Below are 57671 nucleotides of genomic sequence, written 5' to 3' on the forward strand. Positions count from 1 at the left end.
AGAAATAACCTAAGGAAATAGGCTCGATAGAGCCTATTTTTATTTTGATATGATAGAAATTCAACGCCGTCCTGAGCAAGACACATCACTGCTGCCTGATACCATAGCACCACTGCTCAAGCGTATTTATTTGTCGCGTGGTATTACTTCTGTTGAGCAACTCGAAACGGGTGCTCGCGGTCTGCACTCATTTCAGAAATTGCACGGTATCCAGCTAGCGGTGGAATTGCTGTTTGAAGCAATAAAAACCAACCAGCGCATTATTGTGGTGGGAGACTTTGATGCCGACGGTGCAACCAGTTCGGCGTTGTCGGTTCTTGCTTTGCGCATGCTTGGCAGTAGTAATGTTGACTACTTGGTGCCTAATCGCTTTGAAGATGGCTATGGATTGAGTCCAGAAGTTGTTGATCAGGCGATTGAACTTGGTGCTCAAGTGATCATGACTGTCGATAACGGTGTATCTTCAATTGAAGGAGTGCGTTATGCCAAAGAGAAGGGCTTACAAGTTTTAGTGACTGATCACCATTTGCCAGGCTCTGAGCTACCGAATGCTGATGCAATGGTTAACCCTAACTTACAAGAGTGTGCCTTTCCCTCTAAATCACTAGCGGGTGTTGGTGTGGCTTTTTATCTGATGATGGCACTGTGTGTTCATATGCGTAATTTGGGTTGGTTCCAACAACAAGGCAAACCAGAGCCTAAATTGATGGAACTGATCGATCTCGTCGCGCTGGGCACGGTTGCTGATGTCGTCGCATTAGATGAAAACAACCGTATTCTGGTACATCAAGGTTTGCAACGTATCCGTGCGGGGTTGGCTCGCCCGGGTATTCAAGCATTAATCGAAGTGGCTAAAAAAGATGCCAGCCGTTTAGTTGCCTCTGATTTTGGTTTTGCTCTTGGTCCTCGAATTAATGCTGCAGGGCGTTTGGATGACATGTCATTTGGCGTTGAGTTGCTGCTCAGTAACAATATTCATGCTGCGCGTCGTATGGCAAGTGAGTTGGATGGCTTGAACCAAACTCGCAAAGAGATCGAAGAGGGCATGAAGCAGGAAGCGATGGCATTTTGTGAGCGCCTTCAGTTTGGAGAAAATGCGGCATTACCCTACGGGTTAGTCTTGTTTCAAAGGGATTGGCACCAAGGGGTAATAGGTATTCTTGCATCACGGATTAAAGAGAAGTTCCATCGTCCAGTCATCGCCTTTGCTGATGGTGGCGATGGCGTGATTAAAGGATCTTGTCGTTCAATTCCCGGCTTGCATATGCGCGATACGCTTGATCGTATTGATACTCAAAATCCGGGGTTAATTATTAAGTTTGGTGGTCATGCTATGGCGGCAGGTCTATCGATTGAAGAGAACAACTTTGAACGTTTTGCCAAGCTGTTTGACGAGGCGGTTAAGTGTGAATTGGATGAAGCGGCACTAAAAGGTGTGATTCTTTCTGATGGCGAACTAAAACCGGAAGAGTTTTCAATGCACGTTGCGCAAATGCTTCGAGCCGGTGGGCCATGGGGGCAAGCATTTCCAGAGCCCGTATTTGACGGCGAGTTTAAAGTACTGCATCAAAAATTAGTCGGAGAAAAACACTTAAAACTGATGCTGGAACCTTTGTTTAAAGGTCACCCGACTAACATTATGCTGGATGGCATTGCTTTTAATGTAGACCTACGTCGTTGGCCGGATGCATCGGTAAAAACAGTGCATCTAGCTTATAAACTTGATGTTAACGAGTTCAGAGGTAATCAATCACTGCAGTTACTGATTGATGCCATTGAGGCCAAATAAAAACGATGAACCCAACGTTTTATTTTATATAAAGCGTTGAATTTTATATAAAATAAAGGGAAATTTTTCTTGTTGACGTCCAATTGTTGCAAAAGTGGTATTACTTTTCTTTCCAAAATAACTCTATATTTTTCAATAAATCTTCATTTTTCCATAAAACTTACCAATTAAAGCGTGATCGCTAGCACGTCTTACTCCCTCCTGTTTATATTTTGTAATTGGTAAGACCAATATCATTGCCTTATTTCTTAACTATTGTTAATGGTTTGTTGCTGTTAACCCTGTTCTATGATTTAGGTCAATTTTTGGCTGGAACTTGCGTCGCAAATATGTTAATTTCTACGCCATTGAAAATTGGTATTACCAATTAACTGCAAAGAGAAAACTGTATAAGTATGGCTTATCAAAGGATTCGACAGCCCAAGCTCTCTGATGTGATTGAACAAGAACTTGAGCGGCTGATTGTAGAGGGAACATTGTCTCCGGGGCAGCAACTGCCTCCTGAGCGAGAACTGGCAAAACAGTTCGATGTTTCTCGTCCTTCGATTCGAGAAGCCATCCAGAGATTAGAAGCGAAACGTCTTCTAACTCGCCGTCAAGGTGGTGGTACGTTTGTTAGTGAGACGATTTGGACAAGTTTTTCAGATCCTCTGCTAAATTTACTGTCTAGCCACTCTGAAACTCAGTTGGACTTGCTGGAGTCGCGCCACGCGATGGAAGGTATTTCCGCTTACTTTGCAGCCTTGCGTGGTACCGATGAAGATTTTGCTCGAATTCAAGCCGCACTTGAGAACATCAGTGCAGAGCAGGAAAAGCAGAATGTGGAAACGGAATCTGCGGCGGTTATGCAGTTTCTTATTGCTCTAACTGAAGCTGCCCACAATGTGGTGCTGTTGCATATCGTTAGAAGTCTTGCCCCACTGCTCGAGCAGAACATTCTACAGAATTTAAAATTACTACATCGCCGCGAAGAAGTGGTAGAGAAAGTGAGTAAACATCGAGCCAATATTGTGGATGCGATAGTATCTGGTCAGCCTGAAAAGGCGCGTGAGATGTCACATTCGCATTTGGCTTATATTGAAGAAACATTGTTGGATTTGACTCGTGAAGAGTCTCGACGAGAGCGCTCTCTGCGTCGAATTCAGCAAGGTAACAACTCATAAGAGTTGTTGCTTAAATCAGTAGATCCAACCAACAGAAGGATAGATCGCCATGTCTGATATGAAGCATGACGTAGATGCACTGGAAACTCAAGATTGGCTAGAAGCACTTGAGTCAGTGGTACGTGAAGAAGGTGTTGAGCGTGCACAATTTCTACTAGAAACCGTTCTAGAGAAAGCACGTCTTGATGGTGTAGATATGCCAACAGGTATCAATACTAACTACATCAACACGATTCCAGCCGCACAAGAGCCGGCTTACCCAGGTGACACCACGCTCGAGCGTCGTATTCGTTCAATCATCCGTTGGAACGCAATCATGATCGTTCTACGTGCTTCTAAGAAAGACCTAGACCTAGGTGGTCACATGGCTTCTTACCAGTCAGCAGCAGCGTTTTACGAAGTGTGTTTCAACCACTTCTTCCGCGCAGCGAACGACGTAGACGGCGGCGACTTGGTTTACTACCAAGGTCACATCTCTCCTGGGATCTACTCTCGCGCTTTCGTTGAAGGTCGCCTAACTGAAGAACAACTAGACAACTTCCGTCAAGAAGTGGATGGTAAAGGTGTTCCTTCATACCCACACCCTAAACTACTTCCTGAATTTTGGCAGTTCCCTACGGTATCTATGGGTCTTGGTCCTATCTCTGCGATCTACCAAGCTCGTTTCCTAAAATACCTAGAAGGCCGTGGTCTTAAAGATACTTCAGCTCAACGTGTTTACGCTTTCCTTGGCGACGGTGAGATGGATGAGCCAGAATCACGCGGTGCACTATCGTTTGCTTCTCGTGAGAAGCTAGACAACCTTTGCTTCCTAATCAACTGTAACCTGCAGCGTCTAGACGGTCCTGTAATGGGTAACGGTAAGATCATTCAAGAACTTGAAGGTCTATTCAAAGGTGCAGGTTGGAACGTAGTAAAAGTAATCTGGGGTAACAACTGGGATTCACTACTAGCGAAAGATACCTCAGGTAAGCTACTACAGCTTATGAACGAGACTATCGATGGTGACTACCAAACGTTCAAATCTAAAGATGGTGCTTACGTACGTGAACACTTCTTTGGCAAGTACCCAGAAACAGCGGCACTTGTAGCAGATATGACTGATGACGAGATCTTCGCCCTTAAGCGTGGTGGTCACGATTCATCTAAACTATTCGCGGCATTCAATAACGCGAAAGAGACTCAAGGCAAACCAACGGTAATCCTTGCGAAAACCATCAAAGGTTACGGCATGGGTGAAGCAGCGGAAGGTAAGAACATCGCGCACGGTGTTAAGAAAATGGACATGACTCATGTTCAACACCTACGTGATCGCCTAGGTCTACAAGATCTGATTTCAGATGAAGATATGAAGAAACTTCCATATCTAACATTGGAAGAAGGTTCACCTGAATACAACTACCTACACGGTCGTCGTCAAGCGCTACTAGGTTACACACCTAAGCGTCTACCGAAGTTCACTAGTGAGTTCCAAGTGCCTGCACTGGAAGAGTTTGCTCCTCTACTTGGTGAGCAAAAGCGTGAAATTTCAACCACGATGGCTTACGTACGTACCCTAAACATCCTGCTTAAAGATAAGCAAATTGGTAAGAACATCGTTCCTATCATCTGTGATGAAGCACGTACGTTTGGTATGGAAGGTCTATTCCGCCAGATCGGTATCTACAACCCACACGGTCAAGAATATACTCCAGAAGACCGCGGCGTAGTCTCTTACTACAAAGAAGCAACTTCTGGTCAAGTTCTACAAGAAGGTATCAACGAGCTAGGCTCAATGGCATCTTGGGTCGCGGCTGCAACTTCTTACAGCACGAACAACCTGCCAATGATTCCATTCTACATCTACTACTCAATGTTTGGTTTCCAACGTGTAGGTGATATGGCATGGATGGCTGGTGACCAACAAGCTCGTGGTTTCCTACTTGGCGCTACAGCAGGTCGTACAACGCTAAACGGTGAAGGTCTACAGCACGAAGATGGTCACTCGCACATCATGGCGGGTACGGTTCCTAACTGTATTTCTTACGACCCAACATTCGCATACGAACTAGCAGTTATCATGCAAGACGGTATCCGTCGCATGTACGGTGAGAACCAAGAGAACGTGTTCTACTACCTAACGCTAATGAACGAAAACTACGCAATGCCAGCAATGCCAGAAGGCGCTGAAGAAGGCATCCGTAAGGGTATTTACAAGCTAGAAACTTACGCAGGTTCAAATGCAAAAGTTCAGCTAATGAGCTCTGGTACTATCATGAATGAAGTACGTAAAGCAGCTCAAATCCTAAGCGAAGATTACGGCGTAGCGTCTGATGTTTACTCAGTAACATCATTCAACGAACTAACTCGTGACGGTCAAGATGCAGAGCGCTTCAACATGCTTCACCCAGAAGCGGAAGCGAAAGTACCTTACATCACAACTGTACTTGGTAAAGAGCCTGCAATCGCAGCGACTGACTACATGAAGAACTACGCAGAGCAAGTACGTGCGTTCGTTCCTGCTGAGTCTTACAAAGTACTGGGTACTGACGGTTTTGGTCGCTCAGACAGCCGCGACAACCTACGTCGTCACTTTGAAGTGAATGCTGGTTACGTCGTAGTTGCAGCCCTAACTGAACTAATGAAACGTGGTGAAGTTGAGAAATCAGTCGTTGTTGAAGCGATTAAGAAATTCGACATCGACACTGAAAAAACTAACCCGCTATACGCATAAGACAACGCTTAAGTAAAAGGTAGATAAGCAATGGCAATCGAAATTAATGTACCAGACATCGGTGCGGATGAGGTTGAAGTTACTGAGATTCTTGTAAGCGTTGGCGACAAGGTTGAAGAAGAGCAGTCTCTAATCACTGTAGAAGGCGACAAGGCTTCTATGGAAGTTCCAGCTTCTCAAGCTGGTATCGTGAAAGAAATCAAAGTTGCAGAAGGCGACAAGGTTTCTACCGGTTCTCTAATCATGATTTTTGAAGAGGCAGGCTCTCCTGCTGAAGGTGCCGCTGAAGCGGCTCCTGTATCAGCTCCTCAAGCAGCAGCGGCAGCGCCTGCGGCATCTGTAGCAAACGAGCTTAAAGAAGTTCATGTTCCAGATATCGGCGGTGATGAAGTTGAAGTTACTGAAATCATGGTAGCGATCGGCGACAGCATCGAAGAAGAACAATCTCTAATCACTGTAGAAGGCGATAAAGCTTCTATGGAAGTTCCAGCCCCATTCGCTGGCGTACTAAAAGAGATCAAAGTAGCTGCTGGCGATAAAGTATCGACTGGTTCACTAATCATGGTATTTGAAACAGCAGGTTCAGGCGCAGTAGCGGCTCCTGTTGTAGCAGAAGCAGCACCTGCAGCGGCTCCAGTAGCGGCGTCTTCTAAAGAAGTAAACGTTCCAGATATCGGCGGCGACGAAGTTGAAGTAACCGAAATCATGGTTGCAGTTGGCGATACAGTAGAAGAAGAGCAATCTCTAATCACTGTTGAAGGCGACAAAGCTTCAATGGAAGTACCAGCACCATTTGCTGGTACCGTTAAAGAGATCAAGATTGCAGCTGGCGACAAAGTGTCAACTGGCTCACTCATCATGGTATTTGAAGTCGCAGGGACTCCTGTGGCAGTTGCGGCTCCAGTGGCAGCAGCTCCAGTAGTACAAGCGGCAGCACCAGCCGCTGCGGCGGACCGTCCAAAAGCTGAAGCTCCGGCAGCAGCACCTGCATCAAACGACTTCCAAGAGAACAATGAGTACGCTCATGCTTCTCCAGTGGTTCGTCGTCTAGCGCGTGAATTTGGCGTTAACCTTTCTAAGGTTAAAGGTTCTGGTCGTAAGAGCCGTATTCTGAAAGAAGACGTTCAAAACTACGTGAAAGAAGCACTTAAGCGTCTTGAGTCTGGTGCCGCAGCATCTGGTAAAGGTGACGGCAGCGCTCTTGGTCTACTACCATGGCCAAAAGTTGACTTCAGCAAGTTTGGTGAAACAGAAGTTCAGCCTCTATCTCGCATTAAGAAGATCTCTGGCGCGAACCTGCACCGTAACTGGGTGATGATCCCACACGTTACTCAATGGGATAACGCAGATATCACTGAGCTAGAAGCGTTCCGTAAAGAGCAAAACGCGATTGAAGCGAAGAACGACACTGGTATGAAGATCACGCCACTTGTGTTCATCATGAAAGCGGCAGCGAAAGCACTAGAAGCATTCCCAGCGTTCAACTCTTCTCTATCAGAAGACGGCGAGAGCCTAATTCTGAAGAAATACGTGAACATCGGTATCGCAGTAGATACACCAAACGGTCTAGTTGTTCCTGTATTTAAAGACGTGAACAAGAAAGGTATCTACGAGCTATCTCGTGAGTTGGCTGAAGTATCGAAGAAAGCACGTGCTGGTAAACTGACTGCAGCTGATATGCAAGGTGGCTGTTTCACTATCTCTAGCCTAGGTGGTATCGGCGGTACTGCATTTACGCCAATCGTAAATGCGCCAGAAGTTGGTATCCTTGGTGTGTCTAAGTCTGAAATGAAGCCTGTATGGAACGGTAAAGAGTTTGAACCTCGCCTACAACTTCCACTATCTCTATCATACGACCACCGTGTGATCGATGGTGCGGAAGGTGCGCGTTTCATCACTTTCCTAAACGGTGCGCTTTCAGACATCCGTCGTCTAGTTCTTTAATTTAGACAAGACGAACGAGAGGCGGCATGATTGTCGCCTCCATTAACACTATTACCTGACAATTGGACCAAATTCCCACTTATTGTGTGAGTATGTAAGGTCGAATTGCTGTCTAGCTCACAGGCTAAATTGATTTACTTTTCACATCGTTAACATCTCTGTAAAATATTGACGGTCTGAAAAGCTGTTTAAAACAAGCAAAAAAGTTTGAACACATAACATCAATACCTATTCAGCCTGTTAGGGATAATGACTACAAGAGGTCAAAATGAGCAAAGAAATTAAAGCCCAAGTTGTTGTACTTGGTTCTGGTCCTGCTGGTTACTCTGCTGCATTCCGTTGTGCAGACTTAGGTCTAGAGACCGTTCTAGTTGAGCGTTACAGCACTCTTGGTGGTGTATGTCTTAACGTAGGTTGTATCCCATCAAAAGCACTATTGCACGTATCTAAAGTTATCGAAGAAGCAAAAGCGATGGCTGAGCATGGTGTTGTGTTTGGTGAGCCACAAACTGACATCAGCAAAATCCGTATTTGGAAAGAAAAAGTAGTGACTCAGCTGACTGGTGGTCTAGCTGGCATGGCGAAAATGCGTAACGTAACTGTGGTTAATGGCTACGGTAAGTTCACTGGTCCTAACTCAATCCTAGTTGAGGGTGAAGGTGAAGCGACAGTCGTTAACTTTGATAACGCAATCGTTGCAGCGGGTTCTCGTCCAATTAAACTGCCATTTATCCCACATGAAGACCCACGTATTTGGGATTCAACAGACGCGCTTGAGCTTAAAGAAGTACCAGAAAAACTGCTTATCATGGGTGGTGGTATCATCGGTCTAGAAATGGGTACGGTTTACCACTCTCTAGGTTCGAAAGTCGATGTGGTTGAGATGTTTGACCAAGTTATCCCAGCAGCGGATAAAGACATCGTTAAAGTGTTTACTAAACGCATCGAGAAGAAATTCAACCTGATGCTAGAAACTAAAGTAACTGCAGTTGAAGCGAAAGAAGATGGAATCTACGTTTCAATGGAAGGCAAGAAAGCACCAGCAGAAGCTGAGCGTTACGATGCAGTTCTAGTGGCTATCGGTCGCGTACCAAACGGTCTATTGATTGATGGTGAAAAAGCAGGTATCGAAGTGGATGAGCGTGGCTTTATCAACGTTGATAAGCAAATGCGTACTAACGTACCGCACATCTTCGCTATCGGTGATATCGTTGGTCAACCAATGCTTGCGCACAAAGGTGTGCATGAAGGTCACGTAGCGGCTGAAGTTATTTCTGGTAAGAAGCACTACTTCGATCCTAAAGTAATTCCTTCAATCGCTTACACTGAGCCAGAAGTTGCATGGGTTGGTAAGACTGAGAAAGAAGCAAAAGCAGAAGGCATCAAGTACGAAGTTGCGACATTCCCATGGGCAGCATCAGGTCGTGCAATCGCATCTGACTGTGCAGACGGTATGACTAAGCTAATCTTCGACAAAGAGACTCATCGTGTTATCGGTGGTGCTATCGTGGGTACTAACGGTGGTGAACTGCTAGGTGAAATCGGTCTAGCGATCGAGATGGGTTGTGATGCGGAAGATATCGCACTTACTATCCACGCTCACCCAACGCTACACGAGTCTGTTGGTCTTGCTGCTGAAGTATTTGAAGGTTCAATTACTGACCTGCCAAACAAGAAAGCTGTGAAGAAGAAAAAGTAATTCTTCTTAGAGCCAAATAAAGAAAACCGCTGCATTGCAGCGGTTTTTTATTATCTAAGCAAAATGCTTAAACAAAACTCGTTACATACAGCAGAGGTAACGAGTGGTGTTGAATTTTAATGATGTTCTGTCTTGTAGATGCAGAGCATATTTAGATAGCTATCTGCGAGCTTGACGAGTTCGCTATGCTCACGACTACGGTTTGCTTGAACAAACAGTGAGTAACAAATACCGTGGAACAGCGTTGCAAGATCTTCAGAGTCATGTTCGTCACACACTTCGCCACGCTCTTGTGCCTTGATAAACATGTTTTTTACCAGCAGTTGATTGGTGCGATTTGTGCTAACAAACAGCGGCCACACCTCATCGCGCGTAGACGCACTCCATTCAAACCAAACTCTTAACCAGTCGCAATCTTGTGCGATCAAATCAAGCATAGCGCTCGTTATGTTGGCTAAGTTCTCTTTTGCATGCAAATCGAGATCAATATTATCTGATAGGAAGTTAGAGAACTGGCGCACGACATAATTCAGCACATCATCAACCAAATCTTCACGAGTCGGGAAGTAGTTGAATACTGTCGCGACAGAAACCTGAGCGATTTCCGCAATATCTGCGTGACCACCACGACCAATGCCTCGACGAGCGAACACTTCAAGTGAAATGTCCATAAGTTGCTGTTTACGCTTTTTGGGCGAAAGACGTGTACGAGGTCTTTTTGCTATTGAGTCCATTATTAATTCCTTGCCAATAGAGTTGATACCTTCCATGCGTTCAATACATCTGGACTAATAAGCTCTATCCAGACGGCTTACCAAACAGAGCCAGACCAAGAGAGAGAACGATTTCTGGGGGTAGTGTGGGCTTTGCCCTAATAATTATTTTATTAATTGCATATTGCGTTTATGAGTGTAATGGTGCATATGCTATGGGTCAATAATTTCAGTATATTTAATAATCACATTTGTTAGTAACGTGCGAAAGGTCATGTTGTTAATGGGGTTCTATGAAAACTCTTGGCATAAGGTTTTTTCTTCGCTTGCTGGAATGTTAAACTACGCGTCTTGAAAATTTCGCCAGTGTTTAAACTACGCTTAGTTAAATGCTGCAACGACAAACGAGAATGGTATGAAACACACAGTAGAAGTAATGATTTCTGAGCAGGAAGTTCAGAAACGTGTACGTGAACTAGGTCAGCAAATCACCGAGCACTATCAAGGTAGTGAAGATCTTGTAATGGTGGGGCTGCTACGCGGCTCATTCGTATTTATGGCGGACTTAGCGCGTGCAGTAGAGTTAACTCACCAAGTCGACTTTATGACCGCTTCTAGCTACGGTAATACCATGGAAAGCTCGCGTGATGTGCGTATTTTGAAAGACCTTGATGATGACATCAAAGGTAAAGACGTACTGCTAGTCGAAGATATTATCGATACGGGCAATACTCTAGCTAAAGTGAAAGAAATCCTATCGTTACGTGAGCCTAAATCGATAGAAATTTGCACGCTACTGGATAAACCTTCTCGCCGTGAAGTTGATGTGCCTGTGAAGTGGGTAGGGTTTGAAATCCCAGATGAGTTTGTGGTTGGTGTGGGTATTGATTACGCACAAAAATATCGCCATTTACCTTTCATTGGTAAGGTTGTTCCTCAGGAATAATTGCGCGCTTTGTTCGATTAAAAAACCCATCGTATTACGATGGGTTTTTACTATGAGCCTTGTCTTTACGACGAGACTATCGACACAGTAGCTTATATTCAGGGTTGAGGATTTTATCCAAAGCCTTCTGATACGAAGCTTCGACCGTTTCTGCCGAGTGAGAACGGATGCCGAGATATTCTAAGCGACCATCTTCAATACCATAAACCACACCATGAATTTCCACTTCCTGACCACGCTCCCAAGCATTTTGCATAATGGTTGAATTACCCAAGTTATATACTTGCTCAGCAACGTTTAGTTCGGACAATTTATCGGCTTTATCCGATTCAGGCATCTGATCTAAGTAGTGGCGATGTTTGAAGTAAATATCGCGAATATGTAGCAGCCAGTTATTAATCAAACCCAGTTTAGGGTTGTCGATTGCGGCATTTACCCCACCACATCCGTAGTGACCACAGATGATAATGTGCTCAATCTTTAGCACATCGACAGCATATTGAACCACAGAAAGGCAGTTGAGGTCGGTATGAATCACAAGATTCGCAACGTTGCGGTGGACGAATAACTCTCCAGAAAATAGTCCAGTTAATCGTTCTGCTGGAACGCGGCTATCAGAGCAACCTATCCAGAGAAAATCAGGCTTTTGTCCTTTCGCAAGCTTGGCAAAATATTCCGGTCGTTCAGATTTAATTTCTTCCGACCACTTAGAGTTGTTATCAAATAGCTGTTTGATTTGCGGCATGGTATTTCGATTATCCCTAAAGTTTCTAAGCGATAATATACACAATGTTACAAATTCAATCCCGTTAAAAATGCGTCAAGAGATACTCATCTGACGTGTTATCGCAAGAAAAGACATAAACTTGGCGCCTAACGATGGCGTTGTTGATGTGGAAGCTAGAATGGGCTCCAGTTAACACTTTTAAGTGGCTAGAAACATTTGTTACAGTTAAGCAAAGTTTTCGCATATTACAGGGAGCAATATGTTGTTTGGTAAGCGTTTTAAAGACATCAACCTTAAAGGGGATTTATTTGGTGGTGTTACGACCGCGATCATCTCTCTGCCACTGGCATTGGCGTTCGGTGTCGCTTCAGGCGCAGGCGCTGAAGCTGGTCTATGGGGCGCTATCATGGTGGGACTCTTTGCCGCTTTGTTCGGTGGTTCATCAACCTTGATATCAGAGCCAACCGGTCCGATGACGGTAATTATGACCGCAGTGCTAACCAGCATGATGGCTAAGTATCCAGAAACAGGGATGGCGATGACCTTTACCGTCGTGATGATGGCTGGAGCTTTTCAGATCTTACTCGGCACACTTAAGTTGGGTAAATACGTCACTTTGATGCCTTATAGCGTGATCTCTGGCTTTATGTCGGGGATAGGTGTGATATTAATTATTCTGCAAATATCGCCATTACTCGGGCATGCCGCGCCTTCTGGTGGGGTGATGGGGACGCTTACGGCACTCCCTGAATTACTGAGCAATATTCATTTCTCTGAGCTGTTTTTAGGCGCGCTAACCCTCAGTATTCTATTTTTCTTCCCAGAGCAATACCGTAAATATGTCCCGGCTCAATTGGTTGCGTTAGTCGTGGTGACATTGCTTTCTGTCGTGCTGTTTGATACCGAATCGATACGTCGAATTGGTGAAATTCCCGCAGGTTTGCCGTCATTGGTTATGCCTCATATCAATGCAGAGATGTTCACCACCATGGTGATTGATGCCTTAGTACTTGGCACACTCGGTTGTATTGATACTTTGCTTACCGCGGTAATTGGTGACTCGTTAACACGTAAAGAGCATGATTCTGATAAAGAGTTGCGTGGACAAGGCTTAGCCAACATGATTTCGGGTCTATTCGGGGCACTACCGGGTGCTGGGGCAACCATGGGCACCGTGACCAATATCCAAGTGGGAGCGCGTTCGCCACTATCTGGAGTGATTCGTGCTTTAATGTTGGCGTTAGTGGTATTGGTGGCTGGTGGGCTAACCGAGCCAATTCCAATGGCTGTATTGGCGGGTATTGCCGTTTATGTGGGTTTCAACATTTTAGATTGGAGCTTTATCCAACGCGCGCACAAAGTCAGCATGCAGGGCATGGCGATCATGTACGGCGTAATGATGCTGACGGTGTTTGTTGATCTCATCGCGGCGGTGGGGTTAGGGGTCTTTATTTCCAACATCATCATTATTGAACGCCTGAGTCGCGTACAGTCCCGTCATGTTAAAGCGATTAGTGATGCTGATGAAGATGATGTGCCCCTTACCGAGAGTGAGCGGGGATTACTGGATAAAGCTAATGGAAAGGTGCTGTTCTTTTACCTATCCGGACCGATGATTTTCAGTGTTTCCAAAGCGATTTCTCGTCAACACACTAGTATTGCCGACTACGAGGCGATGATCCTCGATTTAACCGACGTTCCCATGATTGATGTTACGGTTGGTTTGGCATTAGAAAATGCGATTAATGATGCTCTAGATGCCAATTGTGCAGTCTATTTGCTATGTCCTAACAAGCAAATATGGCAGCAGTTAGAGAAGTTCCATATCCTTGATTTAGTGCCGATAGAAAACACTTATTCATTTCGTTATGAAGCACTACGGGCTGCGATTAAGCGGGTTGAAGGGAATGATGAGCTTGTTTACTCAATCTAATTAGAGCGATGTTATTGAACGCCGTGGGTTTATGCTCACGGCGTTTTTGTTTATTTCGCTAAGCCATAACAGTCGACGAGAATATTTCGAAAAAAATAGAAAGGTTTAATTGTAATCATCGTTACTCGACGATAAACTAACTTCAACTGATACATTCAATCGTGATTTTAGGTAATCATGATATCAAACAGATACGAGAAGCTATGTACGCATTAGAAATCGATCAGTTGCGTAAAACCTATGCAGGTGGTTTTGAGGCGCTGAAGGGAATTAGCCTGAATGTTGAGAAAGGGGATTTCTACGCTTTACTTGGTCCTAACGGAGCGGGTAAGTCGACCACCATCGGTGTGATTTCATCACTGGTCAATAAAACATCGGGTAAGGTCAAAGTGTTCGGCTTTGACATTGATACTGATCTTGAACTAGCAAAGCAAAACCTCGGGCTTGTACCGCAAGAGTTCAATTTTAATCAGTTTGAGACGGTCGAACAGATTGTGATGCAACAAGCGGGTTACTACGGCGTGTCAAAGTCTTTGGCAAAAGAGCGCGCGCAGAAGTACCTAACTAAGCTTGATTTGTGGGAAAAACGCAAAGAGCGTGCGCGTAACCTCTCTGGTGGTATGAAGCGTCGCTTGATGATTGCCCGTGCGCTGATGCACGAGCCACAGCTATTGATTCTCGATGAACCAACTGCTGGGGTTGATATCGAATTGCGTCGTTCGATGTGGGAGTTTCTCAAAGAGATTAACCAACAGCAGGGCATTACGATTATTTTGACCACCCATTATCTAGAAGAGGCGGAAATGCTGTGCCGCAATATTGGCATTATCAATCGTGGTGAACTGATTGAAAATACGTCGATGAAGTCGTTACTCGCGAAACTGCATGTTGAGACGTTTATTCTAGACATTGAAGGCGAGGGAGAGGTGCCACAACTTGAGCGAGTCGTATCGCAGCGAGTGGTTAATGGCTCTCTAGAGATTGAGGTAGAGAAGACTCAGGGTCTTAATCCGGTATTCAGTCAGCTAACACAAAGTGGTATTCAAGTGATGTCGATGCGTAACAAAGCCAATCGTTTGGAAGAACTGTTTGTCAGTATTGTTCAACAACAAACTCGAGGTGAAGGCTAATGTATCAACTTTACTGGACGGCCTTTTGTAGTTTATTAACTAAAGAGGTGAATCGCTTCACGCGTATTTGGGTGCAAACCTTAGTTCCTCCCGCGATCACCATGACGCTTTATTTCATTATTTTCGGTAGCTTAATTGGCTCGCGCATTGGTGAAATGAATGGCTTTAGTTACATGGAATATATCGTGCCGGGCTTGATTATGATGTCGGTGATCACCAACTCGTATTCAAATGTTGCTTCGTCATTTTTTAGCTCTAAGTTCCAACGCAATATCGAAGAGTTGTTAGTGGCGCCAGTGCCAAACTACGTCATCATATTGGGCTTTGTGATGGGCGGTGTTGTGCGGGGTTTATTGGTGGGTACGATTGTGACGTTTGTTTCGTTGCTGTTTGTTGACCTGCAAGTAGAGCATTGGGGAATTATTATTGCTACGGTGTTTATGACCTCAGTTGTGTTCTCGCTTGGCGGATTAATCAATGCGGTGTTTGCACGTACCTTTGATGATATTTCGATTATCCCGACATTTGTATTAACACCGCTTACTTATCTAGGTGGGGTGTTTTATTCAATCAGCTTGTTACCCGAGTTTTGGCAAGGTGTATCGAAAATCAACCCAATCGTCTACATGGTCAATGCTTTCCGCTACGGTTTTCTTGGGGTTTCAGACGTCGGTATCGGTATGTCATTTGCGGTACTGAGTATCTTTGTGGTTGCTCTGTATGCCGTGGCTCATTATTTAGTGACCAAAGGGATAGGATTGCGTTCGTAGCATAGCAGAGTGCGGCGCTCCGAGAAGTGTTGCTAGAGAAACGAGATAGAGACTGTTTAGTGCGATTTAAACGCTGAAAAAAAGGTTGGCATCGGCCAACCTTTTTTGTTTTCTAAGCGAAGCGCAATAAATTCTCGCGGCTTTGCTTTTAGCCTTCAGAGCTATCTTCGACAGCTTCACCTGTCATATCAACGGTTTGGTTGTCGATAAGACGAGCTTTACCAAGGAACGCTGACATTAGAATCACGGCTTGCGTGGTTTCTGCGGTGATCGGCAGTAAGGTGCGAGTATCGCGGATAAAGATCTCATCAGGCTGTAAACCCGCAGCACGAAGTTGATCGCTCGCATCTTCAACAATGGATGCGTAATCAACGCGACCACCGCGGATAGCGCTGCTGATCCAACGCATAGTGCGAGCTAAAACTGGGGCACGTTGGCGTTCATCAAGCGTCAATAGACCATTACGCGAGCTCATCGCTAGTCCATCCATTTCTCGAACGGTAGGCACACCGATGATCTCAATGTCCATCGCCATGTCTTCGACCATCTTGCGGATGATTGCCAACTGTTGATAATCTTTTTCGCCAAAGCATGCTACATCAGGTGTGATGATGTTAAACAGCTTAGTCACGATAGTGGATACACCACGGAAGTGACCCGGACGTGAAGCACCCTCTAGCATGCTGGACAAGCCAGGAACATCAACAAATGTCTGCTTGTCTAGCCCTTCAGGGTAAATAACATCCGGTGTTGGAGTGAAAACTAAATCAACCCCTTCACCGTTCAGTTTACTGAGATCATCTTCCAAAGTACGAGGGTAGTTGTTGAGGTCATCGGCACGTTCAAACTGCATTGGGTTAACAAAGATGCTCACCACAACGATATCCGCAACTTCGCGTGCTTTGCGTGTCAAAGTGAGGTGTCCATCATGCAGATTCCCCATCGTTGGTACGAAAGCGATTTTGCGCCCGTCACGCTTGTACTGTTTGATCTGCTCACGAAGAGCTGAAATCTCAGTAAATGTTTGCATGCTCAACTCCTCTAGGCAATCGTATGAGCTTCGTCAGGGAAAGCGCCAGTTTCCACATCTTGAATGTATTTTGTTACTGCTGTGCGCAAATCGCCAGTTTCAGCAAGGAAGTTTTTTGAGAATTTTGGCATGTAGTTAGCCGAAATGCCGAACATATCGTGCATCACGAGAATTTGACCGTCCGTGACATTACCCGTACCGATACCAATTACAGGTACATCAAGAACTTCAGTAATACGCGCAGCGAGTTCCGATGGCACGCATTCAAGCAGAACGATTTGCGCGCCAGCTTCTTGCAGTGCTAATGCATCACGAACCATACGGTCAGCTTTGTCTTGTTCACGGCCTTGAACCTTGAAGCCACCAAAAATATTCACAGATTGTGGTGTTAAGCCTAAATGGGCACAAACTGGTACGGCGCGCTCGGTGAGCATCTTCACGGTATCAACTAACCAATCACCACCTTCGATCTTAACCATATTGGCACCCGCGCGCATAAGCTTACCAGCGTTCTCACACGCTTGCTCAGGCGTTGCGTAGCTCATAAATGGCATATCAGCCATTAAAAGGCTGTTCGGGCTACCAGCGCGCACACAGCGCGTGTGGTAAGCAATATCGTCTACAGTCACAGGTAAAGTAGTTGATTCACCTTGTAGAACCATGCCCAGAGAGTCGCCGACCAATAAAACCGGCATCTCTTGTTGCTCAAACAGTTGAGCAAAGCTTGCGTCGTACGCAGTAGAAGAAGCGAATTTACGACCTTCTTGTTTCCACTTCATCAGGTCGTTGATACTGATTTTTTTCATGTTTTTTTCCTTACTAGGATCTGGCTATGACTGCCAAACGCTGAGCCCATTGCGGTCAACTTGGGTAAGTAACTGCGTCAGCTCAGTCCCATCAGGGAGAGTTAAATTAGGTGCGATTTCTACGAGCGGATAGAGAACAAATTCACGTTCTTTCATCCCATAATGTGGGACGACTAGGCGCTCGGAATCGATCACTTCATTGCCATAAAGAATAATATCTAGGTCTAAGGTTCTTGGGCCCCAACGCTCATCTTTACGGACTCGCCCTTGCTCTAACTCGATCGCTTGAGTGCAATCGAGCAGTTCAAGTGGCGTTAATTCGGTTTTAATCGCCACGACTGCATTGATGTAGTCGGGTTGGTCTTGCGGCCCCATTGGCGAGCTGCTGTACAACTGTGAAGCCTGGATCAACGCTGACTTTGGCAGCGTTTTCAAAGCATCAATCGCAGCTTTCGCTTGGGCAACAGGATCGGCAAGGTTACTCCCGACAGCAATATAGGCAGTAATCATGACTCGCTTTTACTCTTGCGATAGCTGCGTTTTTTATTGCCGCTCTTGCGACGACGGAAACTTGGTTTGCCTGAGTCAGCGCTGTCTAAGTCATTGACCATCGCTTGACGCATATTGCGACCCGCATTTTGGAATGTGTGCCACCATTTCGCGAGTTGTTCCGTATCACCACCTTCAATTTCACCACGCATTTCGAGGAAATCAAAACCGGCACGGAACTTATTCAGTTCCATTAAGCGGAATGCACGTTTACCGTTGCGGCGTGGTAAGCGCATTTGCAGCTGCCAAATTTCACGAATGGTCGCAGTGTGACGGCGGGGAATCGCAATCGAACGAACTTGATCATCAAGAATGTAATTGCTTGCTTCCATGACCGCATCGTAATGACAAAGATTACGTGACTCCATCAACTCATCGGCTTTTGCTTGTAGTGGATACCACAACATTGCAGCAAACATAAATGCTGGATTGATTCGTTTGCCTTCTTCAACGCGCTGATCGGTTGAATCCAGTACAAGGTCAAGCATTTGCTCTGTTTTCGAGTCGTAACTGTTGGTGAAAAACTCAGATACAGCAGGGAAAAGTTGCTGGAACAAGTTGTACTCACGCATCAGATGGTACGTTTCTAAGCCATAACCTGTTTGTAGCATTTTTAGGGATTCTTCGTACAGGCGTGCAGCAGGGATCTCTTTCAGCAGATGAGAAAGAGCCTCAATTGGTGCTGCGGTATCTTCTTCGATATCGAAGTCGAGTTTCACGGCAAAACGAACCGCACGTAACATACGTACAGGATCTTCACGATAGCGAGTTTCAGGATCACCAATTAGACGAATGAGCTTGTCTTCTAAGTCTTCAATACCACCCGCGTAATCGTGGATCGCATAATTAGCGATGCTGTAATACATCGCGTTGATGGTGAAGTCTCGACGTTCTGCGTCTTCATCAACGGTACCGTAAACGTTGTCACGTAGCAGCATGCCTTCTTTCGATTGCTGCGACACATTTTTACTTGGCTCTTGGTGATGGCCACGGAACGTCGCCACCTCAACAATGTCACGGCCAAACATAATGTGCGCTAAGCGGAAGCGGCGACCAATAAGACGACAGTTCTTAAATAGCTGACGAATTTGCTCTGGGGTTGCGTTAGTCGCAATATCAAAATCTTTTGGGTTTTGCCCTAGCAATAGATCGCGAACACCGCCTCCTACAAGAAAGGCATCAAAGCCTGCACCATGAAGTCGGTAAAGTACCTTCAGCGCATTATCGCTGATTTGCTTACGCGAAATATTGTGCTCTTGGCGAGTTAAAATGTTGAGAGCGAGCTCCGGAAAGCTGATTGGCTCACTTGGTGTATAGTCGTTTCTATTCATGTGCTTTTAGCAAAATGTGGCGGTTAAACCAGCTCTGCTTCCATCTAAATTCTGAGGCTTTAGGGCGAATTTGCGGCTAATAATAGCTTACCGAGGGCGATTTGAGAATCTTGGTGTGATCTCGGTTGTGTTTGGTAGTTGGCAAATCTGCCAGTTTTCGACCCCCCAAGCGATAATTTCATCTAAATTACCCTGCTCAATATGCGGGTCTAATTGGAAGCCGAGAAAGTGCATCGCTTCTAATAATGCGGGCTTGGGATTGCTATTATCAATGGCCGGAGCGTGGTTCTGTTTCGACAACTTCTGCCCGTTTTCGTCCAAGGCGAGTGGCAAGTGCAAATAATGGATAGGAGATTGCCCTAACATTTTATACAAACTAATTTGTCTGCCTGTCGGTTCAATTAAGTCTGCGCCGCGCACTACTTCAGTCACGCCTTGGTCAATATCATCTAGAACCACCGCAAGGTTATAAGCGAATAAACCATCACGACGTTTAATAATGAAATCTTCCTCTGCGAGCGGATGAGGAATGGTCAACCGGCCATGTTTTTGGTCAATAAACTCATAAACAGGCTGAGTCATGCGTAGACGAGTGGCACTCGGGGTATCATTGCTTAACTGTTTGTCTCGACAAGTACCTAGGTAGTAACCACCACTCTCTTTGATCGCTTTTCGGGTACATTGGCAGTAGTAGGCTTGACCTGAGCTGATCCAAGCATCAATTTGCTGTTGATAAAGGTGGTGTCGCTGGCTCTGATACACCACTTCGCCATCCCATTCGAGCTGGTATGCTTCGAGAGTGCGCAAGATAAGCTCTGAAGCGCCAGGCATTTCTCGTGGTGGGTCAATATCTTCGATACGAACCAACCATTGGCCTTGATTGGCTTTAGCTTGAAAGTAACTCCCTAAGGCTGCAATCAGCGAGCCAAAGTGGAGTGGGCCTGAAGGGGAAGGGGCGAAACGACCGATATACATAACGGGACCGACTAAAATGAAACTAATTAAACCAAAAAGGGAGCATATACGCTCCCTTTTCAATAGTCATCTGCAATCAATTAACCTTGCATCTGTCTCTCTTTGATCTCTGCAAGAGTTTTACAGTCGATACATAGATCAGCCGTTGGACGTGCCTCTAGGCGACGAATGCCAATCTCAATACCGCAAGACTCACAGAAGCCGAAATCATCATCTTCCAATTTGTTCAATGTTTTTTCGATCTTCTTGATCAAGCGACGTTCACGGTCACGGTTACGTAGTTCTAGGCTGAATTCTTCTTCCTGAGAAGCACGGTCAACGGGATCCGGAAAGTTTGCCGCTTCATCTTGCATATGGTGCACAGTACGCTCTACTTCTTCACGTAGCTGGTTGCGCCAAGCTGTTAAAATCTTTGTAAAGTGAGCCACTTGCTCAGGTGACATGTATTCTTCACCCGGCTTTTCTTGATATGGCTCAACACCTGCAATGGCTAGGATGCCTAGCGCTTTTTTCTTCGATTCTGGCATGCAGCATCTCCTACTAACACCTAGTCAACTGCTTGAGCAGCTAATTTAAGGCGGGTATCTATAGCAAAAAGAACTTTAGGAGGCAAATACTGTTGAGTAAAGTTAACGCCAATGTGAAGACTGCATCATTTTTTAGCCGAGATAACTGAAATCTACAGCCTTTACGAGCTTTATCTCACTATGGGAAATATCGGCTTTGTAGCACAAAATTTCCACTCCTTGTTCTATTGCTTTTTCCAGTAATTGTGAATAATCCGCGTCTATATGGTGGGCAGGGGAAACTTTTTCAATCCCCGAATGTAAAACAATGAATAAAAGTACTGAACGGTTCCCATTTTTGACCATTTCTGCGAGTTCACGTAGGTGCTTTTGACCTCTTGTGGTGACGGCATCAGGAAAATAACCTTGTCCTTGTTTGTGGTCATCTAACAAGGTGACGCTTTTGACCTCAATGTAGCAATTCGGTTGTTCTGGAGCGCTAAGCAATACATCGATACGACTGTTCTCATTACCGTATTTTACCTCGGTTCGCAGTTGCGAATAGTTTTGCAGTTCTTGAATCACACCGCTCTCGATGCCTTCAACAGCCAGTTGATTCGCTCGTGCTGTGTTGATACAAATCCGATCGCCAGTTAGCGTTTCACTTATTTCCCAACTGTTAGGGTATTTGCGCTTAGGATTGTCAGAGGTAGAAAACCACACTCTGTTCCCGGGAGCTGCACACCCTGTCATTGCCCCAGTATTGGCGCAGTGAATGGTGCGTTCGCTGCCATCATCTAGGGTTATATCCGCTAAAAAACGTTTATAGCGTTTAATTAAGGTAGCTGATTGTAGGCAAGGTTCAAACTTCATTTAAAATCGCTTTTGGGTACAATGATGAGCGTTAACACTATTACATCATAAGGTCTTACCATTGTCACAACTGCCAATTGAAGGCGTGATGCCTGCGCTGATCAGTGCGGTGCGCAGCGCGTCTCAAGTTATTCTTAAAGCTGCCCCTGGTGCGGGTAAATCGACCTACTTCCCGTTACAGCTGCTCACGCAAGGCGTGGTATCTGGCAAAATAATTATGTTAGAGCCGCGTCGATTGGCAGCACGCAACATTGCCCATTTTTTAGCCAAGCAATTAGGCGAAAAAGTGGGGCAACGTGTTGGTTATCGTGTTCGTGGTGAAGTAAAAGTAAGCCAAGAGACTCAGCTAGAGATTGTGACAGAAGGGATCATGACCCGCATGATCCAAAGCGATCCTGAACTTACTGGTGTTGACTTGATTATCTTTGATGAATTTCATGAACGCAGTATTCATGCTGACATGGGATTGGCACTCTGTTTAGAGATTCAAGAAGCATTGCGTGATGATCTTAAGTTGGTGGTCATGTCTGCGACTCTCGACCAGCAAGCTCTATCTCACTTGATGCCTGAGGCCGATTATGTTGAGTCACAGGGGCGTAGCTTTCCCGTCGAATTTCGTTATCAGCCTCTCAAACCGAATGAGCGCTTCGTCGATGTGATGGTGAAGCAAATTCATACCCTGATGGCGCATGAGCAAGGCTCACTATTAGCGTTTTTACCCGGCGTTGGTAGCATTTTTCAGGTGCAAGAACGCTTAACTGATCTCGCGGCAGATATCGAGATTTGCCCTCTCTATGGGCAACTAAACTTTGCGCAACAGCAAGCGGCAATCCAACCAGCCCCCACAGGTAAGCGCAAGGTCGTATTGGCGACCAATATCGCTGAAACTTCGCTTACGATTGAGGGGATTCGCCTTGTCGTTGATTCTGGTTTAGAGCGGGTAGCCAAGTTTGATTTGAAAACCGGTATCACCAAGTTGGATCAGGTTCGGATTGCTCAATCATCGGCAGAGCAACGGGCGGGGCGTGCTGGCCGGATTGAAGCGGGTGTGTGCTTACGCCTCTACAGTGAAAACCAGCTTACTCAACAGCCTTATGTACCCAGTGCAGAAATTTTGCATTCTGACTTAGCTCCGCTTGCCATGGAGCTCGCGCAATGGGGGTGTTTTGATGTCAACGAGCTCCGTTGGTTGGATGTGCCAGCGAATAGTGCACTTACCCAAGCAAGGGCATTACTCATTTCTCTTGGGCTTATGGATGCAAAATACCAACTCACAGCAGTGGGTAAAAAAGTGCATCAGCTAGGGTTGGAGCCTCGTACTGGCTCAATGTTGGTCCATGCTTTGGCGCATGACGCATGGCAAAATAGTGCGCTTGCCCTTGCCGCTTTACTCGAAGAGCCAGAGCGCAATGTGGTGGATTTTGCTCACAGTGTTCAGCGGTTGCAGTTGAACAAGCACAGTAAGCAAAAAGTGGTGATGGCACGTGCGCAAAACCTCGCGCACAAACTTAACCTGCAATTCAAATTAGCCGACTTGGATGAGCGCTTGATGCCTGTGTTACTTGCGTTAGCCTTTCCCGACCGTGTGGCTCAACGTCGAGCTCATAGCGAGCGTTTCTTGCTTGCAAATGGGCATGGTGCGCAATGCCGAGAAGGGGAGCAACTGAGTGACAGCGAGTATCTTGTCGCAATTGATCTGATGCGTAGCCAAGGGGACTCTGCTCTAATTTACTCTGCCATCGCCTTAGATATCCATCAATTACGTGATGAGTTGGCAGACAAGTTTGAGCAACTAGACGTTGTTGATTGGGATGATAAACGCGGTAAGTTGACAGCAGAGCAGCGTTTGTATTGGCAAAAACTCATCGTGGACAGTAAAGAGCTTCCTGCTCCAGATGCGGAGAAAACGACACAGGCTTTACTTAATTATGTTCAGCGCCAAGGATTAACTTGCCTGAATTGGAATGATGCTGCCAATGAGCTTTTGGCGCGTATTCGTTGTGGGATTGAGTGGATGCCAGAGCAAGATTGGCCTGCCTTTGATGACAAAGCGTTACTCGATAATTTGCCCTTGTGGCTTGAACCCTATATGGTTGGCATCAAATCCGCCAAGGCACTGCAGCAAGTGAACCTTACTGAGGCGCTATCGGCCTATTTAGCTTGGCCACTTAACCAAGAAATTGACCACTGGCTACCCACTCATTTTCAACTGCCCACAGGCAGTAGAAAGAAGATCGATTACCGAGTGGGGCATGAGCCAGTGCTATCAGTACGGATGCAAGAGGTATTTGGGGAGCAGAGCTCTCCCACGGTCGCATTGGGGAAAAAGACCGTCGTACTTGAATTGCTATCTCCCGCACAGCGCCCACTTCAAAGAACCAGTAATCTTGCAAGTTTTTGGTCAGGGGCGTATCAAGACGTTAAAAAAGAGATGAAAGGTCGTTATCCTAAGCACGTTTGGCCGGATGACCCTGCTAATCATATTGCAACAACCAAAACCAAAAGACAGTTCAATCAGTAACCATGACAAATAAAACAACCAAAACGCCACGCAAACCTGCCGCAAAGAAAACGCCAGCGAAGCGTCGTAAAACTACCCCCAAGAAGAAATCACCCCGAGGACAGTCGTCATGGTTGAAGAAATTATGGGGAATCAGTTGGAAGCTGGCCTTAGTGGGTATGGCTGTCATGCTGTTTATTGGTATCTATCTTGATAGCTTGGTTAAGCAGAAATTTGAAGGGCAGTTGTTTGAGTTGCCAACGGTCGTTTACGCACGGATCCTAAACCTTGCGCCAGGGGATGACATCAGCATCCAAGAAGTGCGCAACGAACTGGATGTTCTGAACTATCGTAAAGTTCGTCAACCTAAGTATGCGGGTGAATACTCGTCATCTTCGACCAAGATAGAGCTGATTCGTCGACCTTTTGAGTTCAATGATGGTCCAGAGGCGGAACGTCGCGTCATGCTGCATTTTGACAGCAATGGCTTGAGTCGAATTCAGTCGCTGGATAAGCCGGGAGATCTGGGCTACCTGCGTATCGAACCTAAAATGCTTGGCATGTTAGAAAAGAACCGAGATGAGCAGCGGCTCTTTTTGCGTCGTGAGCAGTTCCCTGAAGTGATGGTTGATGCTTTGCTGGTAACAGAAGATCGCGATTTCTATCATCATGACGGGGTTTCGCCAATTGCCATTGCGCGTGCCATGGTGGTTAACCTCAAAGCTGGTCGCACCGTTCAAGGTGGTAGTACCTTGACTCAGCAGTTAGCTAAGAACCTATTTTTAACCAGTGATCGCACGTTGTGGCGGAAAATTCGTGAGGCGTACATTGCGATCATTCTTGACTACCGTTATGACAAAGACCGGATTCTGGAAGCGTATCTAAACGAAGTCTATTTAGGGCAGAGCGGTGGCGAAGCGGTACATGGATTTGGTCTTGCCGCACGTTTGTATTTTGGACAACCGATTCAAGAACTGCGTATCGATCAACTTGCTTTGTTAGTTGGTATGGTGAAAGGGCCTTCTTATTACAATCCAGTCCGTTACCCAGACAGAGCTAAAACACGCCGAGACTTAGTGCTACGTTTGATGATGCAACAAGGTTACCTCACCGCGAGTGAGTTTGACGAGGCGGCAAGTCGCCCATTGGATATTCAAGATAATCCTCGCATCGCCAGCCGACAGCCTGCATATTTTCAACAGTTGAATATTGAACTAAAAGAAAAGGTAGGCGGCGCATTTGAGGCAGATAAAGGTTTAAGAGTCTTTACCTCACTGGACCCGGTCTCACAACATGAACTTGAAAAAGCGATTGAGAAGAAGATCCCACAGTTGGCAAAAGTAGCGGGTAAGAACTTAGAAGGGGCCGCGATCGCGGTTGACCGACATAGTGGTGAAATTCGTGCCATGGTTGGTGGCAAGCGCACGGGCTACGATGGGTTTAACCGAGCGCTTAATGCTAGTCGCCAAATTGGCTCACTGGCAAAGCCGGCTGTGTATTTGACGGCATTACAACAGCCAGAGCGTTACAGCTTAGCTACCACGTTAAATGACCAACCACTGAGCCTAAAAGGTTCAAAAGGCAACGTTTGGACGCCTCGTAACTATGACCGTAAATATCGTGGTGATGTGCCTTTGTATCTTGCGCTAGCCAAATCCTTGAATGTACCCACAGTCCAGTTGGGTATGCAGCTAGGTATTCCTCAAGTGATGGATACTTTTACCAAGCTTGGCGTAGATAAGCAGGAAATTCGTCCTGTACCATCGATGTTCCTTGGGTCATTCAGTCTTACGCCATTCCAAGTGGCGCAGATGTACCAGACGCTAACCAACTCTGGTAAGCAGGCCAAACTATCTGCTTTGCGCTCTGTGGTCGATATGGAAGGTAATGTGCTGTATCAATCTCTACCCAAAGCGCAGCAAACGGTTGATCAGCGCGCGGCATGGCTGACCACTTACGCGATGAAGCGAGGCGTGGCAGAGGGAACGGGTCGCTTCTTAAATAGCCAGTTCGCATCCTCAGCTCTAGCGGGAAAAACGGGTACCAGTAATGACACGAAAGACAGTTGGTTTGTGGGGATTGATGGACGGGAAGTGACCACCATTTGGCTAGGACGCGATGACAATAAATCCATCAAACTTACGGGCTCAAGCGGCGCTTTACGAGTTTATGCCGAGTACTTACAACATCGTATCCCTAACAAATTAGTTCTCCCTTGGCCGAAGGGTATTTCGACATTTGGTTTTGCTAAAAGTGCTAACGGTGATTTAGTCCTTGATTGTGATAACAATTTTAGGCTGCCAGTTTGGGATGAACATGATAAGTTTCAGCAAGAGTGTAATAATCAGCCTGCGGATTGGTTAAAGAAAATCTTTACCTGGTAGCTCAAAATAAACCCAATATGAAGGAACATCACCGGTGAAAAAGCTCAGTCTCTTACTGACAGTGATGGCGTTTGTGTCCACAGGAGTGATGGCAGCAACGTCAAATACGCCAGAATCTAGGCCTAAAGTGGCCTTAGTGCTTGCTGGTGGTGGTGCCAAAGGAGCTGCACATATCGGGGTGCTAAAAGCGCTTGAGCAGATGCGTATTCCCGTTGATTACATCACGGGGACGAGTATGGGCGCTTATGTTGGTGGTTTGTATGCGACCGGAATGAGCGCTGATGAAATCGAAGCATTTATCGTAAGTGTGGATTGGAACAGCGGCTACCGAGATCGTGTTGATCGCAGTGAGCGTCGGGTTCGAGACAAAGAGTATGAGGACCGCTATCAACTCACAACCGATATTGGTTTTGATCTGACGGGAATCAAAGGGATGCGTGGTGTGGTTCGCGGTCAAGGAATGTTACAAATTCTGCGCGAGACCACGGGTAACTTGCCTGCTTTTGATTCTTTTGATGACTTAGCTATTCCTTATCGCTCTGTTGCCACCGACATCATCAAGCTTGAGCCTGTGGTGATTGACCATGGCTATATTGTCGATGCGATGATGGCAAGTATGTCTGTACCAGGCGCGCTTCCGCCATATCGAATTGGCGAGCGTTTGCTTGTCGATGGTGGTGTGACGAACAATATGCCGGTGGACGTTGCGCGAGAGCTTGGCGCTGACGTAGTCATCGCAGTTGATATCAGCACTGACTACAAAGAAGAAGAAGATTTTACCGACCTTTTCACGGTGGCGGATCAGCTTTCTAACTATTTGGTACGCAGCAGTACTAACCGCCAAGCAGACACGTTAAGTGAACAAGACCTGCTATTGCGCCCCGAAGTTGGGGATATGGAAACGACCCAGTTTGATCGCATGCCAGAAGCCTATCAAGAGGGGATACGCATTGCGATGGCACAGCAAGAGCGTTTGCAATCCCTTGCTTTAAGCAGCGCCGATTATCAGAAGTATGTTGATGCCAAACAAGAGGCGCGTAAGCAGCTTCAGTATGGTGATAACACCTTAGTTGATAAGATTGCCATCAACAACAATACCCACTACAGCGATGAGTTGCTGAAAAACCGCCTTAACATCGAAACCGGTCAAGTTTTATCCACTAAGCAACTTGAACAGAGTGTACAAGACCTGTATGCACTCGACCGTTTTGAACTCGTTAAATATCGTTATGCGCAAGAAGATGGTGAAAATACGGTTATCTTTGATGTGAATGAAAAATCATGGGGCCCCAACTACATGAATTTTCGTTTTTTCCTTGAAGATGATTTTAATACGGATAGCCAATACTCGATTGGCGTATCAACAAATTTCACCGACTTAAACCAGAATGGTGCAGAGTTAAGAACCAATCTTGAAGTCGGGACGGACAAACTGATTGAAGCAGAGTTCTACCGTCCATTTCTTTTTAATCAGAAGCTATTCACCACATTGGGTGCGGAATATAGTCGGCAAAAACGTAACGCACCGATTGATGGCTTTGAGTCAACCAGTCTTGAATCAACAAAGGATTTCTTACCGGTAAGTTATAACGAATGGGCGGTTGAGTGGGCGCTAGGTTACCAAGAAACATTATGGCGAGAGTTTAAGGTTGGCGTTCGCTATACAGAAGGTGACGCGTTGTTCTCTACGCTACCATCGTTGGGGGATGTATCGTTCACTCGACAAGGTGTGTTTGCGAACTATCGTATTGATACGCTTGATAACTACAGTTTGCCGACTCGAGGCGTTTATTTAGATTTGCGCTATTTAGTTTCTAAGGATAGAACGGAAGGAGAACCCAATTCGGTTTTTTCTGGTGAAGATAGTGATGTCTCGTACGAATTTGGCGCCAAGTTCTCTGCGGCAAAGAGTATTTCTCGCCATACTTTGGTCGCAAGCTTGGAGGGAGGGTTTGTTGAGAGCCAAAACTCCAGTTTGCCAACCGATCCGGAAGATATCGGTGGCTTTTTACAATTGTCGGGTATTCCACGTAATAGCCTGATTGGTAAAAACAAAGTGTTTGGTAGCCTAGTTTATCGCTATCGTTGGTTTGACAATGATTTCGGGGTCTTTACTTCGCCACTCTATCTGGGAGCATCGCTAGAATATGGTGGGGTTTGGTCTGATCCTGATGTCGGCTTGTCCGATGCACCTCTGTATACCGCAGGGTCGATATTTGCTGGGATTGACTCACCTATTGGGCCGATTATGTTTGCCTACGGGCGAACAGAAGATAACTTTGATTCGATCTATTTAATTGTCGGGACCTCATTTAAATAGTGAATCAGATTTGCTTTTTACACAAAACAATGCTTTGTACTCGGCAGAAATAGCAGATTAAGCATAGAACTTTAGTCTTAAGTTGTTGTGTTGGTCAAAATGATGAGATTTTAATTTATCGTTAAATTTGCTATTATGCCGCCCACAGTTTGGCCTCTCTGGCGCTGTTTATCAGTCAAAAACGAATGACAATATGGCAATGGAGAGCCAAGTTTCCAAGGATGTTTACTCCTCATGTTTATAACAAACATAAATCGGGGAGAAACCGCAATGAGAGGAAAAAGTCGTGCTTGAAGCCTACCGTAAACACGTCGCAGAGCGTGCTGCTGAAGGAGTTGTTCCGAAGCCTTTAGATGCTGAGCAAGTTGCTGGACTTGTTGAGTTATTAAAGAACCCACCACAAGGTGAAGAAGCGTGCATTCTTGACCTGTTAGAAAACCGAATTCCACCAGGTGTTGATGAAGCTGCTTATGTTAAAGCGGGTTTTTTGACCGCAGTTGCAAAAGGTGAAGTTGCTTCTCCGTTAGTGAGCCGTGAAAAAGCGGCCCAGTTACTAGGTACGATGCAAGGTGGTTACAACATTGCGCCGCTAGTTGAGTTGCTGGACGATGAGGCTTTAGCTCCAATTTCTGTCAAAGCGCTGTCTCATACCTTGCTGATGTTTGATGCTTTCTACGATGTTGAAGAGAAAGCGAAAGCTGGTAACTCGTATGCGAAACAGGTTTTGCAATCATGGGCGGATGCTGAGTGGTTTACTGCAAAAGAGAAAGTTGCGGAAAAAATTACGGTTAAAGTTTTCAAAGTCACTGGTGAAACCAACACTGATGACTTGTCTCCTGCGCCTGATGCTTGGTCGCGTCCTGATATTCCGGTTCACGCAAAAGCGATGCTTAAAATGGAACGTGAGGGCATTAATCCCGATGAACCGGGCAGCGTTGGTCCGATTACCCAAATTGAAGAACTGCAGAAAGAAGGCATTCCTCTCGCTTACGTTGGTGATGTAGTTGGTACGGGTTCTTCACGTAAGTCCGCAACCAACTCAGTGCTTTGGTTTATGGGAGAAGATATCCCATACGTGCCAAACAAACGCACTGGTGGTATCTGCTTGGGTGGTAAAATTGCGCCAATCTTCTATAACACAATGGAAGATTCAGGAGCCCTGCCAATTGAGCTAGACGTGCAAAATATGAATATGGGTGATGTGATTGATATCTACCCATACGAAGGTGTTGTGCGCAAGAACAACGAAGAAATTTCTAAGTTTGAACTGAGCAAAGTTCTGCTTGATGAAGTTCGCGCTGGTGGTCGTATTCCACTAATCATCGGGCGAGGCTTAACCAGTCGTGCACGTGCTTCACTAGGTCTAGAAGAAACGGATCTATTTGCTAAGCCAATTGACCCATCTGCGTCAACGAAAGGCTACACACTGGCACAAAAAATGGTTGGTAAAGCATGTGGCGTAGAAGGCGTACGTGCAGGTCAGTACTGTGAACCTAAGATGACGACAGTCGGCTCGCAAGATACAACCGGTCCAATGACGCGTGATGAGCTGAAAGATTTAGCCTGTCTTGGTTTCTCGGCAGACCTAGTAATGCAATCATTCTGTCACACCTCGGCATATCCAAAACCTGTCGATGTAAATACCCACCACACACTGCCTGACTTTATTATGAATCGTGGTGGTGTCTCATTGCGTCCGGGTGACGGTGTTATCCACTCATGGCTAAACCGTATGCTACTGCCTGATACAGTGGGTACGGGTGGCGACTCACATACTCGTTTCCCACTCGGTATCTCATTCCCGGCAGGCTCTGGTCTAGTCGCGTTTGCAGCGGCAACCGGTGTTATGCCATTGGATATGCCTGAATCTATCCTTGTGCGCTTTAAAGGTGACATGCAGCCAGGTATCACGCTTCGTGATCTTGTTCATGCCATCCCTTACTATGCCATTCAGCAAGGTCTACTGACGGTTGAGAAAGCGGGTAAGATCAACGAATTCTCTGGTCGTGTCCTAGAGATTGAAGGTGTTGAGCACCTAACCGTTGAGCAGGCATTTGAGCTCTCTGACGCATCAGCAGAGCGTTCTGCTGCTGGTTGTACGGTTAAGCTGTCGCAAGAGTCAGTGGAAGAGTACCTAAACTCGAACATCACTATGCTTAAGTGGATGATCTCTGAAGGTTACGGTGACCGCCGTACGATTGAGCGTCGTATCACAGCGATGGAAGAGTGGCTGGCAAATCCTGAACTGATGGAAGCGGATGCTGATGCTGAGTATGCCCACGTGATTGAAATTGACCTTGCGGATATTCACGAGCCAATTCTATGTGCGCCAAACGATCCCGATGATGCTCGCCTGTTGTCTGAAGTGCAAGGTACACAAATCGATGAAGTCTTTATTGGTTCATGTATGACTAACATCGGTCACTTCCGTGCCGCTGGTAAGCTACTTGAGCAGTTTGGTGGGCAGCTCGATACGCGCCTTTGGGTCGCACCGCCAACTAAGATGGATAAAGATCAGCTAACCGAAGAAGGTTACTACGGTATTTACGGTCGTGCTGGGGTTCGTATTGAAACGCCAGGATGTTCGCTATGTATGGGTAACCAAGCACGCGTAGCAGATAAAGCGACAGTAATGTCGACGTCAACGCGTAACTTCCCGAACCGTCTAGGCACAGGAGCAAACGTATACCTAGCTTCTGCAGAACTTGCGGCAGTGGGGGCGATTCTAGGTAAGATTCCAAGCAAAGAAGAGTATCTAGAATACGCTAAGCAAATTGATGCGACTGCGGCGGATACTTACCGTTACTTGAATTTCCATAAGATGGATCAGTACACCAAGAAAGCGGATGAAGTGATTTTCCAAGAGCCTGCATAAGCTTGTTTTAGAATAAAGCTTAGTTAATAAAAAAACCGCTGATAATTCAGCGGTTTTTTGTTTTTATCAATTAAAGGAAAGTCTGGGAATTACAGCTTCACTTGCAGCATCGCAGCAACGTTACGCGCGGTTAACTCGATGTTTTGTGCCGCTTCTACTAGCGCGGTTGGTAGGTCCACTGAGCGGTTAACTACAGCAAATACCGCATCGATACCGTGCTGATGCACCACACCACAATCTTGAGTTAGACAGCCAGCAATGCCGATTACCGGTACATTGTGTTTTTTCGCGGTGCGCGCGACACCAATCGGTGTTTTACCATGGATAGTTTGGCTATCGATACGACCTTCACCAGTGATAACGAGATCAGCATCAGCAACCACTTCTGATAGGTTGACCGCATCCATCACGATTTCGATGCCTGGGCGCAGTTCTGCGTTTAGCAGTCCCATTAATGCTGCACCTAAACCACCTGCCGCGCCAGCACCAGGACGGTTTAGCACATCGTGACCCAATTGCTGTTTAATCACTGCCGCATAGTGAGCAAGGTTACTGTCTAGTTGCGCGACCATCTCTGGTGTTGCGCCTTTTTGCGGACCAAATACTTGTGATGCGCCTTTCTCACCGCATAGTGGGTTATCAACATCACACGCCACTTCTAAGCGTACATTGGCTAGGCGAGGATCAAGGTCACTCATATCGATGGTGTGCAGTTTCGCCAATTCACCACCGCCAAAACCAAGTGATTGGCCTGATTCATCAAGTAGGCGAATACCTAGCGCTTGCGCCATACCTAGACCGCCGTCGTTAGTCGCACTGCCGCCGATACCAACGATGATGTGCTCAACACCTTTATCCAGTACTGCTTTGATTAGTTCACCAGTCCCTAGAGTGGTGGTGATCATCGGATTACGTTTCTCTGGCTCTACTAGGTGTAGACCGGATGCCGCCGCCATTTCAATGATGGCCGTTTTACCATCACCCATTAGGCCGTAGAACCCAGTCACTGCTTGGCCTAGAGGACCTGTTACTGTATGTTCAATGATCTCACCGCCAGTCGCGTCAACCAGCGATTGAACCGTACCTTCGCCACCATCTGCCATCGGCAGTTTGATGTATTCGGCCTCTGGCAGGACTTGTTTGAATCCCTGCTCGATAGCAACTGCGACGTCCATCGCGCTAAGACTTTCTTTGTAAGAATCTGGAGCAATAACAATTTTCATAGTGATACCTAAACGCCTTAAACAAATAAACCAAATACGCCGAACATCATGGTAGAGACAAACGCGATCATTAGACCAACCGCTGACTCGTAAGGAATGAGCTTAAGACGCTCACGAATATCCATGTGAACTGCACCACCTGTCGCGTGGAAGAAGCTGCCGTGAGGCATGTGATCAAGTACGGTTGCACCTGAGTGAATCATTGCCGCACCCGCTAGAGCTGGGACGCCAAGCTCCAAAATAGTGTGGCTAAATACGCTGGCTGCAACCGCAGTACCCGCTGTAGTTGACGCTGTTGCCAGCGACATCATTGCACCTGAGATTGGCGCTAGTAGGTAAGATGGCAAACCTGAAGCCGTCAGAATTTCAATCAATCCACCTTTCAAACCTGAGTTAGCAATAATGCCTGCAAGCGTACCAGTACCAAGAAGCATGACTGCAACCGGAGCCATACGGCTTAGACCCGAGACAGCAAAGTGGTTGGTATCATTAAAGCGCCCCATTACTACCGCACCAATGAAGCCACCAAGAGGTAGAGCAATTAGTGGGTCAACGTTAATTCCTGCAATTGGGCGAAGCGCAAGCAGTGCAATCGCCACAAGCGGTGCAACAATTGCGGCACCAAAGGTTGGTAGTTTGCTGTGATCAACAGACACGACTTCACTTTCGTGTACCATGCTGCCTTTATTGGTGAGACGCTTGGCAATGAAGTAAGCCAGTGCCAGACCAAATAGACCAGGAATCACACCTGCAGCCATAACAGAAGTCAAAGGAACGTTAAATGCGTCAGCGGCTGCGATGGCATTTGGGTTTGGTGACATTACGTTACCCGCTTTACCACCACCGACCATGGCAAGAAGAATGGCTGTTTTAGAGATATTGGCACGCTGAGCAATCGCAAGCGCGATTGGAGAAACAGTAATAACCGCTACGTCAACGAATACGCCAACTGCAGTCAAAATAAGAGTGGCTAGAGCAAGAGCAAGCAGCGCGCGAGTCTCGCCGACTTTCTTCACAATGGTTTCAGCAATGGATGTGGCCGCTCCTGACTCAATCAGCACGCCTGCCAGAACACCTGCGGCTAGAATGCGCAGTACGGCGGTAACAATGCCTTGAGCACCGCCAATCATTAGCGATACCGTGTCAGTGAGCGAAACACCGCCAACAACACCACCAACAAGAGCACCGATAATCATACCGTATGCAGGTGGAACTTTTCGTAAGATTAGCGCGATGGCGACAACGAGTGCTGCTAGGGCGCCAAGAGTAGAGACTTCAGCCATGGGTATTTCCAAAAAGAGGGTAAGAATAGTTTTGAGGGCACTATAGACGTGCTACTTGCTAGCGTCTTTAGAGTGCCCGACAAATCTTATGGCTGAAATAACGATATTTTTGTGCATGTGCACAAATTCATACTTAGTGATGAAAGAGGTTTAGAGCGAGATAGAGATGCAGCTTATCATCTAACTTATTGATATTTAATGATGTAATTTCCTCTATTCGCTCTAGTCGGTAGCGAAGAGTATTACGGTGAATATGCAGCTTTTGGCAAGTTTGATAAGCGTCACAATTCTGTACAAAATATTCTTTAAGGGTTTTTTCTAAGGTTTTTTTAGGGTCATTTTTTACTAGTAGATCAAACGGTTCTCTGAGTTGATCCGCTTTCCATGACTCTTCAAATAGACTACTTAAAAGGACGGGTAAGCGGTGATTTTGGTAAAAGAACACCTCACCTTGATGCTCTTCCACTGAACTTAACGTCAATTTGGCGGTTTGATAAGATTTACTGAGTCCCTCTTCATCAGCAAAGTACTCACCTAAAGCGATGCGAATCTTAAACTTGCCTAACTGGCGAACGCGTTTGAGTAGCTTTGTTACGCGTTTACGTTCTTTCTCAAGTGACCAGCCTTCATTGGTGAGTTCGATTGGTTTTAGTACCACGACTTCATTGGTTGAGACCGACAGTATGCCAACAAGGTTGTCGCGTTCAGGAAACTCTAATAGATGGACCAGTTGTTGTAAGTTGGCTAGCGACAATGGTGCGGAATGTTCATCAGGCATCACCTTTACGATTGCGGCGATACGTGGCTTGGTAAGGTCGAGCTCCAATCTTTCGGCAATCACTCGGATTTGACTGTCATTGACAGAGGCGCCTTGAATCAACTGCATGACTAACTCTTCTCGATGACGTTTATGCCATTCAACTTGAGACATCAGCTCAGCTTGTTCAAGGATCAGTTCGGCTGTCATTTTGACCAGTTCACCATACTGGTGCACATCGTCAGGTTCGCCAGAGATACCGATAACGCCAATCACCTGCTCGTGTGACATGATCGGTAAGTTAATGCCCGGTTTTACGCCTTTCAAATGATCGGCCGTTGCTTGATCTATCGCGACCACACGTTGTTCGGCGATGGCAAGGATGGAACCCTCATGACGTTGGCGCAGACGTGAAGGATCGCCAGAAGCAATAATTCGACCAAACTCGTCCATGACATTGATGGAGTATGGAATGATCTTCATCGTTCGTTCGACAATTTGTCGAGCGATGGTTTCGTTTAATTGCATTGATTGCCGCATTCAAAGGTAAAGAAACACAATATCATCGCTGATTTGTGGGAACAATATTCCCAAGTTAATCGGAGAAAACAGATAAGACATAGCGAGAGCTTTGCTCTGGAGGGGATATCTGTCTATACTCTCGCGATTTTGACTAGCTGGACTGTGACGATGGAATTTGAATTTATTCGCAATACGCTAATGGGTGAATACTACGTGAAGTGCAGTATGGGGCATGAAATAGTCGGCCGTTGGTTACAAGATGAAATTGGTAAAGATTGGCAAAAAATCGAGTGCGTTGAAGCGATCATTGAACAAGCTCTAGCCCATCCCCATGGTGAGCAGTTTCTCGAAGGTACTGAAATCAGTCTTGCGATTCATGGTGATGAAGTAGTGGTGCAGGAGAATGTACTGGCTCATGGTGAAGTGATGGATGCGGATAGTGAGTTTGATTTTTATGACAGCGAGAGTACTGCCAGTTGCGGTATAGAAGACTTTGCCATCATGATTGAGCAGTGGAAACGCTTCCTATCGACTCGATAAGCTGAGTTCTGATAAAACACTCAAAATTTGCTTTATATTTGTGAAAAGGCGCACCAGATTGGTGCGCCTTTTTTGAGTTTGATAACGTGTTTGTTTGTTAAGTATTTATTAATCAATGGTTTAAATAGTTGGCACGTCACTTGGATTAAGAAAGGAAAAGGACAATAGATCTGAGAGAGGACGCAATGAAACTAATTAACGCCATAATCAAACCGTTCAAATTGGACGATGTGCGTGAAGCACTTGCAGATGTCGGAATCGAGGGAATGACGGTATCAGAAGTTAAGGGATTTGGCCGTCAAAAAGGTCATACCGAGTTATATCGTGGAGCAGAGTATCAGGTAGATTTTTTGCCCAAGGTGAAATTGGAAATCGCCACTCAAGCAGAAAACGTCGACCGTGTGATTGAAGCCGTTTCAAAAGCGGCTCACACAGGCAAGATCGGCGACGGCAAGATTTTTGTGTATGACCTGAGCCAAGCGGTGCGAATCCGTACTGGTGAAATGGATGTAGAAGCACTGTAAAACTCAAGGATTGGAGAATACTCATGGAATTATCATTAACGGTAGCGGAACTGCGTTACGCCCTCGACACTTTTTTCTTTCTCATTTCAGGCGCGCTGGTGATGTGGATGGCAGCGGGGTTTGCCATGTTAGAAGCAGGGCTAGTCCGCTCTAAAAATACCACGGAAATTTTAACTAAAAACGTCTGTCTCTACGCGATTGCTTGTACCACCTACCTGATAGTTGGTTACAACATCATGTATGTGGATAACGGTGAAGGGGGTTGGTTGCCTTCATTCGGAGCGTTGATTGGTACTCAGGGGGAGGGCGCCGATCATTCGCTAGAGTCAGACTTTTTCTTCCAAGTTGTGTTCGTGGCAACGGCAATGTCGGTGGTTTCCGGAGCGGTTGCTGAGCGAATGAAGTTATGGTCATTTTTAATTTTCTCCGCGGTACTAACGGCATTTATTTATCCAATGGAAGGCTACTGGACTTGGGGTGGCGGTTTCCTCTCTGAGGCTGGATTTAGTGATTTCGCTGGTTCAGGTATTGTTCATATGGCGGGTGCTGCGGCGGCGTTAGCAGGGGTACTTTTGCTCGGAGCGCGTAAGGGTAAATACGGTAAAAACGGTGAAATTTACCCAATTCCAGGATCAAACATGCCATTGGCAACGCTAGGTACTTTTATTCTTTGGTTTGGCTGGTTTGGATTTAACGGCGGCTCTCAGCTGATGGTCTCGGATTTTGAGAATGCAACAGCCGTCGGCCAAATTTTCTTGAACACGAACGCAGCAGCAGTTGCCGGTGCCATTGCCGCATTGCTAGTGTGTAAAACCACATGGGGTAAAGCAGACCTGACGATGATTTTGAACGGTGCTTTAGCGGGTTTGGTTGCGATTACCGCCGATCCTTTATCACCATCTCCAGTTTACGCGCTTTCGATTGGTGCCGTTTCTGGTTCGCTAGTGGTATTTAGTATCGTGGCATTGGATAAGCTGAAGATTGATGATCCTGTAGGTGCAATCTCGGTGCATGGCGTATGTGGTTTCTTTGGCTTGATGGTGGTTCCTTTGAGCAATGGTGACGCTACATTTGGTGCTCAGTTGTTGGGAGCGGCGGTGATCTTTGCTTGGGTGTTTGGCGCGAGTTTAGTGGTATGGGCGATATTGAAAGCGACAGTTGGTATCCGTGTCTCGGAAGACGAAGAGTTGGAAGGTATGGATATGCATGATTGTGGCGTTGGGGCTTATCCGGAATTTGTATCCGTCAAGTAGCATATTATAACTTTGTTACACAAAAAACCTGCTCCCGTTAGCAGGTTTTTTCTTTTTATGAATTGTTTTCTAAAGCTACATGAATATAATAACGCAACTGATAAATATTATCATTTAGAAAGTAAAGGAATAAAAAATGAAAAAGCTGTTAACTCTTTCTGCACTCGCTTGTGCAACTCTTGCCCCAACAGCGATGGCTGCTGATGAAGTGAACGTTTACTCTTACCGTCAACCTTTCCTAGTTGAACCTATGTTCAACGAGTTCACTAAAGAAACAGGCATCAAAGTAAATGTGAAATTTGCGAAAAAAGGTTTGGCAGAGAAACTGGCGCAAGAAGGTGAATATAGTCCAGCAGACGTTATCCTAACTGTTGATATTAGCCGTCTGTCTGAACTGACTGAAAAAGGGCTTGTACAGGCCGTTAACAGCGACGTACTAGAAAAGAATATTCCTGCTCAATATCAAGATGCTGACAACGAGTGGTTTGCTCTTACGACTCGTACCCGTAGCGTTTACTCTTCACGCGATCGTGTCGGTAAGCTAGGTGATGATTTTACTTATGCAGACCTTGCTAAGCCTGAGTTTAAAGGCAAAATTTGTACTCGTAGCGGTAAGCACCCTTACAACGTATCACTAGTGTCAGCGATGATTGCTGAAAATGGTGAAGCAGCAACCAAAGAGTGGTTAGAAGGCGTAAAAGCCAACCTTGCTCGTAAGCCACAAGGTAACGACCGCGCGCAAGTTAAAGCGATTAAAGAAGGTCTTTGTGACGTTTCTCTAGGTAACAGCTACTACCTAGGTAAAATGGTTAACGACAAAGAGCAAAAAGCTTGGGCTGATGCGGTTTACATCAATTTCCCGAATCAAAAAACCACTGGTACACACGTTAATATCTCTGGTATGGCGCTGGCGAAGTACTCACCAAATAAAGATAACGCAGTGAAGCTTATGGAGTTCCTTGCGGGTGATAAAGCTCAAAGCATGTATGCAGAAGTTAACTATGAGTACCCAGTGAAAGCAGATGTGAAACCTTCTGCGTTGGTTGCTTCTTGGGGTGAGTTCAAAGCAGACCCGATTGCTTTGGATAAAATCGCTGATCAACATGAAGCAGCAATCAAGTTGCTTGATGAAGTGAAGTTTGACCTTTAAGCTGCATTAAGGGTATAAAAATACCCTCGTTAAAATATGGAAAATGAGATGCAATACCAAAAGGGTTGCATCTTTTTCCGCCTGCAATGATTAGGCGATGAAAGAAAAAAACTCTATTTGGAAAACCAGTAGTGGGACGTTAGCCCTGCCACTGGTTTTGCCTATTTTCGCGATATTTTTTACCGCAATCGGTGAAACTGATGAGCTGTTCTCTCATTTAATGTCTACCGTATTGCCGACGTATACCTTCAATACAGTCGTGTTGGCGCTCGGGGTGATGTTGCTCTCACTGGTATTTGGTATCCCATCAGCTTGGTTGATGGCGATGTGTCGACTACCGACTGAGCGAACTTTGCAGTGGGCGCTGGTTTTACCGCTGGCGATGCCGGCCTACATTGTCGGTTACATCTTTACGGACTGGTTTGATTTTGCCGGACCGATCCAAATCGCCTTACGAGATCTTATGGGCTGGCAAGCCGGAGATTATTGGTTTCCCGATATTCGAACGCTTGGTGGTGCGATTGTCGTTCTCGCTCTGGTTCTTTACCCATATGTTTACTTACTCTGCCGAGCCGCGTTTATGGAGCAGAACGTTTCTCTGTTGCAATCAGCTCGTCTTTTGAAGTGCTCTCCTTGGGAAAGTTTTTATCGCATCTCTCTTCCTCTAGTGCGTCCGGCGATTGCCGTTGGTCTGTCGTTGGTGGCGATGGAAACGATTGGTGATTTTGGTACGGTGAGCTATTTTGCGGTTAACACCTTAACCACCGCCGTTTACGACACCTGGTTGGGTTATTCGAGCTTAACCGCCGCCGCAAAAATTTCTGCGATTATGTTGGTGATAGTGATTTTGCTACTTTCAACTGAGCGCTATAGTCGCCGCAAGCAGAAGCTATTTCAGAGTCAGTTTAGTAGTCGAGAGGACTTTCGTTATCAACTACAGGGCTGGAAAAAGTGGGCTGCGCTCACCTGGTGCTGGGGGTTGGTTGCCGTTGCGTTTATTTTCCCTCTAGGTCAGTTGCTAATTTATGCATACAAGTATTTTGCACAAAGTTGGACGGCAGAGTTTCAGCAATACGCCATCAATAGCTTGTATGTTTCACTGAGTGCAGCATTGATTGCGGTATTGATAGCGCTGGTGGTTAACTTTTATCAGCGTTTATCCGCGACACGCAGTGCGATCGCCTTTATGCGTTTTTCATCACTTGGCTATGCGGTTCCCGGGACAGTATTGGCAATCGGCGTGATGGTGCCAGTGCTGTTTATGGATCACTTAGTGAATGATATTGCCAAGCTTATGGAGTGGGGGCGTCCGGGGCTTATTTTCTCCGGCTCAATGTTCGCGATTATCTTTGCCTTGGTGGTGCGATTCTCCGCGGTAGCCATTGGCAGTATTGAAAGTAGCTTGAGCAAAGTCTCGCCTTCGCTTGATATGGCTTCTCGAACCATGGGGTGTAATGCAAACCAAATGCTGCGTCGAGTGCATTTACCGCTGATACGCCGGGGGGCGCTAATCGCTGGATTATTGGTCTTTATTGAGTCAATGAAGGAACTCAATGCCTCTTTGTTGCTGCGTCCATTTAACTTTGAGACACTGGCAACCTATGTTTATAACTTTGCCTCCGATGAACACCTAGAACTGGCCGCAATGCCTGCTGTTCTTCTTGTCCTTGTTGGGCTGGTTCCTTTGGTGTTGGTCAACCGTTCTTTAGAGCAGGTACATTGATGAGCTGTGCACTTTCTATAAAAAATCTTACCTGTAAGTATGATGAGCAAACGACCATCTTAAAGGAGCTCTCTTTGCAAGTTGAGCAAGGGGAGATTATCTGTCTTCTCGGGGCGAGTGGTTGTGGTAAAACCACCTTGCTTAAGGCGATTGCTGGGTTGTTGCCGTTGAGTTCTGGCTCAATGACGCTTAATGATATGACTATCGACGATGGTGAAAACTGGCTGCCTCCAGAACAGCGCAACATTGGTATGATTTTCCAAGATTACGCGCTGTTTCCTCACTTAACCGTCGAGCAGAATGTCGCGTTTGGCTTGCGCCATTTATCAGCGGCAGAGAAGCAAGCTAAAGTGGCAGAGATGCTGGCATTAGTCCATCTTGAACAATATGGTGAACGTTATCCTCATCAGCTCTCCGGTGGTCAACAACAGCGTGTGGCAATTGCTCGTTCGCTTGCTTATAAGCCGGATTTGCTGCTGCTCGATGAACCGTTTTCTAATATCGATACTCAAGTACGTCATGAGCTTATTGGTGAAATCCGTAAGATCTTCAAACAGCAAGGTGTGACTGCTATTTTTGTTACCCATAGTCGAGAAGAAGCTTTTGCTTTTGCTGATAAGATGGCGGTGATGAATCACGGTGTGATCGAGCAATATGGCACTGCAGGTGAGCTTTATTATCAGCCGTCCAGCAAGTTTGTCGCTGACTTTCTAGGTGGTGGAAGCTATCTTCAGGCGAAGCGAATCTCGGCGACCGAGTTTGAAACTGACCTTGGCATCATAGAGGCCATTGCACAACAGCAAATCGAGCTGCAAGCCAGTTGTGAGTTACTGCTTCGTCCTCAACATATCCAGATAAGCGCGACCGAAGAAAGCCAAGTTAAGGTGACTGAGCAGCAGTTTATGGGCGATCATTGCCGTTATGTGATTGATGCTCATGGAAACAAGCTCTATGCCAGTTCTGCAGAGGCTTTGACAATTGGTCAAATGGTTTCGGTCAAAGTTGATACTCAAGGTGTTCTGGCGTTTTAGTCGATGTTTGAATCATCCTAAAGGATGAAAAAAGCCCAGCGATTAGCTGGGCAAGTGCTCTCCACCTATAGGGTGCTCGAGGAGCTTGGTAGAGTTTAGAGTTGTAGAAACGCTTTAACCTGTTCTACAACACGCTCTGCGGTTTGTTTGTCCGACATTTCGGCAAAAATACGCAGCAGTGGTTCTGTGCCAGAGAAGCGAGCGATGACCCAACCGCCATTTTTGAAGTACACTTTCGCGCCATCTTCATAGCTGACTTTCTCGATTTCAAACTCAAACTCAGGCAATTGCTTTTCGACGTAGATCTTGCGATGCAAAGCTTGTTTGACTGCGGGCTTGAACTTGCAATCTCCTTCGGCGGTATAGGCATAACCATACTTGCTATAGATTTCGTCGAGTAACTCGGAGAGTTTCTTACCTGTGACAGAAATCATTTCGACCAGAAGACTGGAGGCGAACACGCCATCTTTGCCCTTGATATGACCGCGAATGGTTAAGCCACCTGAGCTTTCACCACCAATCAATGAATCATCCGCTTCCATTTGAGAGCTAATGTGTTTAAAGCCAACTGGAACCTCAAAGCTTTTCTCACCGTGATCCGCGGCAATCTTATCCAGAATATGCGTGGTCGCAATATTGCGCACCACAGAGCCTTTCCAACCTTTGTACTCAAGCAGGTAGTAGTAAAGCAGCATCAGTACTTCGTTGGGATGAATAAAGTGCCCCTTCTCATCAATGATGCCGAGACGATCGGCGTCGCCATCGGTTCCGATACCAATGTCGTAACCTTCGTGAGCAACGATGTGCATCAAGCGATACAAGGTTGCCGCGCTCGGTGAAGGCATTAGACCACCAAAATCAGGGTTTTTGCCATCGTGAATAACATCGACTTCACAGCGACCATTGATCAACACGGTTTGCAGAGCGTTTTTCGCTACCCCAAACATCGGGTCAATCAGGACGCGTAAGTTGGCTTTTTTGATCGCTTCAATATCGATGAAGTTAATAATTGAGTCGACGAAGTCGTTCATCGGGTTGATGATTTCAATCAGTTTGTCATCGATCGCCTGTTCAAATTCAACCGATTGAACTTGCTCTGCGTTTAAAATCGCAATCTGTTGTTCGATTTTATGAGTGATCACTTCATCGGCATCACGTCCACCTTCGATGAAGACTTTGATACCGTTGTAATCCGCAGGGTTATGCGATGCTGTAATGCAAGCAGAGTAAGCACAGTTCATCTCTTTGGCTTTAAACATCACAATCGGTGTTGGAACAAATTTGTCGATAAAGCTGACTTTTATGCCATTTGCTGCCAGAACTTCTGCAAACCAACGTCCTGCTTTGTCAGAAAGAAAACGGCGGTCATAGCCAATGACAAAACCACGTTCGGCCACTTGCTCATCATTGATGATGTTTGCCAAAGCTTGTGCGACAAGGCATACATTATCCTTAGTGAACTCTTCACCAATAAAGGCGCGCCAACCGCCTGTACCAAATTGGATCATGGGATATTCCTTTAAGAATGAGGGCAGCCTAGTGGCTGCCCGATGTTTTTAGCCTAGAGTGACAATAACTTCGTTAACGCTGCCTTCAGCTTGAACTGGTACTGCGCTGCCGTTGACCAGTTCACCGTTTACCGTAATTGATTTTACGCCTTTGCTTACAGAGTCAGGGTTAACAACTTTGATGTTGTAAGTTGCGCCAAGCCATTGACGAGTCACTTCGAAACCAGGCCAGTTCGTTGGGATACATGGATCGATAGTTAGACCATCAAAACCAGTACGCACACCTAGAATGAAGTTAGTGACGGCAAAGTAAGCCCAACCAGAAGTACCGGTTAGCCATGGGTGGTTTGCACGACCATGGTCTTGGTGGTCACGACCCATGATGAACTGAACGTATGAGTATGGTTCAGCAACGCGTTTTTCAATCATATCGTTTTGATTGTATGGGTTAAGTGCGTCGTAGAACTTCATTGCACGGTCACCGCGGCCAAGTTTTGCTTCTGCAACCCAAGCCCATGGGTTTGGATGCGAGAAGATCGCGCCGTTTTCTTTTACGCCTTGGTATACGCGAGTGACGAAGCCAATATCATCATTCGGTGTGGCAAATGATGGTGAGTTTAGGTGTAGGCCGTACTCAGAGAATAGGTTCTCATCAACCGCATCCATTGCACGTTCACCACGCTCTTGTGAGACCGCACCAGACAATACGGCTAGTGTGTTTGACTCAAGGTGGACGCGGCCTTCTTTTTGCTGCGCTGTACCTATCTTGTCACCGTTCTTAGTAAGACCACGGATGTACCAACCGCCTTCGTCATCCCAAAGGTGCGTTTCACATGCTTCACGCACGTTCGCTGCCATTACAGTGTATTTCTCAACGTCTTCCGCTTTACCCAAGAATTTAGCGAGGTCGATAAACTCTTGCAGTGCCCAGAAGTGGAGGAACGAGACCATTGACGACTCACCACCACCTAGGTTTAAACAGTCATTCCAGTCAGCACGAAGACCTTTACAGATACCCGTTTGACCCACGTACTCAGCCGAGAAGTCCAATGCCGCTTTCATATGGTCGTAAACGCTAGCATCGCCACCATCTGCATAAGGGATCATTTCGTTAAAGAAGCTGTGCTCGCCAGTTTCCATTACGTACTTACAGATCGTTGGCACTAGCCATAAATGGTCATCAGAACAAGTATCTTCGATGCCGTGGATCTTATCTTCATCTGAAGGTGTTGGTACAACGGTTGGGGATTTTGATGGTTTGACATCCGCTTTCTCCGGATCGAACCAATCTGGATCAAATAGGTGTAGACCGTAACCCGCTTTCACTTGCCCACGTAGTAAGTCAACAATACGTTTACGTGTCATGGCAGGGTTGGCATGTGGGACAGAGATTGCGTCTTGCGCAGTATCACGGTAACCCAAACCAGTACGACCACCCACTTCGATAAATGATGCAAAGCGAGACCAAACCACACACGTTTCTGCTTGGTATAGGGTCCATGCGTTGATCATGGTGTCTAGACCTTGGTTTGGCGATTTCACTTGGAACTTGCCGCAACGTTCATCCCAGTGCGCTTTGATGCCAGCAAAAGCTTTGTCGACTTCTGCAAGATTTTGATATTTTGCACGCAGGCGTTCACCGTTGCCTTTACCAATACCAAGAATGTAAGCAAAACGGACTTCTTCACCCGGTTGAATGGTGAACTGTTTGTGTAATGAACCACAGTGGTTGTAACAAGTTTGTGCGGTGTTAAAACATGAACCTTGTTCAACGGCTAGTGGGTTCGATTCATCTCGGTATAAGCCAAGGAAGCTATCTCGTTGGCCGTCGTATGAGTCTGGATCAAATGTTGAAGCAAGGTAGTAGAAGCCTTCGAAATCATTGGTGTTGTAGTACAGGTCGTACTCAATCACGCCATTTTGGTAAGCGGTTCCTGCCGAGTAAAGCGACATCTGATGGTTTTGATTATCCGATTGAATGTGGCTAAATGAGAACTCAACAAATGAGAATGCGCTGATGGTGCGTGGTTTATCTGAGGTGTTTTTGATCACTACATCCCAAACTTCCGCATCTTCCCCTTTAGGAACAAACAAGGTTTTAGTCGCTTCTATTCCATTGTAATCACACTTAAATTTCGAGTATGACAAGCCGTGACGAACTTCATAGCTCGCTTCATCAAGGCTTTTCGCTACCGGTTGCCAAGAGATTGACCAATAATCACCGGTTTGATCATCGCGCAGATAGACATAATGTCCAGGACGATCAAAGGTTGCGTTAGGACGGAACTTCGTCACGCGGTTGTACTCTGGTGAGTTATAGAAAGAGTAGCCACCAGCGTTGTGCGAAATAACGGTACAGAATTTTTCGGTACCTAAATAGTTCGTCCACGGTGCTGGAACGTCTGGGCGGGTGATGACATATTCACGATTGTCATTATCGAAATAGCCGTATTTCATCTTAGTTTCCTTTTTACCAAGCCACTCTTAGGTGGTTAAATTTTTAAGCTAGTGAAAACATCTAACAGTCTTTTTTGCTGTTAGTAGTTATTGGTTTGTCCACGGTTGGCGATATTTAATGTTCTGTCTGTCTAACAGTGCTAAGTGCCCTTTCAAACGGGATAGGTAATCGAACCATTCTCGTTGCGGTTTGTTTGTCCAACAGGCTTCTGCTAGCGCCGTCAAGCGTGGGAAGATCATGTAATCCATGCGTTGTTGGTGAGTCACAATTTCACACCACAGCGCGCATTGAATACCTAGAATTCGTTTGCGAAGCGGATCGCTATCCGGTACTTCGATAAGCGGTTCATAACGATAAGCAGTCTCGAGAGGAATGGTACTTGCCCAGTCGACACCTGGTTCATCTGGTGAGTAATCTTGAGTCATATCGAGATAGGTGAACTGAGCAGGTTGCAAGATGACATCGAAGCCTTGGTTTGCGCAGTTTAGTGCCGCCTCTTCGCTCAACCATGAGTAAATAATGGTGTCTTTGCTCACCTTGTTACCATGCTGAGCTTCTTCCCAACCCACCATTCGCTTGCCTAGCTTCTGTAGCGATTTTTCGGCATAGCGAAGTAGGTGTCCTTGGAGCTCTTTCGCGCTGTGGTAGCCGTGCTCAGCCATTAATGCTTGGCATTTAGGGCTATTGACCCACACCCCATCTGGCACTTCATCAGCACCAATATGTACCCAGGGTGATGGAAACAGTTCAGCGACCTCTTTGAGTACTTTGTCTAAAAACTCGTAGGTGCCAGCAAGAGCAGGAGAGAGGACGTTGTCATTGTAGTGTTGAATGCTGCGATAGTGAGATTGATCATCTTGATCTTGCAGCAGTTCAGGCAGCGATTTTAGCGCTGCTCGGCAATGACCGGGGATATCAATTTCTGGGATCACAGTGATACCGCGTTCTTCGGCATAGCTGATCACATCACGAATTTCTTGCTGTGAGTAGAACCCTTGGTGCACGTCATCCAGAGTACTAAATTGTGGTTCAAGTGCCGTGCCGACACCACGTTTCGCCCCGATGTCAGTGAGTTCAGGGAAGGCTTTTATTTCAATGCGCCAGCCTTCATCATCGGTGAGGTGCCAATGAAAATGATTAAACTTGTAGTGCGCTAGGTGATTGATCAGCCTTTTTACCCGCTCAACAGGATGGAAGTGACGTGCGCAATCAAGCATCATGCCACGGTAGCGGAAACGCGGAGTGTCAGAAATTTCGACATAAGGCACTTGCAGTGTATTGGCTTGTTCGGTGACTTCAACCAATTGCAATAAAGTGGCACAGGCATGCACAAACCCGCTGGCTGAGCCTGATTCGATGCGCACTCCCTGCGCGGAGACGGTTAGATTGTATTCACCTTCATCCAGCGTTGGATTATTGCGAAAGAGAATCTCACTATGGCCAATCGGGTTGGTTTTAAATTGATAGATCGACTCCAGTTCAACTTGCAGCCATGTCGCGGCTTTTTCTGCACGTGTTGACTGTAAAGTGATCTGGCTGTTAGGCGACAGCAAATAGCGCCCATTTTGCGTGGTTATCTGGTTCGGCTTCGGGATGAGAGCTAACCGATCGGCCTCAACAACAGGCAGTTCAGTACGTTCACGATACGGGGATGCTAGAGCGATCGGTGTGACTACGACCGAATGCTTTATTGCACCATTCTGCTCAACGATTAGGGCATCTTTAAACCCATCGGTATGGTAGCGCAGAGGGGCTGTGTTGATACTAAACTCGCAATAGTAATGTGCATTTGCTGCTAAGACGTCAATATCTGGAGTCACGCAGCAAAAACTGCCCACCTGTTTGATAGCACCGTTGGTGAAGCTATCAGGAAGAATGTAACGGTCGATAATAAACTGCAGTTTCCAATCAAGCAGATCTTGATCGGAAAGGTTATGCAATGTCACACCGAATCGGCAGTATTGCTTTTGCTCTGATAAGACGGTGAGGTCGACTCGATAGCTCATATCTCGTAATCCTTAATACAGATTGTGCTCGTTATGACCAGCCATCATGATTGCCCCTTCAATTGCGTCAAACTGCGGGGAAACTATCCATTGCTGTACTGGTGGAGAGAGCCAATCTTGAATGCGTTCGGCGATGCTGCCCATTAAACAGATGCGTGTTGCGCCTCGTTGGTTTAAGGCGGTTAAGAACATCTCAATATCGGCTGCAGTCTGTTTAAGCATTGAAATTGCAAGCGTGTCGCCTTGGTATGCGTGTTCAAAAATAGCTGGAGAAAATTGACCATAGTCTTTGGGAATAGCGGTTTTTGACCACTCGACAATGGCGTCTACATCATGATTGAAGTGCTGTAAAACATGTTGAGCAAGCGGGGTCTTTTCAACAATGCCGTCGTAGGCCAGCAATACCTGTTGAATCAATCTTAACCCCATTACGGCACCGCCACCTTGGTCGGAAATTGGGAACTCGCGTCCACCGACGACGTGTTGTTCACCCCCTTGCAAGAAAATCCCGCAAGATCCTGTTCCACCAATCATAATCGCGCCATCATCACCATTATGAGCACCAAGGCATGCGCCATAGGCGTCAGTGTTGAGTACCAAAGAGGCAAACGGATGACTTTGTGCCATAAAAGCGTGCCAAGAGTTTTGGTGTTCCGCTCCTGCCAATGCAAGCCCTACATGCATTTGTTTAAAATGGTCTGCTGTTAAACCCGCTTGGTTGGCGGCAAGAGTGATGGCTTCAATAATTGAAGCCATGGCTATTTCCGCCCCAAGCATAATGTTGGCACTGCCGCTTTTCGCTTCGCCCAACAGTTGATTTTGCTCATTTCGAATTCGAGCGCGACATGATGTGCCACCCCCATCAATCCCGACATAATATAGAGTCATTCAATTAGTCCTTTAAGCTGTCAAAATGGTTGAACTGACACATGATGGCGAGCAAATACCAAGCTCCGTGAGGAATCCATTGCTCACCCCAGCGCCAGTTTTGCAACATATCATCTTTCTGTTTTGCAGGATTAAATGCGATGTCCTCTTCGTCCTCAAAACCGCCTGTAATACCGTTGCAAATGCCACCTTTAGCGTTAAAGAAGCCTAAATCAGGCAAATAGTCAGGATTGTTATGACCAAAACCATCAAGCATGCACATATTGTATGGGTTGTGGCCAACGATCCAGTTGAGGGCATTTTGCCCAAACTCAATCAGTTGTTTTTTCTTCTCTACGTCGTGAATAAAGTCCTGGGCAAGAAACGCCATGCTGGCCAGTGATCCTAAGCGTGCGTTTTCGCCTTGCCACCAGTATCCGGTTTCATTGTCATGGGCAACGAAAAATGCATCTCGCTTGCTACCATTGACGGGTTTGACATACTGGCGTGGGTAGCCAAATGGGTTAGCGACTTGTTTTGTAATACTTAACTCAAAGCTCACGGCTTGCTCGACGACCTGAGCGAACGATTGCAAGGCACTAGGCTCTGATTCAATACTTAAGTACTCACATAATGCGATGACTGGTAAACCTGCTTCTGCGGCGTGGAAATAAGGACGTGAACCATCACGATTAGCTGCCCAGTAGTACGCTTGCTGTTGATCGGATGTTTGACGTGCCGCTAGGCGATTTGCCCATAGTCGGCTTTCCGCTAAATAGTCACTGTTTTGACTTGCTCGATACAACTCAACAGTGGCGAGCAAAGCGCAATATTCATCGATAATATTTTCTTCACCATCATTGACATAGCGGGTGTTGAACTCTTTTAAGTGCCAATAGCCTTTTTCTGCCGCTTGTAAGTAGTCAGTGGATTGATATTCGCCTGACTCAGATAGGGTTGCTGCTTTCGCGAGCGCTGCGATGGCGACCCCACCACCTTGTCTGAAACCAGCATGATAGTCTTCAGATTTATGTCCTTGCTGTGTTGCATATGCACAAACTTCGCGTTGCTTGATGTCTTTTGACCATTTGTCGAATACGGTCATATAGAAAAAGCCATCTGTGCTTTGCATACGCACTAAGAAATCCGCACCAAATAGTGCCTCTTCGACTAAGCGAACGTAGGAAAATTTAGCGAATTTTTCATTTTCCCCCACCAAGTCCAGCCCTTTAATCATATTCCAAACCACCATAGGTATTTGCTGTGGATTGAAATAGTTAGCGTAGGAAAGGTGGCTGAGGTATTTACTCACATCGCCGGAGGCATCGTACCAACCACCGTGTGCATCAATGGTTTGACTGCTGCCTAAAATAGGAGCGTGACGGTCTTGTTTATCGAATATGCCGCCGCAGCGTTGTGATTTGAAGTAATGCAATACGTCAGAGAATGTCTGGCGCATTAGCACGCCGGAGCCAATTTCAAACTCTTCAGAACGGATGTTGTCAACACGTAGGTAATAACGTCCAGCTTGTTTAAACTCTGAAAAATTAATGCGAAAAAAATTCCCTTGGTGCCAATGTGCAACTCTTCCGCCTTTCTCGACTTCAATAGACGCAACAGTTTGATGACTGTCAGCACTCACCAGTAAGGCAGTGGTAGTGGACAGGTGAGGTGTTCTCGTCATCAACACAGCCTGTTTAGGCCCAAGGGATTCATAACCAATGTGGTTAGCAACTAGCAACATGCTGTCTCCGCAATAAAAATGGCTTCAGTATGAAATAATTTCCAGCCAAGAGCTGAGGCTCTTGACTGGGTTGAGCTTAGCTCTCGTACAAATAACAACGTACAAAGTGGTTTTCAGATAGTTGTGTCACGCCCGGTAAACGATCACGACATTTATCCGTCGCGTGTGTACAGCGACCTGCAAATGGGCAGCCGATAGACTCAGGTGTCCAAAGTGGGATCTCCCCTTTATTGCCTTTAAGCTTCTCGTGAATTGATTTACTTGGATCCGGTACCGCAGAGACCAGCAATTGCGTGTAAGGGTGTTGCGGATCGTGAATGATCTCCTCGGTGTCGCCCCATTCGACCATATGTCCGACATACATAACCGCAAGGTCTTCGGCAATGTAGCGGGCGGTGGCGATGTCATGCGTGATGTAAAGTAGAGACATTTGTTTCTCAAACTTCATCTCTTCCATCAGGTTAAGTACGCCGGCACGAATCGATACATCAAGCATTGAAGTGGGTTCATCTGCGAGTACCACTTCAGCACCAACTGCAATATTACGGGCTAAGTTAACACGTTGACGTTGTCCACCAGAAAGCTGGTGTGGGAACTTTTCCGCTGTCTCTTTTGGCGGGATCAATCCCACTTGTTCAAGCAGATCATAAACGCGTTCTTCCAGCTCCTTTTTGTTGCCCGGTTTGATCTTTTTATGAATCAGAAGTGGGCGTGCAATATGGTGAAAGATATTGTGTGTTGGGTTTAAAGAGCCGAACGGGTCTTGCCAAACCATTTGCACGCCTTCGCGGTAGTGCATTAGGTCAGCTCTTGAGTTGATACTAAGAATGTCACGGCCTTTATACTCAATCGTACCTGAGGTTGGCGCATACATTTTAGCGATCATCTTAGCCGTGGTTGATTTACCTGAACCAGACTCACCAACAACAGCAAGACCACGACTTTTGTACATTTTGAATGATACGTCGTTGATAGCACGCATCATTGGTTGTTTTAGGGCATTACTACTGATAGGAAAATCTTTGACGAGGTTTTTACCCTCTACCAGTAGTTCGCCATATTCTTTGCTCATAATTGTCTCCAGAAATTTTTTGTTGTGCTTTTTTACATTGCTAGATCTTTGTCTGGGCAATTGGCTCACCGTAAAGGTGGCAGTTTGAGAAGCGATTTGGCTCAATCTGTCTTAACTTGGTGGCCACTTGAGTACATTTGTCATGGACTCGGTCACAACGAGCTTGGAAACGGCAACCTTGTGGAATTTCGAGTAAGTTAAGTGGGTTACCCGGAATGCCCGTCAGTTTCGTTTTCGGCCCAGTAAGAGGTGGGAATGAGCTACCCAACCCCTTGGTGTAAGGGTGGTATGGGCTTGTTAAAATTTCTTTCGATGGTGCAACTTCAATCAGTTCACCTGAGTACATAATGCCGATTCGGTCAGAGAACTCGACCATCAGTGAAAGGTCGTGAGTAATAAACAGAATCGAGAAACCAAACTCTTCTTTCAGAGCGTAGATCTTTTGCAAAATCTCGCGTTGAACCACAACATCTAAAGCGGTGGTTGGTTCATCCATGATGATCATTTTTGGATTCAGCGCGAGCGCAATTGCGATAACCAATCGTTGACGCATACCACCAGAGAACTGGTGCGGATAGTCCGTTAGACGATTCGGGTGAATATCAACAATTTCCAATAGTCCTTCAGCGCGTCGGCGAGCTTGCTCACGTGTCATGTTGGTATGACGCATAATCACATCACAGAACTGCTCTTCCATCGTTAGTACTGGGTTGAGTGCGTTCATCGCGCTTTGGAAAACCATCGACATCTCGCTCCAACGGAACGATTGCATACGCTCATCGCTGTACTCCAAGATGTTTTCACCATTGAAGATTACTTCACCACCAGTGATAAACGCTGGCGGCTTATGTAGGCGCATTAGCGAGAAGGCGACAGTGGATTTACCGCAGCCCGATTCACCAGCTAGGCCAAATACTTCACCTGGCGCAAGATCGAAGCTCACGTTGTTACAAGCGCGGACATCACCAGAAGCAGTAATATAGTCAACGCATAGGTTGCGGATAGAAATTAGTGGTGCAGTCATGATTATTTATCTCCGCTCCAAAGTGCATTTTGTGGTGGCAGTTCAGGTTCACGCTCTTTCTTCTCTTGCTCAGCAAGTTTCTTCCAGCGTTTCATACCTTTGTGAGAACGAAGCTGTGGGTTAGCAATTTCATCAACCGCAAAGTTAAGCAGTGCTAAACCAGTCATTAGCAAGATAAGTGCAGTACAAGGTGCCAGCAGTTCCCACCAAGCGCCGATTAGCATTGATGAAGATGTTTGAACGTTGTACAGCATGATGCCCCAACTAACGGTGTTTGGATCACCAAGACCTAAGAAGGAAATCGTCGCTTCCATCATGATGGCGTACATTACTGAACCGATGAAACTTGCACCAACAATTGGAATCAGGTTTGGCAAGATTTCGACAAAGATAATGCGCCATGATGATTCACCTAGAACCTCAGCGGCTTTGACAAACTCTTTTTCACGCAGTGCCATGGTTTGGGAGCGTATGACACGCGCCCCCCACGCCCAGGCGGTGAAGCCTATGATTAAGGCGATGGTCAGAGGCCCGGCCTCGCCGATAAATGCGGCAAGTACAAACAGTAGTGGGTATTGCGGAATGACCAGCATGATGTTCATCGCAGCGGTGAGAATGTCATCCACTCGTCCGCCAAAGTATCCTGCTGAGATACCGATGACGGTAGCAAGGAAACATACGGTCATACCGGCACCAAAACCAACGGCCAGTGAAACACGCGCGCCGTGGACGAATTGAGACCAAACGTCACGTCCCATGCGGCTAGTACCCATTACGTGATCCGCTTTTTTCGACATAATCAGTGTGCGGCGGTCATCGGCAAGGTTTTTCGCTACCCAACCATCAGGATTGGCTTGTGCTGACTTAACGACAATCGAAGGGTATTCATGTGGGTTACCCGTGCGTTTATCTGGCGCATGCTTGGCCAAAAATGGTGCAAATACAGCGATCAACACAAACAGTGTCAGAATAATGCTACCTACGAGTGCCATCGGGTTACCGACAACCAGTTTTAGGAAACCTTTCATAATTATTTGCCTCCCTTACGTAGGCGAGGGTCTAGAACAACGTAAAGCATGTCAGCAAGTAGGTTAAAGAACAGCATGAACAACGTCATGATTAGAAGCTGACCTTGAAGAACTTGATAATCACGCGCTTTAATCGCGTTAAAGAGAACAGAACCAAGACCTGGGTAGTTAAAGATGATTTCAATGATTAACTGACCACCAATCGCCATACCGAGTGCCATTGAAAGTGCAGTAACACTTGGTAGCATCGCGTTACGAGCTGCGTAGTTGAATACGATACGTTTCTCGTTAAGGCCTTTACCCTTTGCCATGGTGATGTAATCTTCTGCTAGCAGGTTAATCATGTTGTTGCGCATGTTAACCAAGAAGCCACCAACTTGGACGATCGTTGCACAGAACAAAGGAAGTACAGCGTGATAAGCAACATCTTTGATAAATGCCCAGCTTGTCCAATCCGGCATCGTACCCGCGGTGTAAGCGTAGCCAGTTGGGAACCATTTCAAGCCAATTGCAAAGGTAAAGAGTGCAATCATTGCAATAACAACTTGAGGAACCGCTTGGATAACTAGCATCCCAGGTGTAACAAATGCATCGTACTTGCTACCACGTTTCCACGCAGCGTAGATACCTAAGATAGAGCCTAGCGAGAAAGAAAGAATAACCGCCGTGCCTGCTAGAAAGAGTGACCAGCCAAAAGCACCACCCAGTAGTTCATTCACAGATAGAGGGTAAAACTGAATTGAAGTACCCAGTTCCCAGCTTAGAATGTTCTTCATGTAAGCGAAGTATTGAACCCAAATAGGGCCATCAACAAAGCCGAGAAGTTGTTTCATTGCTTCAATACGTTCAGGCGTTACCTGAACCGAAGCGTTCGCGAACATCATTGTCACTGGATCACCAGGCATTGCTCGCGGAATAATAAAGTTCAATGTTGCCGCAACTAAAAGGGCGACAAAATAAAATGACAAACGTCTTAAAAAATAACCCATAACTTCACCTTACTCACCCAGATTTTCCCTGTTCCTGGTGTCAGGTCGCTCATCGCGAAACTACAAATTTGAGCGCAAAATCCCCTGACGCATTGCGCCATATCTTTCTTTGCTAGTAGAAGGAGGGGGATGTGCGGCGTACAGAACGTACGCCGCTAGATTGATTGCCTATTACTTAACTGGTTTTAGGTCCAGTACGTGTAGTAGACGCTCAGGGATACCAGCCCAGATGTTTGGACGGCCCTTAGGATTTTCTTCGTTCCACCAACCAGTAAAGCGAGTTGTGTTGTACTGGAACATGTATGCACCAGACATCACAGGAATCGTTACTTGGTCTGCGGCGATGATTGCTTGGATGTTGTGTGCAATCTCAAGTTGCTTTTGCTTGTCAGCTGTTTTGTAGAAGCCGTTAAGCAGTTTGTCTAGCTCTGCATTTTTGTAGTAGTGCAGTGCGAAACGAGGCATACCGTCGCCAGTTTGAAGATTTGAGTTGTAACCACTGTTCCAGTACATGTGAGGGTCTGCACCGTGGAAGTAGTTGGTGTAAGCAACATCATAAGTTGCTTCGAGCATCGCTTGGTTGTACACAGAGAAATCTGGTGTACGAGCTTTCGCTTTAATGCCAACCTCAGCAAGTTGCTCAACAGCAAGTTGAACTGTGTTGTTGAAGTCAGTCCAACCGTTTGGCGATTGGATTAGCAGTTCAAAAGATTTACCTGACGGTGTATCAACGAAACCATCTTTGTTGACATCTTTAAAGCCTGCTTTCGCTAGCAACTCTTTAGCACCTTCAACGTTGTAAGTGTTAAAGCCTTGGTATTTCTTGTGAGTTTCTTCGTCAGACCAAGTCTTAAATGCGTAACCTAGACCTGAAGCGAAGTCATTCACTGTACCGCCACCGTAGAACGCGATGTCGATGATAGTTTGGCGGTCAAGAGCCATCGAGAATGCACGACGGAAATCAACGTTAGTTAGTGCTTCGTGCTTCGCTGGATCTGGGTGCTTGAAGTTCACCACAAATGCCTGAGTACCTGCTGGCGGGTACCAGTATTGGTGGTTAGGGCTTGCTGCAGCGTATGTACGGTCAATATCTGGAATGAAAGAAGAGGTCCAGTCCATTTCACCGTTAACTACTTTGCCTAGGAACTGGTCGTTGTTCGCGATTTGCGGAACGCGTAGACAGTCTACATCTAGGTTGTCAGCATCCCAGTAATTCGGGTTTTCACATTGAACGTAAAGTTGAGGTGTGAAAGTAGCAATTTCCGTAAATGGACCACTACCTACAGGGTTTTCGTTCGTGAATGTTGCAGGATCTGCTACCTTGCTCCAAATGTGCTCAGGTACGATTGGTAGTTTAACGATTTCGTAAGCAGCGTTTGAGTTTGCTTCAGTTACGTAGAACTTCACTTGGTAGTCGTTTAGTTTCTCTACCTTGGCTACCCAAGCGTTAGTACCTGCTTGGTCAAGTTCTGGCTTCTCTTTAACAAGGTTGAAAGAGTAAATTACGTCGTCCGCGTTAAACGTTTCACCGTCAGACCACTTAACACCTTTACGAATGTCAAATACAACGCTTAGTAGATCGTCAGCAATGGTGTAGTTCTCTGCTAGACGGAATACAGGAGTGTTGCCTTGCATTTCATTGAACACTACAAGCGGCTCGTAAATAAAGTCCGTTGTTGTGTGCAGGTTTGTTGCACCCAAGTATGGGTTAAAGTTACGTACAAAGGTCGTAAACTCTTTAGGGTGGATAGTTAGTTCACTGCGCTCAGCAGCTGTTGCAACCGATGCAAAACTTGTTGCCGCGGTGGCAATAATTGCTGTTGCTAGTGCAGTTTTTTTAATGTTGGCAAGCATAGCTGTTCCTTACTATTTGCTTTCATTTCACTAATGGATATGAATGTTATCAATTGATGAACACTCTCTAAGGCCTACCTCAAATTCATCTGAATAACGTCGGAGGTGTTAATCAAACTAGAGTGGCCTGTAGGCCTTAGGCAGGGTTAAGAAAACACCGTTTTTGCGATTCGCGCAATTTCGTTTCCCGTTAAAAACGTTAAAAAGCCCATTTCCTACGTTAATAACGTTAATAGTTCTGGCTGAGATGAAAAAATACACGGTTTTATAACATTGAAATCACTCGCAAAATGGCAGAAGTTAAAAGTTTAATGTTAGTGCTTACTACGCTTATGTTCTTTTTCCTAGTTTGGTTTCTAATATCGCTCTCTTCATTGAGATCTCTGTCACCTAAGCGCTGCGTGGTTAATTTATTACGCTAATTTAAATCTGCCGTATTGTTGTGATAGTTCTCTCAAATACGTTTAAATATTGCTCAAATGACGAGTGTAAGGAAAAGAAATCGCTCGTTACTGGTGATGTTTCTGCGTTTTTGACAGCAAATTAAGAGTTCTTTTGTATCGTATAAAAACTGATTGCATGCTGATTTGCTTGCATAAAAAAACTCATCGCAAGCGATGAGTTTTTTTCCAGCTTACGATGTGTCTAAGTTGTTAGCAGATGCTGAAGCTTGTCTCGAAGCTCTTCTATTTTACTGCGTTGTGGTGTCATCGCTGAGCAGTGGCTAAGGATGTATTCAAGTGAGTTGAGTACAGTGCGCCAGCGAGGGGTTTTAGGCAGCGTTTCAATACGTAAGTATTTGTCTAAAGTTCGCGTTTGCAGAGTGCTTCGGTCTAGGTAGACGCGCCATAAGCCACTTTGTTCGGCAAAAGTAAACTTACTATGGCCGGTTGAGCTTTCCCAGTAGTCTAGAGCATTGGTCATGGCATCAACCAACACTTCGCGCATTAGGTCTTGTTTGGACTTTTGATCACCTGCGACGCGGTCTGCAAGACGAGTAAACTCGCCGCCGAGCTCTTTGAGTTGTTGCAGCTTCGCTTTGTCGCCATCAAAGGCATAACTACTCAGAGCGTCAATGGCCGTCTCGAGATTGTTAATACGTGCAGCATTAGCTCCACCACCGTGATCAAAGATGTACATTGACTTAAGGCCAGAGGCATCAGGTAAGCGCAAAATATCCCCATCAATATGTTGGCGAGTATCGCCAATATAGATATCGACCTTGCCGCAGTAGTGATCTTGCTTGATATCGATAAACTTGGGAGAGAGCAAATCTTCGGCAATCGAGCGTTTTAGCTGTTCAACTGAGCGCTTAAATAACCTTGCAGCGGCTTCGTTAGCAAAACGAACTTTGCCATCTGCTCGGGTGCAAATAATCGCTTCTGGTGCAGACTCTAGCTGCTCTAGAAGTCGGCCTTGAGTCTCAATCAAGCTCGCTT

Annotated in this window: 43 protein-coding genes (2 of these 43 only partly in view); 20 read left to right on the plus strand and 23 right to left on the minus strand. The window is 46.1% G+C overall.

From position 1 onward, the window contains the following. From dsbC to lpdA, 6 genes are all read left to right on the plus strand, one after another. On the plus strand, positions 1-8 hold the final stretch of the coding sequence (gene dsbC, locus GZK95_RS02230; RefSeq protein WP_075709831.1) for a bifunctional protein-disulfide isomerase/oxidoreductase DsbC. Its footprint begins 739 nt before the window's first position; only the last 8 of its 747 coding nucleotides appear in the window; the start codon falls outside the window, past its left edge; its stop codon occupies positions 6-8. A gap of 41 nt (positions 9-49) precedes the next feature. After that, a complete protein-coding gene (gene recJ / locus GZK95_RS02235) occupies positions 50-1789 on the plus strand; it encodes a single-stranded-DNA-specific exonuclease RecJ (RefSeq protein WP_075716286.1) in 1740 nt (579 codons plus the stop codon). Between the two features lie 395 nt (positions 1790-2184). After that, positions 2185-2952 carry a pyruvate dehydrogenase complex transcriptional repressor PdhR gene (gene pdhR / locus GZK95_RS02240; protein ID WP_075709833.1) on the plus strand — a complete coding sequence of 256 codons (768 nt, stop codon included), beginning with the start codon at positions 2185-2187 and terminating at the stop codon, positions 2950-2952. Positions 2953-3001: 49 nt separating this feature from the next. After that, positions 3002-5665 (plus strand): pyruvate dehydrogenase (acetyl-transferring), homodimeric type, encoded by a 2664-nt coding sequence (gene aceE / locus GZK95_RS02245; RefSeq protein ID WP_075709834.1) that lies wholly within the window; start codon positions 3002-3004, stop codon positions 5663-5665. 30 nt (positions 5666-5695) lie between these two features. Next, on the plus strand, positions 5696-7609 hold the full coding sequence (gene aceF, locus GZK95_RS02250) for a pyruvate dehydrogenase complex dihydrolipoyllysine-residue acetyltransferase (protein WP_075712814.1): 1914 nt from the start codon (positions 5696-5698) through the stop codon (positions 7607-7609). A 268-nt stretch (positions 7610-7877) separates the two neighbouring features. Then, the gene (gene lpdA, locus GZK95_RS02255; protein WP_075709836.1) at positions 7878-9308 is read left to right on the plus strand and encodes a dihydrolipoyl dehydrogenase; all 1431 of its coding nucleotides are present in this window, start codon (positions 7878-7880) and stop codon (positions 9306-9308) included. Positions 9309-9424: 116 nt separating this feature from the next. Here lpdA and GZK95_RS02260 read toward each other — a convergent pair whose 3' ends face one another. Further along, positions 9425-10042, minus strand: a complete 618-nt coding sequence (locus GZK95_RS02260; RefSeq protein ID WP_075709837.1) for a LuxR/HapR/OpaR family quorum-sensing transcriptional regulator — start codon at positions 10040-10042, stop codon at positions 9425-9427. 394 nt (positions 10043-10436) lie between these two features. Here GZK95_RS02260 and hpt point away from each other — a divergent pair, with 394 nt between their 5' ends. Next, the gene (hpt, locus tag GZK95_RS02265; RefSeq protein WP_075709838.1) at positions 10437-10967 is read left to right on the plus strand and encodes a hypoxanthine phosphoribosyltransferase; all 531 of its coding nucleotides are present in this window, start codon (positions 10437-10439) and stop codon (positions 10965-10967) included. Between the two features lie 76 nt (positions 10968-11043). Here the strand turns inward: hpt and can are convergent, their stop codons facing one another. Continuing rightward, positions 11044-11712, minus strand: a complete 669-nt coding sequence (can, locus tag GZK95_RS02270) for a carbonate dehydratase (RefSeq protein WP_075709839.1) — start codon at positions 11710-11712, stop codon at positions 11044-11046. Between the two features lie 244 nt (positions 11713-11956). Here can and GZK95_RS02275 point away from each other — a divergent pair, with 244 nt between their 5' ends. The 3 genes from GZK95_RS02275 (at position 11957) to GZK95_RS02285 (ending at position 15527) form a co-directional block, all read left to right on the plus strand. Continuing rightward, on the plus strand, positions 11957-13627 hold the full coding sequence (locus GZK95_RS02275; RefSeq protein ID WP_171972081.1) for a SulP family inorganic anion transporter: 1671 nt from the start codon (positions 11957-11959) through the stop codon (positions 13625-13627). Between the two features lie 203 nt (positions 13628-13830). Further along, positions 13831-14757, plus strand: coding sequence for an ABC transporter ATP-binding protein (locus tag GZK95_RS02280; RefSeq protein WP_075709841.1), 927 nt, complete (start codon positions 13831-13833; stop codon positions 14755-14757). Further along, positions 14757-15527 (plus strand): ABC transporter permease, encoded by a 771-nt coding sequence (locus GZK95_RS02285; RefSeq protein WP_075709842.1) that lies wholly within the window; start codon positions 14757-14759, stop codon positions 15525-15527. Before GZK95_RS02280 ends, GZK95_RS02285 begins: the two co-directional genes overlap by 1 nt. 148 nt (positions 15528-15675) lie before the next feature. Here the strand turns inward: GZK95_RS02285 and panC are convergent, their stop codons facing one another. The 7 genes from panC to sfsA all read right to left on the minus strand — a co-directional run bounded on the left by panC (position 15676) and on the right by sfsA (position 21597). Further along, positions 15676-16557 (minus strand): pantoate--beta-alanine ligase, encoded by an 882-nt coding sequence (gene panC, locus GZK95_RS02290; protein WP_075712810.1) that lies wholly within the window; start codon positions 16555-16557, stop codon positions 15676-15678. Between the two features lie 11 nt (positions 16558-16568). Next, the gene (panB, locus tag GZK95_RS02295) at positions 16569-17363 is read right to left on the minus strand and encodes a 3-methyl-2-oxobutanoate hydroxymethyltransferase (protein WP_075709844.1); all 795 of its coding nucleotides are present in this window, start codon (positions 17361-17363) and stop codon (positions 16569-16571) included. Between the two features lie 24 nt (positions 17364-17387). Further along, entirely contained in the window at positions 17388-17873 is a 486-nt protein-coding gene (folK, locus tag GZK95_RS02300; protein ID WP_075709845.1) for a 2-amino-4-hydroxy-6-hydroxymethyldihydropteridine diphosphokinase, read from the minus strand. Beyond that, the gene (gene pcnB, locus GZK95_RS02305; RefSeq protein ID WP_075709846.1) at positions 17870-19243 is read right to left on the minus strand and encodes a polynucleotide adenylyltransferase PcnB; all 1374 of its coding nucleotides are present in this window, start codon (positions 19241-19243) and stop codon (positions 17870-17872) included. Before pcnB ends, folK begins: the two co-directional genes overlap by 4 nt. An 87-nt stretch (positions 19244-19330) precedes the next feature. After that, positions 19331-20218, minus strand: coding sequence for a tRNA glutamyl-Q(34) synthetase GluQRS (gene gluQRS, locus GZK95_RS02310; RefSeq protein ID WP_075712800.1), 888 nt, complete (start codon positions 20216-20218; stop codon positions 19331-19333). An 80-nt stretch (positions 20219-20298) separates the two neighbouring features. After that, on the minus strand, positions 20299-20745 hold the full coding sequence (gene dksA, locus GZK95_RS02315; protein WP_075709848.1) for an RNA polymerase-binding protein DksA: 447 nt from the start codon (positions 20743-20745) through the stop codon (positions 20299-20301). A 132-nt stretch (positions 20746-20877) separates the two neighbouring features. Then, positions 20878-21597, minus strand: coding sequence for a DNA/RNA nuclease SfsA (gene sfsA, locus GZK95_RS02320; protein ID WP_075712802.1), 720 nt, complete (start codon positions 21595-21597; stop codon positions 20878-20880). A gap of 61 nt (positions 21598-21658) precedes the next feature. Between sfsA and hrpB the strand changes: the two genes are divergently transcribed. From hrpB to acnB, 4 genes are all read left to right on the plus strand, one after another. Next, a complete protein-coding gene (gene hrpB, locus GZK95_RS02325) occupies positions 21659-24118 on the plus strand; it encodes an ATP-dependent helicase HrpB (protein ID WP_075712804.1) in 2460 nt (819 codons plus the stop codon). Positions 24119-24120: 2 nt separating this feature from the next. Beyond that, positions 24121-26481 carry a penicillin-binding protein 1B gene (gene mrcB / locus GZK95_RS02330; RefSeq protein ID WP_075712806.1) on the plus strand — a complete coding sequence of 787 codons (2361 nt, stop codon included), beginning with the start codon at positions 24121-24123 and terminating at the stop codon, positions 26479-26481. 64 nt (positions 26482-26545) lie between these two features. Beyond that, positions 26546-28801 carry a patatin-like phospholipase family protein gene (locus GZK95_RS02335; protein ID WP_225624015.1) on the plus strand — a complete coding sequence of 752 codons (2256 nt, stop codon included), beginning with the start codon at positions 26546-26548 and terminating at the stop codon, positions 28799-28801. 286 nt (positions 28802-29087) lie between these two features. Beyond that, entirely contained in the window at positions 29088-31676 is a 2589-nt protein-coding gene (gene acnB / locus GZK95_RS02340) for a bifunctional aconitate hydratase 2/2-methylisocitrate dehydratase (protein WP_075709853.1), read from the plus strand. 89 nt (positions 31677-31765) lie between these two features. On the opposite strand, the gene GZK95_RS02345 is transcribed toward acnB, so the two are convergent. From GZK95_RS02345 to GZK95_RS02355, 3 genes are all read right to left on the minus strand, one after another. Next, a complete protein-coding gene (locus tag GZK95_RS02345) occupies positions 31766-32899 on the minus strand; it encodes a glycerate kinase (RefSeq protein ID WP_075713736.1) in 1134 nt (377 codons plus the stop codon). A 17-nt stretch (positions 32900-32916) separates the two neighbouring features. Continuing rightward, entirely contained in the window at positions 32917-34182 is a 1266-nt protein-coding gene (locus tag GZK95_RS02350) for a GntP family permease (protein WP_075713738.1), read from the minus strand. A 133-nt stretch (positions 34183-34315) separates the two neighbouring features. Continuing rightward, positions 34316-35467 (minus strand): sugar diacid recognition domain-containing protein, encoded by a 1152-nt coding sequence (locus GZK95_RS02355; protein ID WP_075713740.1) that lies wholly within the window; start codon positions 35465-35467, stop codon positions 34316-34318. 162 nt (positions 35468-35629) lie between these two features. Between GZK95_RS02355 and GZK95_RS02360 the strand changes: the two genes are divergently transcribed. From GZK95_RS02360 to GZK95_RS02385, 6 genes are all read left to right on the plus strand, one after another. Further along, positions 35630-36001, plus strand: coding sequence for a YacL family protein (locus GZK95_RS02360; RefSeq protein ID WP_075709857.1), 372 nt, complete (start codon positions 35630-35632; stop codon positions 35999-36001). 185 nt (positions 36002-36186) lie between these two features. Further along, complete coding sequence (gene glnK, locus GZK95_RS02365; RefSeq protein ID WP_075709858.1) at positions 36187-36525, plus strand: P-II family nitrogen regulator; 339 nt, start codon at positions 36187-36189, stop codon at positions 36523-36525. Between the two features lie 23 nt (positions 36526-36548). Then, positions 36549-37778: an ammonium transporter gene (locus GZK95_RS02370; protein ID WP_075713742.1), complete on the plus strand. Its 1230-nt coding sequence runs from the start codon at positions 36549-36551 to the stop codon at positions 37776-37778. Positions 37779-37914: 136 nt separating this feature from the next. Next, on the plus strand, positions 37915-38928 hold the full coding sequence (locus tag GZK95_RS02375) for a Fe(3+) ABC transporter substrate-binding protein (RefSeq protein ID WP_075715581.1): 1014 nt from the start codon (positions 37915-37917) through the stop codon (positions 38926-38928). Positions 38929-39025: 97 nt separating this feature from the next. Continuing rightward, entirely contained in the window at positions 39026-40651 is a 1626-nt protein-coding gene (locus GZK95_RS02380; protein WP_075715580.1) for an ABC transporter permease, read from the plus strand. Beyond that, complete coding sequence (locus tag GZK95_RS02385) at positions 40651-41682, plus strand: ABC transporter ATP-binding protein (RefSeq protein WP_075709862.1); 1032 nt, start codon at positions 40651-40653, stop codon at positions 41680-41682. Before GZK95_RS02380 ends, GZK95_RS02385 begins: the two co-directional genes overlap by 1 nt. A 95-nt stretch (positions 41683-41777) precedes the next feature. Here GZK95_RS02385 and GZK95_RS02390 read toward each other — a convergent pair whose 3' ends face one another. The 11 genes from GZK95_RS02390 to GZK95_RS02440 all read right to left on the minus strand — a co-directional run. Then, a complete protein-coding gene (locus GZK95_RS02390) occupies positions 41778-43190 on the minus strand; it encodes a phosphoglucomutase/phosphomannomutase family protein (RefSeq protein ID WP_075715579.1) in 1413 nt (470 codons plus the stop codon). Between the two features lie 48 nt (positions 43191-43238). Next, the gene (locus GZK95_RS02395; protein ID WP_075709864.1) at positions 43239-45647 is read right to left on the minus strand and encodes a GH36-type glycosyl hydrolase domain-containing protein; all 2409 of its coding nucleotides are present in this window, start codon (positions 45645-45647) and stop codon (positions 43239-43241) included. Positions 45648-45734: 87 nt separating this feature from the next. Then, positions 45735-47654 (minus strand): beta-N-acetylhexosaminidase, encoded by a 1920-nt coding sequence (locus tag GZK95_RS02400; protein WP_075715578.1) that lies wholly within the window; start codon positions 47652-47654, stop codon positions 45735-45737. A 12-nt stretch (positions 47655-47666) separates the two neighbouring features. Continuing rightward, entirely contained in the window at positions 47667-48542 is an 876-nt protein-coding gene (locus tag GZK95_RS02405) for an N-acetylglucosamine kinase (RefSeq protein WP_075709866.1), read from the minus strand. 4 nt (positions 48543-48546) lie between these two features. Then, a complete protein-coding gene (locus GZK95_RS02410) occupies positions 48547-50265 on the minus strand; it encodes a glycoside hydrolase family 9 protein (RefSeq protein WP_075715577.1) in 1719 nt (572 codons plus the stop codon). 76 nt (positions 50266-50341) lie between these two features. Further along, a complete protein-coding gene (locus GZK95_RS02415) occupies positions 50342-51337 on the minus strand; it encodes an ABC transporter ATP-binding protein (RefSeq protein WP_075715576.1) in 996 nt (331 codons plus the stop codon). A 40-nt stretch (positions 51338-51377) separates the two neighbouring features. Then, positions 51378-52361, minus strand: a complete 984-nt coding sequence (locus tag GZK95_RS02420) for an ABC transporter ATP-binding protein (RefSeq protein WP_075709869.1) — start codon at positions 52359-52361, stop codon at positions 51378-51380. A gap of 2 nt (positions 52362-52363) precedes the next feature. Next, positions 52364-53389, minus strand: coding sequence for an ABC transporter permease (locus GZK95_RS02425; RefSeq protein ID WP_075715575.1), 1026 nt, complete (start codon positions 53387-53389; stop codon positions 52364-52366). 2 nt (positions 53390-53391) lie between these two features. Continuing rightward, positions 53392-54378 (minus strand): ABC transporter permease, encoded by a 987-nt coding sequence (locus GZK95_RS02430; RefSeq protein WP_075709871.1) that lies wholly within the window; start codon positions 54376-54378, stop codon positions 53392-53394. Positions 54379-54549: 171 nt separating this feature from the next. Further along, positions 54550-56232, minus strand: a complete 1683-nt coding sequence (locus tag GZK95_RS02435; protein ID WP_075709872.1) for an ABC transporter substrate-binding protein — start codon at positions 56230-56232, stop codon at positions 54550-54552. Between the two features lie 645 nt (positions 56233-56877). After that, positions 56878-57671, minus strand: partial view of a response regulator gene (locus tag GZK95_RS02440; protein WP_075715574.1) — the 3' end only. 2590 nt of this gene lie beyond the right edge of the window; 794 of the gene's 3384 nt are visible here — the last part of the coding sequence; its start codon lies off the right edge, out of view; it ends in the stop codon at positions 56878-56880.

The organism is Vibrio panuliri (genome assembly GCF_009938205.1).
Classification (GTDB): domain Bacteria; phylum Pseudomonadota; class Gammaproteobacteria; order Enterobacterales; family Vibrionaceae; genus Vibrio; species Vibrio panuliri.

Excerpts from the sequence above, each read along its gene's own strand:
- recJ (WP_075716286.1), top strand. The coding sequence starts at position 50 with ATGATAGAAATTCAACGCCGTCCTGAGCAAGACACATCACTGCTGCCT.
- pdhR (WP_075709833.1), top strand. The coding sequence starts at position 2,185 with ATGGCTTATCAAAGGATTCGACAGCCCAAGCTCTCTGATGTGATTGAA.
- aceE (WP_075709834.1), top strand. The coding sequence starts at position 3,002 with ATGTCTGATATGAAGCATGACGTAGATGCACTGGAAACTCAAGATTGG.
- aceF (WP_075712814.1), top strand. The coding sequence starts at position 5,696 with ATGGCAATCGAAATTAATGTACCAGACATCGGTGCGGATGAGGTTGAA.
- lpdA (WP_075709836.1), top strand. The coding sequence starts at position 7,878 with ATGAGCAAAGAAATTAAAGCCCAAGTTGTTGTACTTGGTTCTGGTCCT.
- GZK95_RS02260 (WP_075709837.1), bottom strand. The coding sequence starts at position 10,042 with ATGGACTCAATAGCAAAAAGACCTCGTACACGTCTTTCGCCCAAAAAG.
- hpt (WP_075709838.1), top strand. The coding sequence starts at position 10,437 with ATGAAACACACAGTAGAAGTAATGATTTCTGAGCAGGAAGTTCAGAAA.
- can (WP_075709839.1), bottom strand. The coding sequence starts at position 11,712 with ATGCCGCAAATCAAACAGCTATTTGATAACAACTCTAAGTGGTCGGAA.
- GZK95_RS02280 (WP_075709841.1), top strand. The coding sequence starts at position 13,831 with ATGTACGCATTAGAAATCGATCAGTTGCGTAAAACCTATGCAGGTGGT.
- GZK95_RS02285 (WP_075709842.1), top strand. The coding sequence starts at position 14,757 with ATGTATCAACTTTACTGGACGGCCTTTTGTAGTTTATTAACTAAAGAG.
- panC (WP_075712810.1), bottom strand. The coding sequence starts at position 16,557 with ATGCAAACATTTACTGAGATTTCAGCTCTTCGTGAGCAGATCAAACAG.
- panB (WP_075709844.1), bottom strand. The coding sequence starts at position 17,363 with ATGAAAAAAATCAGTATCAACGACCTGATGAAGTGGAAACAAGAAGGT.
- folK (WP_075709845.1), bottom strand. The coding sequence starts at position 17,873 with ATGATTACTGCCTATATTGCTGTCGGGAGTAACCTTGCCGATCCTGTT.
- pcnB (WP_075709846.1), bottom strand. The coding sequence starts at position 19,243 with ATGAATAGAAACGACTATACACCAAGTGAGCCAATCAGCTTTCCGGAG.
- gluQRS (WP_075712800.1), bottom strand. The coding sequence starts at position 20,218 with ATGTATATCGGTCGTTTCGCCCCTTCCCCTTCAGGCCCACTCCACTTT.
- dksA (WP_075709848.1), bottom strand. The coding sequence starts at position 20,745 with ATGCCAGAATCGAAGAAAAAAGCGCTAGGCATCCTAGCCATTGCAGGT.
- sfsA (WP_075712802.1), bottom strand. The coding sequence starts at position 21,597 with ATGAAGTTTGAACCTTGCCTACAATCAGCTACCTTAATTAAACGCTAT.
- mrcB (WP_075712806.1), top strand. The coding sequence starts at position 24,121 with ATGACAAATAAAACAACCAAAACGCCACGCAAACCTGCCGCAAAGAAA.
- GZK95_RS02335 (WP_225624015.1), top strand. The coding sequence starts at position 26,546 with ATGGCGTTTGTGTCCACAGGAGTGATGGCAGCAACGTCAAATACGCCA.
- GZK95_RS02345 (WP_075713736.1), bottom strand. The coding sequence starts at position 32,899 with ATGAAAATTGTTATTGCTCCAGATTCTTACAAAGAAAGTCTTAGCGCG.
- GZK95_RS02350 (WP_075713738.1), bottom strand. The coding sequence starts at position 34,182 with ATGGCTGAAGTCTCTACTCTTGGCGCCCTAGCAGCACTCGTTGTCGCC.
- GZK95_RS02355 (WP_075713740.1), bottom strand. The coding sequence starts at position 35,467 with ATGCAATTAAACGAAACCATCGCTCGACAAATTGTCGAACGAACGATG.
- GZK95_RS02360 (WP_075709857.1), top strand. The coding sequence starts at position 35,630 with ATGGAATTTGAATTTATTCGCAATACGCTAATGGGTGAATACTACGTG.
- glnK (WP_075709858.1), top strand. The coding sequence starts at position 36,187 with ATGAAACTAATTAACGCCATAATCAAACCGTTCAAATTGGACGATGTG.
- GZK95_RS02370 (WP_075713742.1), top strand. The coding sequence starts at position 36,549 with ATGGAATTATCATTAACGGTAGCGGAACTGCGTTACGCCCTCGACACT.
- GZK95_RS02375 (WP_075715581.1), top strand. The coding sequence starts at position 37,915 with ATGAAAAAGCTGTTAACTCTTTCTGCACTCGCTTGTGCAACTCTTGCC.
- GZK95_RS02380 (WP_075715580.1), top strand. The coding sequence starts at position 39,026 with ATGAAAGAAAAAAACTCTATTTGGAAAACCAGTAGTGGGACGTTAGCC.
- GZK95_RS02385 (WP_075709862.1), top strand. The coding sequence starts at position 40,651 with ATGAGCTGTGCACTTTCTATAAAAAATCTTACCTGTAAGTATGATGAG.
- GZK95_RS02390 (WP_075715579.1), bottom strand. The coding sequence starts at position 43,190 with ATGATCCAATTTGGTACAGGCGGTTGGCGCGCCTTTATTGGTGAAGAG.
- GZK95_RS02395 (WP_075709864.1), bottom strand. The coding sequence starts at position 45,647 with ATGAAATACGGCTATTTCGATAATGACAATCGTGAATATGTCATCACC.
- GZK95_RS02400 (WP_075715578.1), bottom strand. The coding sequence starts at position 47,654 with ATGAGCTATCGAGTCGACCTCACCGTCTTATCAGAGCAAAAGCAATAC.
- GZK95_RS02405 (WP_075709866.1), bottom strand. The coding sequence starts at position 48,542 with ATGACTCTATATTATGTCGGGATTGATGGGGGTGGCACATCATGTCGC.
- GZK95_RS02410 (WP_075715577.1), bottom strand. The coding sequence starts at position 50,265 with ATGTTGCTAGTTGCTAACCACATTGGTTATGAATCCCTTGGGCCTAAA.
- GZK95_RS02415 (WP_075715576.1), bottom strand. The coding sequence starts at position 51,337 with ATGAGCAAAGAATATGGCGAACTACTGGTAGAGGGTAAAAACCTCGTC.
- GZK95_RS02420 (WP_075709869.1), bottom strand. The coding sequence starts at position 52,361 with ATGACTGCACCACTAATTTCTATCCGCAACCTATGCGTTGACTATATT.
- GZK95_RS02425 (WP_075715575.1), bottom strand. The coding sequence starts at position 53,389 with ATGAAAGGTTTCCTAAAACTGGTTGTCGGTAACCCGATGGCACTCGTA.
- GZK95_RS02430 (WP_075709871.1), bottom strand. The coding sequence starts at position 54,378 with ATGGGTTATTTTTTAAGACGTTTGTCATTTTATTTTGTCGCCCTTTTA.
- GZK95_RS02435 (WP_075709872.1), bottom strand. The coding sequence starts at position 56,232 with ATGCTTGCCAACATTAAAAAAACTGCACTAGCAACAGCAATTATTGCC.